Origin of the sequence: Pararobbsia alpina (assembly GCF_965118125.1) — a bacterium.
Lineage (GTDB): Bacteria > Pseudomonadota > Gammaproteobacteria > Burkholderiales > Burkholderiaceae > Pararobbsia > Pararobbsia alpina_A.
In genome coordinates this window covers 2,363,348-2,421,018 of the sequence record NZ_OZ221288.1, presented here as the reverse complement: position 1 = coordinate 2,421,018, position 57,671 = coordinate 2,363,348, and the positions used below count along the sequence as shown (strand labels likewise).

Below are 57,671 nucleotides of genomic sequence, written 5' to 3'. Positions count from 1 at the left end.
CTGGGTGGCGCCATCGCGCATTGTGCCCCCGAGCTGGCAAGGCGCATGCATCAGGACTGGAGCTCGGCAAGCGAAGCCGGCGTACGCATGCGCGCCCTGTTTGAAACCAGTCATCCGGCGATCGCGCCCGCTCTGGCTGGTGGAAAAGGTATCGGCCTCGGGCTCGACGCATACAAAGTCGTCACTGCCGACGAACCGGTTCGCATCCACACCGGCATCGCTCACCGCAACGGCGCGACCGGATGGATCGGGATCGGTGTGGCAAGAGCGCCCGTTGCGTGCTTCGAATCGGCGATCAAAGCGCTCGACACGCCATGAATGCGAAACCAAACGTGACAGACGAGCATGCTTCCCCTCGCCCGCTTCGAATCGCTGTCGTCGGAGGCGGCTTCACTGGCGTGGCGTTCATCATTCACACCATCCTGGCGACCCGGCCCGCGGCGGGCACCACGTCCGCAGCACGTCTTCATTTCGATCTGGTCGAACGCTCGGCGGAGATCGGGCGTGGTGTGGCATATGGAACGCGCGATCCGCTGCATCGTATCAATGTGCCGAGCGACCGGATGAGTCTGCTCGGCGACGACCCGACCCACGCGACGAGGTGGTTGGCGACTCACGGCAAATTGAAGCCGGGCGACACGGATGCGAACGGCCATCACTATGTTTCGCGCGAGGCCTACGGAGCCTACGTCGATGCAACGCTGCGAGACACGGTTACGGCCGAAGGAAACCGGGTGCACCTGACACGTTGGCACGCCGAGGCAACGTCCGTTCACCTCGATGGTGCTGCGCGCACGGTCACACTGGACACCGGTGCGTCAATACAGGCAGATCGCGTCGCCTTGTGCATAGGGCACGCCACACCCGTGCTGCCTTGCGATGTCCCTGACAGCGTGTCGCAGGATCCACGGTTCGTACAGAATCCGTGGTTACCGGGCGTGCTTGAACACATCGCGTCCCATCGCTCCGTCCTGATCGTCGGCACCGGCCTGACCATGGCGGACTGTCTCGCAAGTCTGCTCGCGCGCGGACATCGCGGCGCGATCACCGCAATCTCGCGGCGCGGGCTGCTCCCCCAACCGCACGGGGTGTTCTGGAGCGCTGCCGATTTTCTGGGCGATGCGCCTGCACCCACAAGCGTGCGTGCGCTGCTGAAAATGCTTCGCGCGCGAATTGCGCGCGACAAGGACCCATACGGATGGCAGCCCGCTGTCGATGCGCTGCGCTTTGATTTGCCGCGCATCTGGCCGGCGCTGCCGAAGAAGGAGCAAAGGCGCGTCGTCAGGCGCTTGCTGCCGTTCTGGGACGTGCATCGATTCAGGATCGCTCCCCAGGTGCACGACGTGATTCATGCCGCAATCAGCAAGCGCAACGTGATTGTCGAGCGAGCAGGCATGACGGCAATCGTGGCGGCGCACGACGGGCTGCGCGTGACACTGGCGCGTTCCTTGGGTGAAACCGAACGACGTACCTTCGATCACGTCGTCTTGTGCACGGGCCCTTCGCGCGACGTGTTTGCCAATCCGCTCCTGCACTCGCTACGGACCGAAGGCCTGGCGCGAGCGGACCGCGCAGGCATCGGTGTCGATGTCAGCCCGATCAGCCAGCTGGTCGATAGCGAAGGCAAGGTTGTAGACGGCGTGTTTGTTTTGGGTCCCGCGACTCGGGGCACCTTCGGGGAGATGACCGGCGCGCCCGATATTGCCCGGCATATCGAGCGGCTGCTCAAAGACGCCAAGACGTCGATCCTTGGTGCATGTCGTCGCGAGCAGACGACCAGGTAATGACATCGGCACGCGGCAAGCAACATCATCGCTTTTCTCTCTCAAGCCTCGGAGACTCTGCCCAATGAGCACAGAAAAAATTTATCACGTCGTTCCCGATGCAAGTCCGCCCCCGCCTTCATCACTCTATTCTCACGCGGTGGAGGCTGCGGGCTGGCTTTACGTCACCGGCCAGTTGCCGAGCAATCCCGACGCGCCTAACGCTGGCCTACCATCCGGTATTGGCGCACAAGCCGAACTGTGCTTCGAGAATCTGGCGCGCATTCTCACGCACGCCGGCTATGGATTCGAAGACACCGTCTTTGTGCGAATCTATCTCAGCGAGTTTGACAGGGACTTTGCAGCATTCAACTCGGTGTATGCGAGGCGTTTTCCTCAGGACGGGCATCGATTACCTTCGCGTACGACGATCGGCGTCGCCAGGCTGGGCCGCAACGCACTTGTCGAGATCGATCTCGTGGCCTACAAGGACAACGCGCGCCCCGCTTAGCGGGGGAGCCGCACACAGGTCGGCCGCTGCTTGCTGACGTTCATCACCGCGCATTGGGGGCACGCATCTCGGCCGAGGTTCGCGATTGGCTTGATAAAGCCGGGCCGCTCGTCGTGTCACCCGTGCCAGCCAGCGCCGTGATGAAAGATCGAGCGCAGCGTATCGGCGATGATAGACACCAGCGACCCCGCGAAAGATCCGAACACTTCACGTTCAAGACATGCCAGCAGAACCACCACAAGGCATATCGACAGGACATGTCCGACCTCAAAGCGCCCAGACCGAGTTTCTATACTCTGAGTCTCCTGCGCTTCATGCTCCTCGCCATGTGCCGTATTCATGTATCACACCAGATAGTAAAGAACATCGCTTCGATCGGCTCGACTGCGCAGGCCGCAGTGCGGGCTTGAAAATGCGAACGAAACGCGCAACAAAGAGCGATTCGAATCGATCGATCGCCCGGTGCGTCAAAACATTGTGATGACCCCCAGTCCCGTGCGGAACCAATTCTTTCTTATATGCAAACATCCTCAGCGTAGAGCGTGACGATCGCCATGCGCATCGTCCCAAGAGCGGGTGATCGCTTGCGACGTGCCTTGTGCCCGCGCACGATGTCCTTTCCTGATTTCCTTCGTAGACCTCGTCGCGCGGGGTCTGCTCCGCGCGTTGGCGTGCATGGCGGCTCCGGCACAAGCAAAGGGTATTGCGACCGCCGCGCGGGCCGCGATACGGGCGCCGGCGGCCCGCGACGCCCTGTGATAGCCTGTGTTCACTCCGCGCAACCCTTGCGCGTGCCGCCTGACTGGAGTGGTTTGGCCCATGGCTCTTCACGCACTGCGAGCATTCGTCGGCGACCTCGCCGCGCTGGTCGATGCGCACCCTGGCGAGGCCGCCTTGCTTGAACACGGCGCACGCGCCCTGCGCGCGCTCATCAACGTCGACGACTGGCTCCCGGATGCCTACGCGCAGCCATCCGCCGAGCGCTATCAACAGTATTTGCTCTACGCCGATGCGCGTCAGCGTTTCTCCGTAGTGAGCTTTGTCTGGGGCCCCGGCCAGCAGACGCCGGTTCACGACCATACAGTGTGGGGCATGGTCGGCGTGCTGCGCGGCGCCGAACTCGCTGCCCCCTTCAGGATCGGTCCCGATGGAAGACCCGAGCCTGCGGGCGACGAAGTCCGGCTCGATGCCGGCCACGTCGATCTCGTATCACCCGCGATCGGCGACATCCATCGCGTGCGCAATGCGTTCGACGACCAGGTGTCGATCAGCATTCACGTCTATGGGGCTAATATTGGCGCCGTGCGTCGCTCGACCTATCCGCTCGACGGGCCACCGAAGCCCTTTATCTCGGGCTATTCGAACACTACGCTCCCTAATCTCTGGGACCTCAGCAAGGAGTTGCCGCTTTGATCACGTCGTACCCCGTGCGCACTTACGAGCAGGTCCGCGAAGCCTTGCTCGCGCGCCAGGAAATCGCCTTGCTGGATGTCCGGGAAGAAGACCCTCACGCTCAGTCTCATCCTTTATTCGCCGCCAATATGCCCTTGTCGAGACTCGAGCTCGACGCGTGGTCACGATTGCCACGGCGTAGCGTGCCGATTGTCGTGTTCGACAACGGTGAGGGATTCGCAGAGCGCGCCGCTGCAAAACTCGTTGATCTCGGCTACACGGATGTCGCATTGCTCGACGGCGGACTTGCCGGCTGGATCCGCGCGGGCGGCGAGGTGTTTCGTGATGTCAATGTACCGAGCAAGGCGTTCGGTGAACTCGTCGAAGCGAAGCGGCATACACCGTCCCTGTCGGCACAGGAGGTCAAAGCGCTGCTTGATGCGAAGGACGATGTGGTCGTGCTCGACGCGCGCCGGTTTGACGAATATCAGACGATGAATATTCCCGGCAGTATCAGTGTGCCGGGTGCCGAACTCGCCCTGCGCGCACGCGCGCTCGCACCGGATCCGAAGACGCGCGTCATCGTCAATTGCGCGGGCCGCACGCGCAGCATCATCGGTACGCAATCGCTCGTCAATGCCGGCCTGCCGAATCCGGTCGCCGCGTTGCGCAATGGCACGATCGGATGGACGCTGGCCGGGCAATCGCTCGAGCACGGTGCGCGCCGTCAATTCGCGCCCGGCGCGGGGCTCGACGCGGGCGTGCTCTCCACGTCACGCGAGGCCGCGGCGGCGCTTGCAACGCGGGCGGGCGTCAAGCACGTCACGCTTGCGGAGCTCGGCGCATGGGTCGACGATGCCTCGCGCTCGACCTATCGCTACGACGTACGTACACCAGGCGAGTACGGACACGCGCATCTACCCGGATTCCAGAATGCGCCCGGCGGTCAGCTCGTGCAGGAGACGGAGATGTTCGCGCCCGTTCGCGGCGCGCGTGTCGTCCTGTTCGACGACGATGGCGTGCGCGCTTTGATGACAGGGTCGTGGCTCGCGCAGATGAATGTCGATGTTTATGTACTCGCCGGGGTAACGAACGAAGATCTGACCGCCCGCGGCGCGTGGCAACCTCAGCGACCGCTACCCGACGCGACGCCTGCGTTGTCGCCAGCGGCGCTTGCCGAACTCGTCGAACATGGCGACGCTCGCGTGGCCATCATCAACGTCACATCCAGCGCCAATCACGTGAAAGCGCATGTGCCGGGCGCTTTCTGGGCAATGCGATCCGACCTCGCCAACGCACTCGCTGCGATCGAGAAAGAACAACAACCCGATCGCTATGTGGTCGTGTGTCAGACAAACGCAATCGCTCCGTACGCCGCGCCCGACGTCGCTTCACTCACCGGCAAGCCCGTACACGTGGTCGAAGGCGGTACATCGGCATGGATCCGCGAAGGCCTGCCGGTCGAAGCCGGCGACACGCGTCTTGCTAGCCCGCGCACCGACCGCTATCGCCGCCCGTACGAGGGCACCGACAACGCACATGAGGCGATGAATGCGTATCTCGAGTGGGAATATGGCCTGATTGCGCAGCTCGATCGTGATGGGACGCACGGGTTCAACGTCGTTTGAATTCCCTCGAGTACTGGCTGCGTAGACGGGTGCTTCTCCCGCCCGCCTACGCAAATTGACCGTGCGCGACGGGTACCCGATTGACCCAGTAAGCGATGTCCTCGACGGAAATCGCTCCGTCTTTTGCAATCGAGACAGCACACTCGAGATCGACGGACTTCACTCGATCGTATGACCCGGTGACGAGGCGGCATACCGCGTCGAATGCAGCAGTGTCATCGTCAAAAACGATATCCGTCGAGAATTTGGCGACGCATCGGAGCGTGCCGTCCTCTTTGCGAACCAGTTCAAACTGCGACGCGCCACCTTCGTAGCCCTGCCAGCACGCAGCGTAGTCGATTCCTGTGTCCCAACGTGCAGCCAATTGCTCAAATATAATCGAGAACACCCCTTCGCCACACGTAATACAGGCAGATTCTTTTTCGTCATTCGAACATTGCATTTCATTCAGCATTTCGCCGAATCTGTCGATATGCGTTTGAAATGGAACTCCTGACGACTCATCCCATTTGAACCATGTATTGTTTATAAGAAGCTTTTCTCCAAGAAAATTCTCGGCCGGGAATTTGAAATATTTTTTCGACTCAAATGCACGATTCAATTCTTCGCAGATCTGGGTTTTCAAAAATCGAGCATTCTCGATGACCCCGGACAGCTTCACCAGGTTCCAGTTGAGATCAGGGCATTCGTCGATTGTCAGCAAAAAGACTTCCCCCTCCCGATCACTGAGCGTGACGAACCGATCCTTGAACCCCTCGCCTGCCAGATCCCGTAGCCGGTAGTAGCTCTCCAGCCTTAAGTTGTCCGCCTCATGCGGAGAATATAAAACAGCGAGGCATTGCTTGGCCTCTTCGCGACACGTGCCACAAAAATAGTCTACAACCTTGTCCCATATGCGCTCGACGAATGTTTTCGCCGACTTGCCCGCTTTCGCCGCCATCCGAATTGCGCCGAGTTTTTCTACGCTCAGTGCATGTCCGTCTATATTTAATGCCGCACCCATATCATTTCCCCACAAATAAACTGGAATGGGCATTTAATCAGCATTTCTTCGTAGATCATTTACATAGTCTGCGCAAAAACCATCAACGGAAGTATGTCATTTGCCCAGATTTCAAAGTGAGAAACGCCGATTTCTCCGGTCGCGGCAATTGAGGCATTAAATGAGACATGCATGGATTTGATCAGCCGCGGTGATTCCTCGACTAGCTCACACAGCGCTTTGAACGTCAGATCATCCTCTTCGGACGAAATATCCTTGGAAAGCGTCGCCTCGCAGTGGAGTCGCCCGTCGTCACCACGTGCGAGCTCGTACCGCAGTCTCGAAGCCGTGGGACAGTCCTGCGATCTTTCGATATCGGTGCGCCCCGAGCCATCCAGTGCAACGGCTTCGAGCAATGTGCCGAACAAGTGCTGACCCAATAAAGCATAGACGCCACCGGTCTCCGCTTCGTTGCAATCCATTTCGCCGAGCAAAGCATTGAGTTGCTCCAGGCAGTGACTGCGGTCATCTTCGTAAGCCCCGCGGCTTGTTATCGGCCTGCCGTGCACAATAAACGTGGCTCGCGGAAGGTCCCCGCTCGTGGTGCGGATATTCGCTTCAATATTCTTCACCCGCGACTCATTCAATTCCGCCACCACGTAGTCCCGGATCACATCTTCGTAGTCAAAGACTTTGTTGACCTGTCGCAATTGCCATTGAAGTTCAGGCTCGCCGTCGATCGCCAGCGAGTAAGTACGAGTGCGCCCGTCATCGAACGCGACAAAACGGTCCTGGAACCCGCCCCCGGCGAGTTCCTTCAGCCGATGGAAGCACTCAACCTTGTGGAGATCCGTTTCGCGCGGCGAGTAAAGAATGGATAAGCACCGCTTCGCTTCATCGCGGCATGTACCGCAAAAGAAATCGACGATCTTGTCCCATACGAGTTCGGCGAGTGACTCGATTGCTTCCCCGGCCCTGGCGCGGGTTGAGAGGATATTCAATTTGACGTGGCTGATCGCATACGTCCCGATATTGAGTGCGGTGCCCATTTCTATCTCCCTTGGTCTCGACACGCGCGCCTTCAATGCCAATGTGCGTCCCCGGCTAGCGAACAGCGAGCCGTGCAGGACAATCACACCTTGTGGCGCTACCCTCGATTTAGCCAGCGCGTAGCCAACACGATTTACACGTTCCGTGCCTGCGCGCGCCGAAACAATCGGGCAATGCCGTCGTGACGGACCTCAGATCCCCAACCCGTCGAGCACGCAATAGCCCGCTATTGACTACACTAGCGACCGCGGCGCCGGACCGTCGGCGCTCGAAGACTCGTGGCCACTCGCCCATCCGCGCAGTCCGAATGACCAAGGAACACCATGCGACTCAGTGATATCGAAACACCCGCTCTCGTGCTCGATCGTGTCCGGATGGACCGGAACATCGAACGGTTGCGTACACACCTTAGTTCCCTGGGCGTCGCACTTCGACCACACGTGAAGACCCACAAGTCTGTCGACGTCGCGCGCCGCATCGGCGCACCGGGCACACCGATTACGGTCTCGACGCTCAAGGAGGCCGAATACTTTTTCGAGCACGGCTGGACGGACATGCTGTACGCGGTCGGCATCGTGCCGACCAAACTGCCGCATATCGAGCGCCTGGTGCGCCAGGGCGCGCGCATCACGATCGTGCTCGACAACGCAGAATCGGCAACCTCCGCCGACGCCTATTGTCGAGACCACGCGCTGCAACTGCCCGTACTCATCGAGATTGACACTGATGGGCATCGCTCCGGGGTCAAGCCGGAGGATCCTGCGTTGATCGACGTCGCGGCGGCATTGACCGGTACAGAGGATAGGGGCGCGTGGCTCGCCGGCGTCATGACGCACGCAGGCGCTTCGTATGGCTGCCGCTCCATCGCGGCGATCGAAGCGATGGCGGAGCAGGAGCGAGCGGGTGCAGTCCGTGCAGCGCAACGCTTGCGTGAAGCCGGCCACGCCGCCCCCGTCGTCAGCGTCGGAAGCACGCCGACGGCACACTTCGCAAAATCACTCGATGGCGTGACCGAAGTCCGCGCTGGCGTCTACGTGTTCTTCGACCTCGTGATGAACGGCATCGAGGTCTGCGACACGTCCGATATCGCGCTGTCCGTGCTCTGCACGGTCATCGGCCACCAGAAGGAAAAAGGATGGCTGATCACCGACGGTGGCTGGATGGCGATGTCGCGCGACCGAGGCACCGCGTCGCAACCGGTCGATCAGGGCTATGGACTGGTCTGCGATGTCGAAGGCGCCCTGCTGCCGTATCTGGTGATGGTCGATGCCAATCAGGAGCACGGCATCATCCGGCATCGTACGGATCCCGCGGCAACGCCGATGCTTCCGGTGGGCACGTTGCTGCGCATTTTGCCGAATCACGCCTGCGCGACCGCGGCACAACATGGTGCGTACAACGTGGTGGCCGACGGTTCGCAGGTCGATGCAACATGGCCGCGCATCTCGGGTTGGTGACGGCGCTTGCGAGTCGCTGAAGGTCGGTGAACGATGAAGGCTGGTGGCTGGTGGCTGGTGGGGCTGGTGGGGCTGGTGGCCGGTGTGGTTGTCGGAAGCGCGACTGAAAGAGGATGGAGGTCGGTGACGGTAAGCGAGGCCGGGCAGCCGATCGCGATACCGGTTACGCTTAGCGCCATGTTGATCACCCCCACTACGGTGAACCCATGGCCGACATTCCTTATCGCAATGCACTGATCATCGGCGCAGGCTCAGGCATCAGCGGCTCGCTCACGCGAGCCCTGCGTGCTGCGGGCCTGCCGGTTGTCATCGCCGCACGCAATATCGACAAGCTGTCGTCGCTGGTCCAGCAGACTGGCGCGATTGCGCTGCCCGTCGACGCGAGCGATGCCGACGAAGTCGAACGTCTCTTCGCCGAGACCGATGCGAAGATCGGCGCCCCCGACATCGTGATCTACAACGCGAGCGGTCGCGTGCGCGGCCCGATCGCCGAGCTCGACGCGAAGGCGGTTGAGCAGGCCGTGGCCGTGTCGGCATTGGGCGCTTTCTATACCGTGCAGCAGGCTGCTAAACGCATGCTGCACGCAGGCAAGGGTGCGATCCTGTTGACGGGCGCGACCGCCGGCGTCAAGGGCTTTGCACTGTCAGCCCCGTTTGCAATGGGCAAGTTCGCCTTGCGCGGCCTGGCTCAAAGCGCGGCGCGCGAACTCGCGCCCAAGGGCATTCACGTTGCACATATCGTGATCGACGGCGTCGTGCGTAGCGAGCGCTATGCCGACCCGGCCGCGAGCCCCGACAGCACCCTTGACCCCGACGCGATCGCACAGTCGTATCTCGACCTCTTGCGACAACATCGCAGTGCGTGGTCTTGGGAGCTGGAAGTCAGGCCTTGGGTTGAGAAGTTCTGAGGCTGGGCTCGACCGCCGGCTCGGCAACATCGCGCCACCAGCGCTCCCCCCGATGCGGCGCGGCAAGATTGAGTCGCTCGCCCATGCGCGGCGTCGAGACCGAGACGCCGCGCGCGAGCGCCACGCCGGTGACGCGTTCGAAGGGCTCCTGCCAGCGATGCATCGCGAGATCGAACGTGCCGTTATGAATCGGCACCAGCCAGCGGCCTCTGAGGTCGATGTGGGCCTGCACGGTCTCATCGGGCTGCATGTGAACGTACGGCCATTGCGCGTCGTATGCGCCGGTCTCGATCAGCGTGACGTCGAACGGTCCGAGCTTTTCGCCGATCGTCTTGAATCCGTCGAAATACCCGGTATCGCCGCTGAAGAACACGCGCAGATCGCCGTCGTCGATCACCCACGACGCCCATAGCGTGCGGTTGCCGTCGAACAGGCTTCGGCCCGAAAAGTGTTGCGAAGGCGTGGCCGTCAACCTGACGCCATCGATCTCGACGCCGCTCCACCAGTCGTACTGCTGCACTTTATCGGGCGCGATGCCCCACTCGATCAGGCGGTCGCCGACGCCGAGCGTCGTGATGAACACGGCCGTCTTCTCCGCAAGTGCGATGACCGTGTCGCGGTCCAGATGGTCGTAGTGATCGTGCGAGAGGATCACCGCTCTCAAAGGCGGCAGCGCCTCGAGCGAAATCGGGGGTGCGTGAAAACGCTTCGGGCCCATCGAGCGAAACGGTGACGCGCGTTCGCCGAACACGGGATCGGTCAACCAGTACTGGCCACGCAGCTTGAACAGCAGCGTCGAATGTCCGAGGCGATAGAGGCTTCGATCAGGCGCGGCATCGAGATGCTCGCGTGTAAGTGCATCGACCGGCAACGCGCCGACCGGAACGGTGCCGCGCGGCTTGTTGAGCAACACGTTCCACGCGATCTTCAGCGTCTTGCCGAATCCCTCGACGGGACGCGGCTTGACGTTGCGAAACCGCTCGCCATCATGTTGCGGAGAGCCTTGCAGGGTACGGGAACGGTCTACTGCGTTCAGGCCCAGTGCACGGCGAATCGATGCGGGAAGCCAGGACATAAATGATCCACGGTCAAAAAGTACACTGGCTAGTGTAATTCATTACATCGAAAAGTAAACTGCAGAGTGTAATATCCCGGGCATGAGTTCGACCCTGACCCCACCCCCACGACTGACCGACAAGAAACGGTCCGCGATTCTCGACGCGGCGACCGCGGAATTCCTTGCGTCCGGCTACGACGCGACCAGCATGGACCGCATCGCCGAGCGCGCGAGCGTATCGAAGCGTACGGTCTACAACCATTTCCCAAGCAAAGAGGCGTTGTTCGCCGCGATCATGCTGGCGCTCTGGGATGAAAGCGAAGGCGACCACGCGCTCGGCTATCGCAGCGATACACCGCTTGAGCCGCAGTTGCTCGACTTGCTCGAACGCAAGCTGCATCTGCTCAATAGCGAATCATTTCTCTCACTGGCACGCGTGGCGATCGCTGCGGGCATTCATTCGCCGGATCGTGCGCGAGAGATGGTCGCGCGACTCGGTCAGCGCGAAGAAGACCTGACGACGTGGGTGCGCGCGGCCGCAGCCGATGGTCGGTTACGTACGCCGGACCCCGCGTTCGCCGCGCAACAATTGCAGGCGCTGGTCAAGGGGTTCGCGTTCTGGCCGCAAGTGACGATGGGACAGGCGCCGCTCAAGCGCGCCGAACAGAAGAAGATCGCCAAGGCGACCGCGGAGATGTTCCTGGCCGCGTACGGCTAAGCCTGTATCAGTTCTGCGATGCGAGGATCAATGCGCGAACGGCATCGTTCTGCGCAAACATCGCATCGACGCGGCTCGTTGAAATCTGCTGTGCGATCGGTCCGAGATCGCCCGAGTCGGGCTTGCCGATCAGCGCATACGACAGTTCGTTCTGACGCCACGACACGACGTTCATGCCGTTGACCTGGGCCTGTGCAATGGCCTGGTCAGGACGCGAGTCCTTCATCACGCACAGTGCAATCGGCGCCCCCTGCTCGGGCAGATAGACGATCTGCACGAGCGGCTTGTCGTTGAAACGCAGGCGCGCAACGGATTTGAACTGGATGCCGGCGGTGCGAAGGTCTGGCACGCGCAGCGCCACATGGTCGACCTGACGAATTGCATCGACGGTTTTCGCCGATGCGTTCATGTCGACCGATGCGTCGGCCACTGTGTCTCGCGTATAGAGCCGCTGGTAGTCGGCCGCCGCGCGAATCCACGGCGACGCTTCACCGGCAGCCATGGAGACGCCGCCGCTCGCCGAAGAATGTACGAGCGAAGAACCGAACTGCAGCACAAGGCCCGCGCAGAATGCGCCTGCGACGAAGGCGGCAGCCAGCCAAAGGCGGCCGTTCGCCGCGTTGCCGGGCTTGACCTGAACCACACCGGGCTGCGGCAGACCGGCGCCCTGCCGCGTCGATGCGGACTGCAAACTCGCTGCAGGTTGCGAACCCGATGCGGGTCCGGAAGCCGGTCCGGAAGTGGGTTCAGAAGCGAAATCAGAAGCGCGTTCAGAAGCCGATTCCGCCGGCGAGATCGTGGCGGGTCGCCAGGCCGACGCAGAATGTGAAGCCACGGAAGACTGCGTTGCCGGAGCGCCTTGCGACGGCTGAGCCGTCCGCTGCGTTTGCGGGAACGACCGCGCGTCCGAAGGTGCTTGTTGCGATCCGCCCCCCTGCTTGCGTCGCGCTTCGTCGGCCATCGCCTCGATGTTCTGAAGCAAGCTGGCCGGCATCGGCGGCAATTTCTGGGTCGCGAACGCCGACTGATAGCCAAGGCGCGACGCGCGCAACCGGTCGACGCTGGTTTGCAAATCCGGCGAATCGGCCAACTCCGCCTCGATCGATGCGGCATCGGCAGAATCGAGTTCGCCGTCTACGTAGGCGATCAACGTGCTGTCGTCGAGGTTCATGGACATAGGGCTCAAGGCATCGTGCTCGCGGTACGCATCGATCGATGTGGCCGCGACTCACGTCGCATGGGTTCGGTTCAAGGTCGCTATGATAGCGGTAGTTTCGCCCGAGTCTTCGAGGACCCCGCTCGTTTGTTGCAACTACATCCTATCCGTTCAAAAACGGCGACAGGTTCCATTCAAAAACGGCTTCACGGTCCACTTTCTTCCCTGTCGGGCAGCAATGTCGCTACCCGCATCACCCGCCGGCATCGCGTTCCCGCCCCGTGAGCGTCCGCCGCATCAACTTCCGCCCTGTCTGGCCGAGGCCTCTTCCTGAAGCCTGCGCTCGCTCGACACCCGATAGGTCGACGATCGCGCCGCGAGCAGAGGGTCGGACGACGGGGCGATGCCATCGGGCAGCACCGTCGGGTCGAATGTGAGGTCCCGGCACGGACCATCGATCTGTGTCTGTGCGCGATCGACGACGAGCGTGCCCGCATCGATACGCTCCCGCTGCGGCGTATCGACCCATTGACGCGTCGAATCGTCGGTCGGATCTCCCGGCAAGGCCACATTGAGCATCAGGTGCCAGCGCAGCGGCCCGTTCGCCAGTTGCGTCACAAGCTCATGCTCGAGGAAATCCGGGTCACGCTGCGCCGCATCGTCGACAGGGCGATACGGGCTATCGGGCACCACATCCCATCGCACGAAATGTGCCGCGCCCTGGACGTCGACGGTCTTGAACGCGCTGATGCCGTAGTAGCGCGCGTTACCGTAGCGCGAGGAGGGCGGATGCGCATCGACCCAGCGATGAAAGGCCTGGACTTCGGGATGCTGCGCGACAAACGCGTCCATTTTCGCAGGGTCGGGCCGGCCGGTTTTCGGGTCACGCGCCGACGCCTTCAGTTGCTCGAATAACGCCTGCGGCGTGCGCACCGCGAAAATCGGGGCCGAATTCATGGCGAGACGCCATTCTTCGCCGTGCGGAAGCGCAATGCGCAGGGCGAAGCTGCGAACCATGCCATGGCGATCGTCTTGCGCCGGATCGCTACCCGGGAATGACAAGCGACCGACTACGGTGTACCGGCCAGGCTCGAACACACTGGCTCGCGATGCGACCAGACCCGCGCCATTGCTGTCGAAATGGCCCGTCACGCAAATGCCCTTGGCATGATTGCGGCGAAAGCCGGGGTGAGCGGAGGTCGTCGCCTCAAAGGCGTCGACGATGCGCGGCGCAGTGAGCCTGGACGAAAACCAGCCGCCGCACCAGACGAAGACCGCCGATAGCGCTGCCGGCACGCCGATGACCAGTGCCCACCGCCACCACAGGGAACTCGATGTATCCGGAGGCGGCGAATGGCCGTCCCGCGATGCTGCTGCACGAGGCGGATCGCTGTTCAATGCCATGACTTCTCGTGCATCAGGCGCCGGCCGCGATGCGTCTCCAGGCGCTCGATTGACAACAACGGCCCGGATTTCCGTCAAATCGCATGGCCGGCATGTTCCGCTTCGTCGCGGCTCAGCGTCGTGCGCACGTCGCCGTTGTACAGCTGCTTGCCGAGCGTGGCGAGATCGACATTGCCGTGCTCGCCAAGCAACGCATAGCCGAGACCGGCACGCCGCCACGACACGACATCGAGCCCATCGACGCTGGCGCTCGACGGGTTGGCGTCCGCACGTTGCTGCTCCTTGAGCACGCACAGGGCGATCGGCGCGCCCTTTGCCGGCAGATACACGATCTGCACGAGGGGCTTGCCATGGAAACGCAGACGCTGAATCCGCTTGAACGCGAGACCCTGGCTCGACAGATCGGGGATCTGCAGTGCCACGTCGTCGATATGCTGGATATCGTTCACCGTCGCCGCCGTGACAGGCATATCGGGTTGAATGCGTTCGACGGTCTCGCGCGAATACAGTTGCTGATAGCTGGCCGCTGCCGCGACCCAGGGCGAGACATGCGTGTCGTCGGCCGTGGCGACCATGCTCGACGAGCCAGTGCCGGTGCCATCGCCCGACGCAGGCATCCAGTGACCTGCCACGCCCCAGCAGAATGCACCTGCCACAAAGGCCACGGCGAGCCAGCGCAGATCGTTGCTCGCACGCGAGCGCACGCGCTCGGGAACCGAACCGACGGTGCCCGATGCGAGGCCCGGCTGGCTCGCGGCGTGGCTGAAGGGGTGATTCAGGGGCTGATCCACATGCTGCGTGGGTGCCGCTTCGTCGGAAGTTCGCGTGGGCGCCGCTTCGGCTGTTAACCCAGGCGCAGCCGGAGCAGCAAGGGGGGCACGCGCGTCGGTCGCCGCTTGTGCGGCATCACCTGCAATTGCACCAGCCGCCGCCTTCGCGAGATGCGCCTTGATCATCTCGTCGATATTGCGCGCCACCCTGTCGGGCAACGCGGGCAACGCCTGCTGGCTGAACGCCGACGCATAGGGCAGCTTCGACGCCTCAAGCATCGCCACGCGCGCGCTCAGGTCGGCGGATGCTTCGATCGTGCGCGCAACACGTGAATCTTCGAGCGGCGGCAAGGTACCGTCGACATGGGCCAGAAGACTTGCGTCATCGAGGGTCATCGCGCGGCTCGCTGAGTACTCGCAGGCTGCGCCGCGGTGGCGCTGCGCTCGCCACGATCGTTGCGGTCCTTGCGATCACTGAATTGCGCGCCGATCGTCTGACGTGCGCGCGACAACCGGCTCATGATCGTGCCGATCGGCACTTCGAGAATCTCGGCCGCTTCGGCATAACTGAAGCCTTCGACGGCGACCAGCAGCATCACTGTCCGCTGCGCTTCGGGCAGTCGCTCGACCGCCGCGATGATCTCGCCGTTGAGCAACACTTCCTCGGGCGTGCGCATATGCGGATCGGCCACCGTCTCGAGAAAGTCATCGTCCCAGTCCATGCTCGAACGGCTGCGTACATTGCGCGCGCGCAGCTCGTTGATCCACGTCGAGTGGACGATCGAAAACATCCAGCTCAGCGCAGAGGTGCCGGGTTGCAATTGATGGGAGCGTTCGAGCCCGCGCACGCACGCGCGCTGCAGCACATCCTCGGCGTCGTGCTGGTTGCCACACAGGCGCAAGGCGAACGCCCACAGCCTCGGCAGCATTCCCGGCAGCAAACTGGGAAAGCTGTCGACTTCGCTGTCGACCTCTGCTGTTGACATGATTGACTGGCTGATCACGGTTGGTGGCAATCGGCTCGCCGTAAAGCAAACCACACGCCGGATTCATCGGAATAATTCGAAACTGCATTCGCGGCGCTCGCAAGCCAAATTGACTAGTGGCGGCAACACAATCTTTCGAGTCCCGAATGATATATCAAATAAAAAATATTACAGCCCGGAATTTTCCTGTCCCTTAATGCCGATCAAAAATCGATCGATCGGTCAGATTCAGATTTTCTTTTGACAATTGCCAAGAAATTCATTGTTGATTGTTATAGAAATATTCGTAAGGCATCTTTGTCCTCGACACCCCACAGCTCGCCTCGGGACCTTTGTCATCCTGCGGGCGGGAGATGCCGGCGCAGACCGTGTCCTTGACTGGCAGGGGTTTTCAAGGCGCGCGGCGCAAACATTTGCGAAGCCCGCGACGAATCAGCGACGGGCCCGCGGTATTCGACTGCGTGCCTGCACTCGGTGATGCGCCCTCTGATCTGTCCCATATCGACTAGACGGAGCCGTCATTGTCAAACAACTTACGATGACAATGAATTGACCTTTTAACTCGGTTTCTTGATTGGAAATCTCATTGCAAAAAAACTATCACGCCAATAGCTTTCAACAATGAGTAACAATTTGCAACCGAATCCGCGTATTACCGCCACATAAAAGTCTCGTACAAAATCGACGCGGAATACGCATCCATCACCAGGTGTTATTGCATTCGAGCTCGCCGTGTTTCGTAAAGAGCCGGTAGCCGCGCCTGCATGAGCCGGAACGTGCGCTCTCCACGATCGGCGCAGCGTTCCGTTAGCGCCCTCAACACCCGACCGACACCATGAACGTATCCACCCTGCTCGATCCCATCGACGACGCGGCGCCCGCGGGTCGCAACCTCGAATACGATGCTGCGTTCACTGAACTCGAACGGCTCGCGACGCCCACCACCGAACGCGCGATGGGCGAGAGCCTGCGCGCGGCGCAGGAGCCCGACTGGGACAACGTGGTCAACGCTGCACAGGCGCTTTTCACGCAAACCAAGGACCTTCGCGTTGCGATGCACCTCGGCAACGCGTGGACGCGCCAGCACGGCCTCAAGGGATGGAACGCGACGCTCGAGCTCGTGCGCGCCCTGCTCGAACGGTATTGGGACGTCGTGCACCCGCAGCTCGATCCCGACGACGACCTCGACCCGACTGCGCGCGTCAATGCATTGATGCCGCTTGCCGATGTCCGCGACGTGCTCGGCGCGTTTCGCGTGTCGCCCTTCGTGCAATCGCCGCGCATGGGACATTTCTCGCTGCGCGATCTGCGCGTCGCGACCGGCGCGATCCAGGCTGCCGCGTCCGCGGACGGCACACCCCCGCCGACGCTCATCGACCTCGAAGCATGCTGCATGGATTGCTCCGAGGAGCAGTTGCCTGAAACCGCAGCGGTGCTCGCGCTCGCGCGCGACCATGCGGCGGCCATCGATCTGATGCTCAAGGACCGGCTTGGCGCGGCCAGTCCGGATCTGAGCGCGATGAACGCGGATCTCGCCGAACTGAAGAAATTCGTCGACGGCCAATGCGCTCGGAGGTTTCCGCAAACGGCCGAAGCCAGTCCTGAAGATTCCGGTGCGGCCGCAGCGTCGGCCCACACCCAGACACAGGCCACATCGCAGCCCGGCAACGGCAAGATCTCGGGACCCGACGACGTCATCCGCCGCCTCGACGATATCTGCGAGTACTACGCACGATTCGAGCCGTCGAGCCCGTTGCCGATCCTGCTGCAACGCGCGCGGCGGCTCGTCGGGAAGAGTTTCGCGGAGGTGCTGCGCAATATCGCGCCGGCCGGCATGTCGGAACTCGAGACGCTCGCCGGGCCGGAAGACGCTTGAGCTGACGCGGGCGCGCGAAGCGTGGCCCGCCGATGCGCTTACATCGTCTGCGGTGCCGTCGATTACGACGACCTCGACCGCGTCGACGCGGTCACGTCACTAAGGTCGCGTCATTCAAGGCCACATCACCCACCAGATCAACGCCGCGCTCAACGCGATCACGCCGATCACGACCACACTCGTTGCGATCGGTCGACGACCACCCGCTAAGTCCTGGGATGACGACCCGATCGCCGGTCCCGGATTTGAACGTGTGGACCTCGATGCATCACGCACTTCCCACCGATGCGACACGGTGTCCGGGACCGCGCGCCGAACGGTGTCGCGCCCGCGAGCGAGGACTGTGCGGCGCCGATGTGTCCGGGTATCATGCGTCGGCCCGAACCCGGTGCCGACGTCAGCACCCGACTCAATCAGGGAATCGACGTCGAACCCACTGTCCGACCCGCTGTCGAGTCCGCTGCCGGACCCGTTCTGTCCATCGTAAATCGCAAACAGCGCGCGGCGGCGCCGCCGATATTCGTCAAGACTGATCACTCGCATGCGGCAGGCCTCGTCGAGGTCATGCATCGATTCATTGATATGCTGCTCACACTCGTACATATCGCCTCTACCCTCCTGTGGCGGACGAAGCGCCCGGATCCAGCAGCGACCGTACGGGCGACGGCTCAGGCGAGTCCGGCGAAACCGCACCCGTAGCGTCCGGCGTCGAAGCGGCTACCCCTGAAGCCGGCGACGACGATGTCGCATCCGGCGCACTACCCTCCGTCACCCCCGACACGCCACTTGCCGAGCCCGGGTCACCCACCGCACCTTGCCGATCGGCCGGCAGCGCACTGATCAACTGCTTGAGTCTCGCGCGCTGCGTCGCGAGCGGTGGCGATTGCGGCACGTATCGCAGCCCGGCATCGACCAGCGCCAGCGCCTGAAGTGCGTGCGCGCTGTCCGTGATCGGCGCCACCTTTGCGGCGATACTGCCCGCGAGCTTGTCGAGCGCGCGCGTCGTTTCCGGTGACGTATCGTCCTTGAGCGGCGTCATCGCGTCATCCAGCGCTGCCAGCCATGCCGCACTCGCGGACGGTGCATCTGCCATTTCGAGCACAGCACGCTGCGCATCCGACCGCCGGCCCGGATCCGGATGCGCGTCCGGGTGCGCCGCGGCGAAAGCGATCGCGGCGCCGAGTTGGCCATTGCGACGCTCCAGACGCGAAGAGTTCGGGAACAATTGCAAACCCAGGGTGATGCGCGCACGGGCTTCGTCCCATCGTCCCTGATCGATCGACTGCGCGATCGCTGCGTCGTACCGGTCTTCGAGACGCGTGTCTGTGAGCAGTGCATTGCTCGCATCGAGTGAACGAATCCGTTTGAATATTTCAGCGGCGCTGCCGGGCTCATCTTCGAACAAGGCATTGCGTTCAATCGCATCGTCGAGCGCAAAGCTCAGGCGCGCGAGCATCGCGGTGCGCTCAGTCTCGATCTGCCGGCGCTTCATGTCGAACGTCGGCGAAAAAAGGCGCAATTGATCGCGCATGCCCAGCACGCGTTCGGCGTCGGCGAAATCCATGCGTCCGAGCACCGGCGTCCAGTACGCATCGAGACGAGCCAGCAGAAAATGTTCGATGGCGTCGTGTTTCTCGAGCACGATGCGCTCGCGCTCGTTCCGATCGAGTGCGTCGAGGGCGGCCATCGCTTCGCTTTCGTTGGCGTACGCGTTCGGCGCGCTCGCCGCGAAACGTGCGATCGTCGTGTCGATCTGGCGCTCGCGCAGATGGCGATGCACACCGACACCCACCCCGAACAACGTGGCGATGACCACGGCTCCCGCAACGTACGGCGCGATCCGTTCGCGCGGGCGGCGCGGGCGCAGTCCTTCGATCAACGCATCGACGTTGGGCAGCCGTTGCGTGCCATCAAACGCCACGGCGTCGCGCAACGCCTTGCTCTGCCGTCTCGACAGGCCAGGCACGACCGGTGGCTCGCGTCCCTCGCACAAGGCTGCATCGGCACTCAGCCGGTCGAAGGGATGCGCGCCTGTCAGCAGCTCGTATGCCACGCAGCCCAGCGCATAGACGTCGTCGCGCACCGTCGGATGCGCACCGCCCATCATTTCAAGGCTCGCGTAGGCTGGTGTCAGCGCACCCAGTGTGCCTGCATCGAATACAGTTTGATCGCCGCTTGCGCCGACGCCCGACTTCGCTGCACGCGCAATGCCGAAATCGAAGACCTTCGGCACACGCTCGCGCGTGATCATGACGTTGCCGGGCTTGAAATCGGCATGAACGATGCCGCTTGCATGCGCACGGCGCAATGCGCGAGCCATCCCCTCGATCATCGGCCACGCTTCGTCGAACGGCATCCCGGTGCTCGCACGTTCGCGGATCAAGGTACGCAGATCCGTGCCATCGATGTACTCCATCGTCATGAAGACGATGGTGCCGTCCTTGTCGAAGTCGTACACATGAACGATATGATCGTCGGCGATGCGTTGCGCACGACGCGCTTCGCGCTGCAACGCGATCATCGAATCAGGGTGTCGCCGGAATTCGTCGTTGAGCACCTTGACGGCGACGTACGGATCGCGATCACGTGCCTCGACCTTGCGCTCGTCACGTGCCAGATAAACCACGCCCATGCCGCCGCGGCCGAGTTCGCGCACGAGCATGAAGCGCCCCTTGAGGAGCATGCCGACGCTTGCGTTCGCCCCACCTTGCGCCTGGGCGACGCGCTGCCAGCTCGCGCGATTCAGGCTGCCGTCGGACGAATCGTCCCCTTGCGGGCGGCTTTCGGACGAGTCCTCGCCGAGCGGGCGGCTGGCGGGCTTGACGACGGTCGCGTCGTCGGGAACGGGAAGTTGCGTGAAATCGTTCATCGCAGAGAGGTCACGAAGCGTCGAGCCGTACGAAGACGGCGGAAATGTTGTCGCGCGCCGCACGGGCGAGCGCGAGTTCGAACACCCGGTCGACCCTCGACTGCGGGTCGCCCGGGGCGTTGCAGGTCATCTGCAGTTCTTCATCGCTGAGTTCCTTGTTGACCCCGTCGGAACACAACAGGAATTGCATGCCGGGCCGGCTGCCGCCGATCACCCAGTCAATGTGGAGCGTCGATTCGGCGCCGATCGCGCGTGTCAGCACGCCACCGGGCGTATGCGCGCGCGTGCGACGGCCGAACTGGGTGACGTCCACCGGGCCGCCATCGACGTGGTCGTGTGTCAGCAAGCTCATCTCACCGTGTTCATGGACGTAGACGCGACTGTCGCCCACCCACCCGCACAGGACGAAGCGCGGGTCATGTACGACCATCGCGACGGTCGAGCCGATCACGTCGACGTGCTGGGCAAGTGCTGCGGCGCGAAGCTCGGTATTGACCTGAAGCAGGCTGTCCTCGATGGCTTCAACGAAATCGAAGACATCGTCGTGACGCGTCAGCGCGCCCAGTCTCTCGACGATCAACGAGCTGGCGTAGTGACCCGCGGCATGCCCGCCGAGACCGTCGGCGACGACCCAGAGACCCAGGTCGTCACGCACCAGAATCGCGTCTTCGTTGCGACGGCGAACCTTGCCCACGTCGGTGTGACCTGCGGAGCTGCAGTGAGTCGTCATGAGCGCTCCTCGCCCGGGCCGGAGGGCCCACGCGCGAAGCCGTCCTCGTCCGACGCGGCGTCCGAAGCCGGGCGCAAAGTCGGCTCTGAATTCGCATCCAGGGTCCCGCCCGACGCGAGGCCCGACGTATCACGCTCGTCTCCGGTCACCGTCGCCACCGGGTCAAGCAGCACCGCATAGCTCGACGGCAAGCCGCGCGTCGCCAGCACGCGCGTGGCGCCTTCCGTCCACCACAGGCACCACGGCCCCGGCTGCGCATCGAACTCCTGCCACGCCTGCAAGAGCTCTGCACCGATGCCCGCATCGGGCAGCGGCGGCACATCGTGTGCGCAGTCCGACAGCAAGTCGCTCAGATCCGTGGGGTCGACCGGCACGCCAGCGTCATTCAGCGGATCGAGGCCCCGCTTCTGCGCAACGTCTCGCGCCACCGGGTCATGAACGGTGTACGCACGCGGCCGTGGAATGGCGGCGATGCGCGCGTCGAACGAGTCGACACTGAGCACGTCGTCAACGGCACGCCTGAATGCATGATCGAGTGCGTCGAACCAGGCGGTGTTGCCGAGCACGTCGGTCACGTCGCGATCACAGGGCGCCGAAACGACCATCGGATACTCACGGCCGACGCGATCAAAGCCGGCGCCGAGCACCCCGCACCACGCGCTGGCGCCGCAAACATGCGCCGGCATGGCAAATCGCCAGGTGGGCGCTTGCCGCCAGATCGCGGACCACGCATCGCCGAGCTCCCGGCGGCCGGTTTCGACCGCTCGCTGAAAATGGCGGTCCCACTGTGCAACGAAGTCCGCCGGCAAGCGGCGTCGCACGAAGTCGCCCGCGCCCGGCATCTTGCCGAAAAAGCCAATGCTGTTCATCGCGGGCACCTGAAGCGTCGCACCGCATCATCGGCGAACGGGTTCTTCAGGCTGGCCGGCACGATCGGCAGTGCGACTGCGTGCCCGGCGAAGCTGAAGTTCGCGACATATCGCAGATCGCTCTGCCGTTGCAGATGGGCTGCATCCAGCGCGTGGAACCACGCCCAGTCGCCGTCGTATCGCAGTGGCGTGCCCACGGGCTGGCCTGCCGTATCGAATGCGCTGATCACGACATGCCCGGGTTGCGGACCCGGCCACGTCACGGACATCGCGCTCCCCGCATGGGCACTCGAGTCAAACGACTGGCCGTCGACCTCGACCGTGATCTTCGCGATTGCGGGATCGAGCTGTGGCGCCTGCAGCGAAAATCCGACCTGCGCCTGCGCACCGCCACGGAAATAGATCTCGCGGATCTCGTCCGCGGTCTGCGCCGTGGCCAGTATCGAATCGGGGCCGGCGGCTGCGCCCGGCTTCCATTTCCAGGTCCGGCCGCTCGTATCGACGAGCCGGCTCAGCGTCGACTTGAAGTACGCGTCAAACCGGCCTCCATTGCCGAACAGGTCGTCGAAGTTCTGCAGCGGAATATCGGTCGCCCCTGCGGTATCGAACGGATATCGGTGATCGACAAAGCTCGCGCAATCGTTACCGGCAGCGGCACGAAACTGATCGCCTGCCGCGGCGCGCGAGCCGCTCGCGACAAGATCGGCGCTCTTGCCCGTCAGCGGCGACGTCAGGCTCGCCACTTGAACCGGCAATGCACTCGAGTCCTGCCGTGCCGCAAGCAACGCGGGATTGTTCTGCGCAGCGGGGTCGCTGAGGTCATTCATGGTGAGCAGCGTCTTGCCGAGCTGATCGAGCACGCCAATGGTGTGATCGATGGGCGTAGACCCCGGCGTGCCTTCAACAAGCTGATCGATCGACGCGAAGTGCGCTTCGATGACGGCACCCGGCTGATCGCCTTGCGTACGTGAGCCGGACGCATCGCCACCCGGGTTCGGGAAGGTCGCACCGGCATCGCGCAATTCACCCGCGAGGCGCGTGTTCGAAGCGCGCTGCGCCGCGACGTGCTCACCGACTGTTTTAGCCTGTGCCGCAACGGCATCGCCACCGGCCTTGCCCTTATCGTCGGCCAGGCTGCGCAGCATATCGTGCGTATTGTCGCGAACGAGATTGAGCAGGGCCTTGAGCGGCGAACTCGGGCCGGCGAGTTTGGCCGCGAGCGCGCTCGCATCCTGAATGCTCGCTACGGGCTGCAACTGAAGATCCGCGAGCAGCGCATCCCATGCAGCGATGTAGTCCTGCTCATAGAGCGCGAGCACCTGCTGCTCGAATCGGGAACGCGCAAGCGGGTCGATTTTCGTTGCGCCGAACACCCAATAGTCCTGCACGAACCGGTTGACCGACTGATCAATGCCGCCGCTTGCCTCTGCCGCGAACATCGTGCGCGTGAACAGGGCCGGCAACGGTTCGGACAGCGGCACGCCGCTCTTGCGCTTGAACACATTGCCCAACAGTCCGAGGCTCTGATCGAGACGGACCGGCGGCGCGCCGGTCCGGAGCGCATCGAGCTTGACGCTGCCGTAGATCAGCGTTGCGAGGTCGGCCGTCTTGAGCGTCGAGCGCGCCTGGTCGATCAGCGCATTGTCGAGCGGCAGCGCGCGCGGCTTGCGGGCATCGCTGACGAGCGCCGTGAAGTGCTTGTCGAGTGCGCTGCGAATCGCCGGATCCTGCGCGAACATCGACTGCCATTCGATGCGTGCGAGCGCGGCCAGCTCCTGTGCATCGAGATGCTGCGGCTCACCGAGCATCAGGTAGCCCTTGAGATCGTCGTACAACGTCTGAGGATCGTTCGCGTGCGCGGTAAGCCCTTCACGGAAGCGGATGCCGATGCCGGGCAGCAACGTCGCGCCCAGCTCCCGCAGATAGGCGTCATGCACCTGTGCATGCAGAGCGTGTCCCTGAAACAGGCCAAAACGCATCAGCCAGGGCACGTGTGCCGAGTATTGCGACGCCACGTCCTGCGCATCGGCAATAACCTCGAGCCGGGCCAGCGCGCGAGCGAAATAGGATTTCAGGTCCGGGGCGCCGGCCAGCGTGTCGCCGCCCGGTAAATCCTTGAGCGCGTTCTGCACTTCGCCGACGAAGAGCCGGTTGCGCGCATAGCTGGTGGCCATGCCGGCAATCAGCAGGACGGTCAGCGCACCGATGCCGATATAGGCCGCCGCCTGCACGACCAGCTTGCGCCGCACAAGACGCGGATTGGTGCCAGCGAAACCCGACTCCCGAAACAGCACGTCCCTGAGCAAGCGCTCGACAAAGAACGTACGGCGTTGCGTACGATTGTTCTGCACGCGTGCCGCGTCGACGCCGAAGGTGCGCGCGACGGCACCCAGCATGCGATCGATCGGTGCGCCTTCCTGCGTGCCCGATGTCAGATAGGCACCACGCAGCACGGGGGGCGTGCCGTATTCATGACGTCCGAAAGCGCCCTCGACGAACTCGCGTGCGATCTCGCGAAACGCGCCGAGCTGCTGCGGAAAACTCAACACAGCGGCACGGCGGCTGCGATCGCGCTCAGCATGCAGGCGCTCGATCAGTCGCGTATTGAGCTGGGCGAGCAGCGCATCGAATTCGCCTGCGAAGCGATGGCATGCGCTCGCGTCGAGACTCGCTTCAGCCGGGAACGTCATGCCCCAGACTTGCCGGCGCAGGTCAGGGCCGAGATCATCGAAGAACTCGCCAAAACCCGCGACCAGATCGCATTTCGTGAACACGAGGTACACCGGCACCGCGACACCGAGATGTTGCGTCAGTTCGTCGAGACGACGCCGCACTGCGCGGCTATGTTGCTGACGCGCCTCGGCATCCAGTGTCAGCAGGTCGGACACGCTCATGGTGATGATCGCCCCGTTGAGCGGGCGACGACGCCGGTAGCGACGCAACAGCGCGAGAAAGGCTTGCCATGCCGACGCATCGGCCACGCGATCGGAGTCCTGGGTCGTGTAGCGCCCTGCTGTGTCGAGAAACACGGCTTCGTCGGTGAACCACCAGTCGCAGTCGCGCGTGCCGCCGATGCCGCGCAACGCATCCTTGCCAAAGCGGTCCGACAACGGGAATTCAAGGCCCGAGTTCTGCAGCAGCGTGCTTTTACCGGATCCCGGCGGACCGATCACGACATACCACGGCAACGCGTACAGATTGCGGCCGTTCTTGCGTGTCTTGCGCAAGGTTTGAATGGCCTCGGTAAAGCGCCGTTGCAGTTGCGCGCGCTCACCGTTCGCGGCGTCGTCGCCGGGCATCTGCGCATCCTGGCCCGAGAGTTCGACAGACAGCTGCGCGGTCTTGCGACGCGCACGCCAATCGAGGATCTGCACCACCAGCACCCAGGCGAGCACGATGGCAAAGATCAACGCAAGACGTGCGGCCGGGCTCGCGAGCGGCTGCCGGTCTCCGATGCCGAGATAGGGACCGCCGAGCCATACGAGGATGGCGATCAGCACGAGCCCCAGCGCCGCGATTCCCCATCGGGAATTGACCCAGGTCTTGAGCGTATTCATGGGTTCAGTTCTCCGGGATAAACATGATTTCGACGCGACGGTTGCGCGCGCGATTGGCAGGCGCATCGACCGGTGTCGCGATCGGTTGCGACGAGCCGGCCCCGCTCGCTTCGAGCCGATGCGGGTCATCGAGTCCCTGCGACAGGATCGTCACGGTGTTCTGCGCGCGTGCGCTCGACAGCTCGAAGTTGTCCTTGAACTTGAGCGATCGCACGGGCTGGTCGTCGGTGTGTCCGACGACGACGACGCGCCCGCGGACCTGGTTCAACGCCCACGTAATGCGATGCAGCAAGGCAATTTCGTTGGCTGCGATATCGGCGCCGCCCGACGGGAACAACTCGGCCGCGGACAGACGCACGGTGTCGCGGCCACCCGCCTGTTCGTCGATGCTCAGTTCGCCCGCCTGTTCCTCGGGTGCGAGCAGTTGCTTGAGCGTCTTGCGGGCCACGGCGGGTGTCGCCACCGTTTGCGGCGGCGGCGCGTTTTCGAGGCCGATCGCTGCGAGCTGCGCGCTCACAGGTGCCGACAACGCATTGAGCCTGGTGAAGAAGTAGAGGAACGCACCGAGCAGGAGTACCAGGGCTGCGATGCCCACGATCCAGATCGGCACATGCCGCATGACGGGGTTGCGGCGATCCTCAATGCCGCGCCAGTGCGGCGAAAGTTCGGCGGCGGGTGCTTCACGCAGGCTTCGGATGCGGCGATACAGGTCATCCTGAATGTCCGCAAGACGCGCGACACCGCCGGGCTCGACCAGATATCGGCCGCCGAACCCGAGCGCGAGGCAGATGTACATCAGCTCGATCAGGTCGAGATGCCTCGAGAAATCCGCGCTGAGCCGGTCGAGGATCTGGAAGAACTTCGCGCCGCCGTACGCTTCGCCGTGGAATGTCACGAGCAGGGTCTTCTGCGCCCAGCCGCTCGACTCGCCCCAGGGCGCGTTGTTGACGGCCTCGTCGAGCATCGTGCAGAGGACATACCGAGTGGCAAGTATCGTCTGCGCCGCGATACCCGCATCGTGTGCCTGTTGTTCGAAGCGGCGGACCTGCTCGACGGCCTGTTCGCGCAAGCGCGCGATGTCCGACGGCATCGAGACGCTGTGCCGCAACTGGACCGTCAGCAACAACAGGGGATTCGCCGCGCGCACGAGCGGGTTTGACACGCCGCTGATGAACTCACCCAATTCGGCCCGTGACGCGATCGATGCGATCGATGCCATCGATGCTCTCGCCGCACCCGAAGTGACGTTCGGCTCTGCGCCGTAGGCCTGCGACCGGTTCGTCTGTACCGTGCGCGCCGAAGGCTGAGCCAGCGTCTGCGCCTGGCCGCCGGATTTCACAATCCGCGTGACATCGTCCTGGCCGCGCGGCATGACCACGCGTGTCGCGTCATCGTTCGCGTCCTGGCCAGCGTTCGCGCGCCGCTTGACCACCGTGGCCCCGTCAAGCGGCGTCGATTCGTCGTGAAGTTCGTTGCTCATGTGCGTACCGCCCACAGTTGCAGATCAAGACCTGCGAAGCCGCTGCCGAAATGCATCGCGATGCCGCCCGATGTCCTCAGCGTTCGCCACATCGGCGAGTTGCGGTCGCATTCGAAATACAGATAGCCCGAGGTGTAGGGCAACTGGCGAGGTGCGACGGCCATCGGCGATACACCGATCCCCGGCAATTGCAGATTGACGAGGTCGCGGATTTTCTCGACGGGACCGATCTTCGATTGGGTGGGCAGTTGCCGGCGCATGTCCTCGGCTTTGAGATCGGCTTTCGCGGCCAGCACGAATGTCGCCGTATCAAGCAGCGTGAGATCGGGTACGACACCGACCCAGACGCCGTATTTGCGTTGCTGAAGCGCAATCGCGACGGCGTTCTTTTCGAGTACTGCGCTCAGTGCGATGCGCAACGCGGCGATCACGGGCGCGAAACTTTCGCGCAGCGCGTCGTGCCGATACGGCGGGAACGCCTGGGCACGCTTGCCGGGCGCAGTGAACGTGGCCAGTTCGCCCGCCAGTTCGAGCAGCAGCCGGTAAAGCGCTTCGGGATGCTGGAGTGGCGCCTCGGCGAGATGGGCGACGAGCGGCTGATAGCGATTGATGACCTGAAGCATCAGGAAGTCCGCGATCTCCGCCGCACCGCCGCGGTCCGTCTCCGAGACACGGCTGGCGAGCGCTTCACCGCGCTGATGCAACAGGCCCAGCAGTTCGGACAGGAATGTGACGAGCCGGTCAGCACCATCGGTCGTCAACGCGGTCGGCATAAAGCTCTCGTCGAGCACGACGCGGCGATCCGCACGGCATTCGACGACCTGCGCAACCGGGATCCTCATCAAACCTTCGAAGGGTTGCGAATCGGGTTGCAAGCGCGTCGCCATGCCCGCAACCTCAAGCGCAGTCAGGCCTTCCATGCTGCCCGATGCATCGCGTACCTCGGCTTCACGGACGCGATAGCGGAACAACCCGTCGGCAAAGGTGTTCGGCCATGCGCTATCGGGCTGCGTCGCCGAACGCAACGGCAAAGTCAGGTGCACGACCTGATCACGCCAGTTGGTATCGATATCGAGCGGCGGCGGTAACGGGTCGTCTCCCGGCATCGAGAACGGCGTGCCGTCAGGGAACACGCCGCGTGCGCGCTTGATGCCGAGCTTGCCGATGGACAGCAGGTCTGTTTCGATCTCGAGCTCGGTGAAGCCCCACGCGTGGGGACGCAGCGCACCTGCTCGCAGCTCGACATAACGCTCGAAATAGCGCTCCTGTTGTTGCAGATGTTGTGGCCTGAGGAACAGTCCTTCGCTCCATACCACCTTGTTGCTCTGGTTCATATCGATCTGTCCGATCTTTGTGATCTATGTGTGATCTATGCGATCTATGTGATCTGTCTGACTACTCGCTGCGCGCTTTGAGGCGGCCGAGCTGGGCTTCGTACGCGCGCGCAAATTCATCGCCGAACAGACGCCGGAAACATTCGTCGGGGTTCTGCGTCAGCGCCGCGAACTGCGCCTTGTAGCGATCCCATTGCCGTGAGCGCCCGCCCAGCGAAAAGCGCCGCGCATCGCCGTCGGTCTGTTCTTCGATCCTCGCGGGATCGAAGTGCGCGAGCAGCGAGTCGAACGCGGACCGCACGCCGGCGAGCATGGCCATCTGGTGATTGCGGATATCGTCGGCCGCATCGTCGAGCGCGGCGCGGCCCGACAGAAATGCGCCGCTCGATGCGGTGAGCAGCTTCGCGACGGCGTCTTCCGCGCTTGGGGCGAACTTGAGCGGGTTGTTCTCCGAGCGCTGAATCAAGGTGGCGGGAAGCCGGAAACTGTTCTTGAGTTCGGCACGGGCTCGCAGGACGTCCATCATCGCGTCGACGGCAATGACGAGCAGCGGCATGAGATCCGTATCCGCGCTCGACACAGAAGGTGGAGCAGCCGGTTCGCCGATCGCGGGCGATGGTTGACGCGCCGATTTCTCATCCTCGGCTTCGTGATCAGCTTTGTGATCGGCCTGATGCAGCGTAGCCCGCGACGCGTCTTTCATCGCCGGAGCCGGTATTTCCGTGACACGCACGGGTAACGGGTGCGATGCTGCCGATGTCGCCGGGATCGGAGGTATCGCAGGTGTCGTCAGCGTCGCCGGTGTCTCAGGTATCGCCGATGTCACAGACATCAGCGGTACCTCGGTTATCGCCGACGGTCCCGATACCGGCTGCGTCGCTCCCCTGTCGGGCGATGGCGTGACCGCGGACTCATCCCTGGCAACAGGCTCGCGATGCACCTCGACATGCGTCGCATTCCAGTCATCGGGCAACAACGGCGCACTCGATGGTCCGGGCTCGGGCGCCGGCGGTCGAAAGCGGTCCGACAACGCAGGCGTATGACTCCAGATCGGCGCCGGCGGCTCGGCGACCCACGGCGCCTCGAGATAGGACGACGGTGCATCGAACAGCGCGAGCGGATCGAGACTCATACCTGGTGCTGGCATATTGCCGCCACCGGGTATCAGACTCTCGGCATATTCGGCTTCATTCGACAAGACAGGCTTGCCCGACACACCCAGGTCGCTCAGGAACGCGCTGTCGTCCAATGCGCCGTTCGACTTCGCGTAATCGCGAGCGCCATGACGCGGCGTGGCATCAACGGGCTCTGCGTGCAGTGCATCCGGCGACTGCAAGCCCCGATCGTCATTGCCACCATTGCCGCCCTTGGCACCGTTGCTGCCGTTGCCGTTCTGACCACTGTCGGACGCGTCGTTCCATTGCGTCTGCGCATCGCCCGGCAGACGCACATCGATATCGAAGGTATCGATCTGGATACGATCGCCATGCTTGAGCGCTGCCGGCTCCCCTTTGCGCATAGGCGCGCCGTTGAGCAACATGCCGTTCGTGCTGCGATCCTCGACGAAATACATGCCGTTCAAGTAGCGCACGAGCGCGTGGACTCGCGACACACCGTCGGCACTCAGCACCCAGTCGCAGTCTTCGGAGCGGCCGATGCTGCCGTCGCGTGCATCGAAGATGTGCTCAGCATGCCCACGGGCCTGACCGTCCTTGCGACGGCCCGTGTCGCCGGACAAGGCCAGCGTCAATGGTTGCACTGCGCTCATTGCATCCCTCCGTCAATCCGTTCCGGTCCGTCAAGCAGACCTATCGCATCGGCCACGAACCCCCGACGTCTCGCATCGAACTGCGCGGCAACGCGCGCCGCGAGATACGAGAGCGCGGCCATCGCGGCAATGGCACTCAGATGGGGCGGCACCGGCGTCGGTCGTTCATCGCGCGGATTCAGATTGCCGCCTGTCCATCCTGCGCATGCGGCAACCCACGCTCCGATCGAGCGATAGCGATGCGCGCTTGCGAAAGCGAGTGCTTCGCGACGCCGCGCTTCGTTGGGTTCGCGCACCCACGCCTCCGCCAGTTCGAGCCCCGCGCGATCCAGTGCATCGAGCACTTCGCGCCGGCAGCACTGGCAGACCCACGCAACGGCGTAGCGATGAGGCAGCAGGCGCGCCAGCAGACCGAGTGCATCGCCCGGCAGGCCCGCATCGAGCAATGCCTGCACGGCGGCGCGCGGCGACATCGCGGGCACCAGGGCGGCCAGTGCCTGAGCGGAGAGCCGCATCTGCATCGCGGCATCGAGAATGAGGCTCATGTCCGTGGCCTCACAGGATCATCGGCGCCGCACCACCGAGCACTGCGGTGGCCGTACCGATCAATTGCAGATTGGTCGACTGAACAAGGCAATCGGCCTCGGACTCGATCTCCATCGCGGCGATCGAACTCATATTGAGGTTCGCCTTCGAGTTGATCTCCATCGCGAGCCCCGACGACAGCGTGACGTTCATCTCGCCATTGATCGTGACGTTGGTGCCCTGGATATCGATCTCGCCGGTGCTGTTCATCGTGATGCTGGCCAGCCCCGTCACCAGCTTGATCTGCTGCCCAGCGGTCAGCGTGTAGTTGCGCGCAACCTGTACGTCGTGATCGTTCTCCGACTCTTCGCGCAGATCCTTTTGCGCGTGGATCAGTACCTGCTCGCTGCCCATCTGGTCTTCGAAACGGATCTCGTTGTAGTCTTCGCTGCCGCCGCCGGCATGGCTGCGCGTGCGTACGCCGCTCTGTGTCTTGTTGCCGGGCAACGCGTACGGCGGCATGTTGTCGGCGTTGTAGACGCTGCCGATGATCAACGGCCGGTCGGGATTGCCATCGAGGAAACTCACGACGACCTCCTGCCCGACACGCGGAATGAACTGCGCGCCCCAACGCTTGCCTGCCCACAACTGCGCGACACGCACCGGACACGAGTTCTGCGCATTCGGCTTGCCCGGCCGGCTCCAGAAGAACGTCACCTGCACGCGCCCGTATTTGTCGACCGAAATGTCTTCGGGCGTATCGCCTTCGACAACAGCCGTCTGCACGCCGGCGATGACGGGCCGGGGCGTGACCGGCATCGTCCGAAACGGCTGACGGCTCCGAATGGCCCGGAATTCGCAAGCAAACGGGGCCTCGCCATCATCCGTGCCGCCACCGGCCGCGTAGTCCGGCTCGACGAGCCGAATGGTTGTCTCGGTGACGAGATATTCCTGATTCGCATCCGCGAGCGGAAAGTCCTTGAGACGGAACAAAGCGCCCGTCGCGAGTCCATAGGCGTCGGTCGTGCCGTGGCTCAACGAGAGCGGCACATTCAACGCGTCCGCGCGAACCTGTGCGTAGTGCTGACCGTCGGCAAGGCGTTCGTCATACCCAACGTAGTCGTAGCCGTAGTCATAGGTATCGAGCCCGGTCACACTGTGCATATCGTCCTGGTCGCTGGGTACCTCGGTCACGACGAGCGAGGCCTTGGGCTTCAGGTAGTCGTAGTCGTCGAGCTGCACACGGGTCGAATTGACCGCGCGGGCGGTCTCCCACTGCGCGATCGACGCCTTCATGCGTTTGCCGTGTTCGATCGGCGGTGCATAGGGAATCTGTTCGAAGCCAGGCACGGTCGAGTGCGCACCCAGCGCATCGGCCAGCACCATCGTGTGCGTGCTCTGCGTATGCGTGAAAAAGTAATAAATCCCTTCCTGTTCCATCAGGCGGCTGATGAAATCGAAGTCGCTCTCGCGGTACTGCACGCAGTAATCGCGCGTGACATAGTTACCGGTCAGGCTGAGCTTCAGGTCGCGATAGCCGATATCAGCGAGGACAGACTCGATGATCTGCGGCGCGCTCATGCTGCGATAGATCCGGCAGTCGCGGCGGCGCGTCGCCAACCAGGCCTTCGGAACGAGATGGAACACGTACACGGCGTAGCGCACGTTATCGATCTTGACGAAGCCGCGCTGCTCGCCTTCGTTGACGATGCCGTTGAAGTAGCGCTCGCCGCCCTGCGGATTCAGCACCTTCACCGTCATCGGCGTGCCGAGCAAGGCGCGCAAGTCCACTTCGGGGTCCTTGCACAGCGCTTCGAGGCGATAGGAAAAAAGGCGACCGAGCGATTCGGTCGCACTCATATTGGCGAACAACAGTTCGCTGCCGAGATTGGACGTGAGCGTGATTGCGTGTGCCATGGCCTGATCTGAATATCGATGCGTGTCGATACCAGAACAGCCGGGCTTTTCGCTTTATTCCGCCCGGATGTGCCGGGTCGTGCTGAGCCTTGACGAGCGGGGCCGATCAAGGCGCCCATGGCCCTTGACACTGCCTTGCCCATCGAGGTCGGTCATCGGGGTCGCCCGAAGCGACTCGATTCGGAAGAAGGCCCGACGCACGATCGAGCCGCCCCTCGCTTACACGGTTGCCTGTTCCTCCGCCGCGGACGCGTCCGCGGCATGCGCATCCGCATCGTAGCGATACGCAAAGTCGCCATCGACAACATGGACGCTGACCCGCTCGATCGTCTGGCCGCGCAGGGTGCGGACGAGAAACTCCCGGCTGATGGCCGGCAACATCGTGTTCGTCAGAATCGCGTCGATCATCCGGCCGCCCGATTCGCCTTCGGTACAGCGGCTCACGACAAGCTGCACGACGTCGTCGCCACAGTCGAAAGGAATGCCGTAGCGGGCAGCGATACGCCGCTCGATCCGGCCGAGCTGGAGCTTGATGATCCTCGCCAGCATGGCGTCGCTGAGCGGGTAATAGGGGATGGATACCAGGCGTCCGAGCAAGGCCGGCGGGAACACGTCAAGCAAGGGTTCGCGCAGAGCCCTGGCCATTGTCTCGGCGTCGGGCCGATCGGGGGTGTGGCTGCAGAGCGCGGAAATCGCTTCGGTGCCGACATTTGTCGTGAGCAGGATCAACGTGTTCTTAAAGTCGATCGATCGTCCTTCGCCGTCTTCCATGACACCTTTGTCAAAGACCTGGAAGAACAGCTCGTGCACGTCGGGGTGCGCCTTTTCGACCTCGTCGAGCAGCACCACCGAGTAAGGTTTGCGACGCACGGCTTCGGTCAACACGCCGCCTTCGCCGTATCCGACGTATCCGGGCGGCGCGCCCTTGAGGGACGACACGGTGTGCGCCTCCTGGAACTCGCTCATATTGATCGTGATGAGATTGTGCTCGCCGCCGTAGAGGGCCTCGGCGAGCGCGAGCGCCGTCTCTGTCTTGCCGACACCCGAAGTACCGGCGAGCATAAAGACACCGACAGGGCGATTCGGATTGTCGAGGCCTGCGCGCGAGGTCTGAATGCGCTTGGCAATCATCTCCATCGCGTGATCCTGTCCGATCACACGCTCACCCAGCGTCGGAGCAAGATTCATCACAGTCTGCAATTCGCTACGCACCATGCGGCCGACCGGAATGCCGGTCCAGTCCGCGACCACGGCGGCGATCGCCTGTTGGTCGACGCTCGGCAGAATCATCGGCGACTCGCCTTGCAATTCGCTCAGGTGTGCCTGCAACGCCTTGAGTTCGGCAAGCAGCTCCGCGCGCTGCGACGGGTCCAGCCCCATGGGTGCGTCGCCACGGGGCTTGTCGCTGTCGGGCATGTCAGCGTCTTGCGCGTCGACACGACGCGCGACGACTTCGGGGGCATCTGCATCGGACAGATCGACGCCACGCGAACCGGTATCGAGGTGGGACGCAGCGTCGACTTCACGCGCCGCATCGACGGGCAGCGCCTCGCCTCGCAGACGAGCCCGCGATGCCAATATCTGGTCGACCAGCGCCTTTTCCTCGGCCCAGGCCCGCTCGAGTTCACGGCGCCGTTCATGCTGGGCTTCGAGCTCTACCGCGACCCGTGCCTCACGCGCCTCGACGTCGATGCCCACACTCTTCTCGCGCTGAATGATCGCCTGTTCCGTCTCGAGCGCCTCGATATGCTTGAGCGCATCGTCGATATGTGCCGGCACCGCATACTGGCTCACCGCAACCCGTGCACATGCGGTATCGAGCAGACTCACGGCCTTGTCGGGCAACTGGCGCGCAGGAATATACCGATGTGACAGCCTGACCGCGGCTTCGAGCGCTTCATCGAGAATCTGCACGCGATGATGCCGCTCCATGACGCTCGCCACGCCGCGCATCATCAGAATGCCTTTGTCCTCGCTCGGTTCATCGATTTGCACCGTCTGGAAACGGCGGGTAAGCGCGGGATCCTTTTCGATGTGCTTGCGGTATTCGGCCCATGTGGTGGCACCGATCGTGCGCAGATTGCCACGCGCAAGCGCCGGCTTGAGCAAATTCGCGGCGTCCCCCGTTCCAGCTGCGCCCCCCGCACCCACTAACGTGTGCGCCTCGTCGATAAACAGAATGATGGGCTTCTGCGACGCCTGAACCTCGTCAATGACCTGGCGCAGCCGGTTTTCGAATTCGCCCTTCATGCTTGCGCCGGCCTGAAGCAGACCGACGTCGAGCACGCGAACCTGCACGTCCTTGAGCGGCGGAGGCACATCGCCGCGTGCAATCCGCAGCGCAAAGCCCTCGACGACCGCCGTCTTGCCGACGCCCGCCTCGCCGACGAGCATCGGGTTGTTCTGGCGCCGCCGCATCAGGATGTCGATCACCTGGCGAATCTCCGTATCGCGCCCGACGATCGGATCGATGCGGCCTTCGCGCGCCTGGCTGGTCAGATCGACCGTGAATCGCTGGAGCGCCTGCTGCTTGCCCATCTGTGGCGGCGAGATGGCGTCGCTTGCCTCACCGGGGGTCGCACCGCCCGCATCGAAGCCGTCGCTGGCTTGCAAATGGACTTCAGGCGACTTTGCGACGATCTCGGCAAATGCATCCTCGAGTACATCGACGCGGACCTTGGCGAACTCCGGCGACAGCGCCTGCAAGGCATGGCGCAGATGGCGCGTACGCAACATGCCGACGACCAGATAGCCCGTGCGCACCTGCGACTCGCCGAACATCAACGACGCAAAGACCCAGCCCCGCTCGACCGCTTCCTCGATCTCGGCCGCGAAGTCCGAAATGCTCGTGCTGCCGCGCGGAAGCTGATCGAGTGCCGCTGTGATGTCGCGCGCAAGACGCGACGCATCGAGGCTGAAGTGACGCACGATCCGGTGCAGGTCGGAGTCCTGCAACTGAAGGATCTGATGAAACCAGTGCGCGACCTCGACGTTGGGGTTCCCGCGCAATTTGCAGAAGACGGTAGCGCTTTCGATGCTGCGGTACGCAAGCGAATTGAGCTTGCCAAATAGCGCGCCGCGATTGATCTCAGCCATGCTTGCGATCCTTTTGAGTCAATAAAGAGTGTTCATTGCACGGGCGTCAGCACGGCCTCGTCGGCATCGACCGGCCGCGGATATCGGCCCAGCCATGCGTTGAGTCCCATGCGCGCACCGCGACCCAGGTGCGAAAGGGGTACTTCCTCTCGCTTGAGCACGAGCTGGACGTCCCAGCCCTTTTCTTCGCCGGCGTAAAGCTTGACGGCCGCCGTGAGTTGCTTGAGGGCATCGCCGCCCGGCATAAAGCCGTTGAATTCGCTCTGCGTCAGCGGCCCGATGCGCAGACGAAAGCGCTGTTGCGCGCCCCGCGCATGCGCACCGAGCATCGCGTTGCTGCCGAGGTTGGCCATCGACGACCCCATGCGCAAATGCGCGTCCTCAGGCACCCGCATCCAGCCCACGACGAATTCGATGACACGCACGGCGACACCGAAGTAATGCTCGAGAAATCCCTCAAGGCCTTCGGCATTGCGCGCCTGCGGGACAAGGCGCCCCGCAAAGAAGCGCTTGTACTGATCCGGCAACGCATCGCGCGAGGCCAGGTGGGGTGTCGCCATGCCGATCAGCGCACCGATATACGTCCTGAAGCGATCCTGCTCCGGCCGATCCCATTGGACGGTCGGCTCGGCATCGGCCCATGCGCGATAGAACAGGCTCAGCATGCGATGGTGAAAGATGTCGGAGAACGCCACCATCGTCGGGTCGTGCGCATTGCGCTCCCGATCGATCGCGTGCTCCGTCACATGAAGCGGCATCGCGCCATTCGGACCGAACAGGCCGAGAAAGAGCCCGTACAGGCGACCTGGACCACCGTTCTCGCCGGGCTCGAAGCGATCGATATCGCGCGGTGCGAACTCGAGCGATGCGGCATGCGCGAAGCGAACCGGGTCTTCGACGGGCTTGGTCGAGTGGCCCAGTCGCGGGTGGTCGGGGTACGCGCATTCGAGCCGCCGCGCGGCTTCGAAAAACTCGAAGTCGTGAGGACGTTGCGCGAGCGCCTGCTCGAGCGCTACAGGATCGGGCGTTTGCCGAGCTGGGCGGGCCATCGAGCCACCTCGTTCCGTTCAAGCGTACGCAATACCGTCTCCGTGAAGGCGTTCAACGAGACGTAGCGCGCGAAGAAGTGTTGCAGTACGGACGCGAGCAGAAACGCGCTGCTTCCCTCAAACGCCGCGTCGGCGCAGGTCAGCGCGATCTCCAGGCCGCGACCATATGTAATCGGTCCGGGTACAGGCACTCGTCGGGTGACCGGCTGTGCCGCGACTCGTTTGATGCCTTCGATCTGCCTGCGTGCGCTCGCGTCGAATTCGTCGTGATAGAGCGTCAGCATTTCACGCAGCGCGGCAGCGCCCTGCTCGCCATCTTCGTCGAGCAGCGACAGGTAGTTAAGCTGCAGATGGCTGATGAGGCGCCACGCCGTCTCGCCCGTTGCGATCGACGCGCGGGGTCGCGTCGGACCCGCCACGCATCGAATCGACGCCACAGGGGCGTCCGTGTCGAGCGTGAAGTCGGTGTACGACTTTCCGACCGGCATATGCAGCGGCAGATCGCGATTCGTGCAGAGCAAGCGCAGGCCGATCTGACGCAATGAGGTCGCGTAGGGTGCGTCGTTCGCGTCGACGAGCGAGATAAAGGTCTCCGTGCCGATGTAGCTCGAACGCGCGCCGCGCTGCTTCTGCCGCGACGAGAGCAGACGCGGTTCGCGCCGCAAGGTATAGAACGCGGACTGCCCGCTGTGCCAGGTGCGCGCCGTATTCCCGTAGAACGGCAGGAATGTCTGCTCAGGCTCCTGTCGATCGCCAAAGCCCTGTACATCGATCACGCTATGCACTTCGAAGTCCATCGGCCGCGTGCGATCGCCGAGCACGTGATATTCGGTCTCGCCATGCGTGAGGTGAATACGGTCCGCGCGACGCTCGAACAGGTTGACTGCCGGTGCGCAGAACAGCCGGAAGTTGCGAACATCGATCGCGTTATGAAGTCGCGTCACGCTGCGATCGAGCCAGACCACCAGATCGAACGCCTGTGCGTTCGAACGCGACAGCATCGCCTGAAGGCCCGTGAACTCGGCAAACAGAAACCGCTCGGGGCACGCGAAATACTCCTGAAGCAAACGGTAACCGCTGAATGATCGATCGCCGTAAGGCAACATCGCCTGGTCTTCTTCAAAGCCGTAGGCACGCAATGCATCGGCAGGCCAGGTCTTTTCGACTACGGCCCCATCTTGATTGGCGGCGCGCGCGGTGTAGCCCGCGCCATTCGCCAGCAGTTGCTCGTAAATCAGCTTCGGCAAATCGTCGGCGCCCGCGAGGTAGATTGGCAAGCGATCCAGTGCAAGGCGATTCAACGGCATGCCGGCCAGCGTCTTGAAGCGCAGGCGCACGCCGGCTCGCACGGTGCGGCCCGCCGGGGGATTGAACCCCGCAGCGGCGAGCGCCGCGGGCGAGTCGATATATACGGCATCGGTGAGCTCCAGCGGCCACAGCGCCACCTCATGCGCGGTGCGGTATTCGCATGCGGTACGGTCGCCAAACTCGATCAGGCTGCGCAAGGGCGTATGCCGTGCAATGACATGCCCGTCGGGCGGCAAGTCTTCGGCCTGATCCGGATGGAACTGAACGACGGCCATCGACGGAATCGGCGCGAGATAGTGCGGGTAAATCATCTCCAGCAGGTGCTGCGTAAACACCGGGAATTGCGCGTCGAGCTTGAGCTGGACTCGCGCCGCGAGAAAGGCGAAGCCCTCGAGCAGCCGCTCGACATAGGGGTCCGCGCACTCGACGCCATCCATGCCGAGCCGGCCGGCGATCTTCGGGTACTCGTGCGCGAACTCGGCGCCCATTTCGCGCACATGCTGGAGTTCGCGGTTGTAGTAGCGCAGCAGTCGTGGATCCATCGTGCTTGTCGGTCTGATTAACCCGTGCGTTGTGAAACCCTGAACTCCCCTGTCTCGAGATCGACATCGGTGCTCAGGTACAGACTCAGTGGAATCGGTTGCGCCCACATCTGCGCCTCGATCCTGAAACTCAGCGAACGGCTGTCCATGCGCGTGTCGTCGATCGCCGCGGTCACTTGCACGGTCGATCCGATCAGCCGCGGCTCAAAGTCGAGCAGCGCCGTTCGGATCTGCGCCTGCAAGCCGCCTGCGTCGATCGTCGACAAGGCCATGCCGGCCAGATCGGGGATGCCATAGTTCAGTACGGAATTGCGGACCTGCGGCAGCCCCTCGAGGTCCTCTTCATTCCATGCCCGCGTGCAATTGAGCAGTGCCGCGATGTCCCGGGTCACCGACTCGCGCAGCTGCGCGCCCGTCACGACGCGTTCGACGCGCCGCTCGTCGCGCTTCGCCGGTTCGAGATCGGTCAGGCGATCGAACAGCGAAGGCTGCAGGCGTTCCTGCGGTGTCAGCTCGGCCATCGTGAACTCGAAGGGGGTGGATTCAAATCAGGTGACAGCGGGTGCCGAAGCGACGCCGCACCGCCACGAAGAATCGGAATACGGCGGCCACAGCGATAGCGACAGGGACGCGCAGAACGCGCCCCTCGCACGCGCAACACGTCGCTTACTGCTTCGCGACTTGCTGGATATCGAAGGTGAAGTCCTTCGTACCGCCGCTTGCCTTGCCTTCGTCGTCCTGCGGCTGGAACGAATACTTGAACTTGCCGAAATGCAGCGTGATGTTTTCCGTCAGGCGTTCATCGCCACCGCTGCCGCCCGTCGAGACCGACGTGATCAGAACCCCTTCGCTCAGCTCGATCGTCAGAAAGTCGGTCTGCTGGCCCGTCGCGTTCGTGACGTACAAGTAGGCGTTGTCGAGGCGTGCACCCGTGCAGACCGCATTGAGAATCGCGTTCGAGCAGCTGTCGACGTACTTGGTGATCGTGATGTCCTGAATGTTCGCCTTGCCGCCCGATGCGTAGCCCGCACCCGTGTGCAGGTTGCCGGTATTGCTCACGCCCCACGACCACGCGATGATCGGCACCTGGTTCTTGTGCTTGGAGTGGTTCGAAGCGCCCTGGATCGTCACCGCGCCGGAGCCGAATTTAAGATGCATGTCAAAAGCCATGAGGACCTCTAATCGTCAGATGATGAAGATGCTCGTCAATGCGACGAACGTTAGGAACCGAAGCGACGTGGCCTCGATAAACAGATTGAATCCGCGGCCCCGAAAGGCCTGTTGCATATGCTGCTTATTCGGCTTACGCCGCTTGTGCCGACGGCAGACGTGAAACCAGGCGCAACGACACCGTGAGCCCTTCGAGCTGGTAGTGCGGCTTGAGGAAGAACTTCGACGTGTAGTAGCCGGGGTTGCCTTCGACTTCCTCGACGACGACTTGCGCGGCCGCGAGCGGCTTGCGCGCCTTCGTTTCTTCGCTCGAGTTCACCGGGTCGCCATCGACGTAGTTCATGACCCAGTTCGACAGCCAGCTTTCCATCTGCTCGCGCGTGCTGAACGAGCCGATCTTGTCGCGCACGATGCACTTGAGGTAGTGAGCGAAGCGGCTGCAGGCGAACATATAAGGCAGACGAGCCGACAGATTCGAATTCGCGGTCGCCGACGGATCGTCGTATTCCTCGGGCTTCGCGACCGACTGCGCACCGATAAACGCGGCGATGTCGGAGTTCTTGCGATGCACGAGCGGCATCAGGCCCATCTTGTCGAGTTCGGCCGAGCGGCGATCGGTGATGGCGATCTCCGTCGGGCACTTCATATCGACGCCGCCGTCGTCGCTCGGGAAGGTATGGACCGGCAGATTTTCGACGGCGCCGCCCGATTCCACGCCGCGAATACGCGTGCACCAGCCGTATTGCTTGAACGAACGATTGATATTGACGGCCATCGAATAAGCGGCGTTTTGCCACGTGTATTTCGCCGACGTCGCGCCCTGGGTGTCTTCTTCGAAATCGAACTCTTCGACCGGATCCGTTTTCGCGCCGTAGGGCAGTCGCGCCAGCGTGCGCGGCATCGTCAGGGCCAGGTAGCGCGCATCATCGGACTCGCGCAGCGAACGCCAGCCCGCATAGTCCGGCGTCGTGAAGATCATCGACAGATCGCGCGGGTTCGCGAGTTCGTTCCAGTTCTCCATGCCAAGCAGGCCCGAATCGGCTGCGGCGAGAAACGGCGCGTGCGCAGCAGCGGCGATCTGCGAAATGCCTCGCAGCAGCTCGATGTCCTGCGGACTGTGATCGAAGTAGTAGTCACCGACCAGGCAGCCGTATGGCTCGCCGCCGAGCTGACCATATTCTTCCTCATAGATACGCTTGAACACCGGGCTCTGATCCCACGCGACGCCTTTGAAGCGCTTGAGATTTTTGGCCAGATCCTTCTTCGACACATTCATCACGCGGATCTTGAGCATCGGATCGGTTTCCGTGTTCGTCACGAGATGATGCAGGCCGCGCCAGGCGCCTTCTAGCTTCTGAAACTCCGCGTGATGCATGATGGCGTTCAGCTGCTCGCTGAGCTTGCGATCGATCTCCGCAATATAGGCGTTGATCGTCTGCGTGAGGTCGTCGGACACGACGCGCGAGTCCGTCAGCACCTGCTCGGCAAGCGTGCGCACGGCGGCTTCGACTTCTTCCTTCGCGCGCTCGTTCTTGGGCTTGAAGGCCTTGTTGAGCAGGGCCGCGAAGTCATTGTCTTCAGCGATGGCGGCCTGCCCGCCCTGTTCGCCGCGTTCGACTTGGTTCTGGCTTTCCATGGTCCCTCTTACTCCTTGACAGATGAGCTATCGTCGGCGTCCGAGCCCTGAGGCACGGCCTTGGGTGCAGCGGTCAGCGACTGCAGTAGTGCCGGGTCCTTGATCGCTTGAGCGATGAGTTTTTCCGCGCCACTCTTGCCGTCGAGATACGTGCCGAGATTGGCAAGCTGCGTACGCGCCTCAAGCAACTTCGCGAGCGCGTCGACCTTGCGTGCGACAGCGGCCGGGGAGAAGTCGTCCATGCCCTCGAATTCGATATCGACCTCGAGGTTGCCCTCGCCGGTCAGCGTGTTCGGCACGGTGAAGTTCACGCGGGGCTTCATCGATTGCATGCGACTGTCGAAGTTGTCGACGTCGACCTCGAGTGCCTTGCGCTCCTCGATCGGAGGGAGCTCGCCTGCATTGGCGCCCGACAGATCCGACATCACGCCCATCACGAACGGGATCTGAATCTTTTTCTGCGCGCCATACAGTTCGACGTCGTATTCAATTTGCACACGCGGCGCCCGATTGCGCGCGATGAATTTCTGACTGCTCTGCTTGGTGGCCATGCGCTGGCTCCTTTGGGAGGCATAGGGTTGCGGGATGTCGAAGAGCGACGTGCCCAAATCTGCACCGCGCCCGTCGAGCACTGCGGATCGCTTCAAAGCGTGTCGTGTCTTCATGCCTTCAGAACAGCGCAGCTTCGAGAACTATTCCATCGGATTCGAATGCTTTGTGTCCGGCGCCGTGTCACGCCTTGAATGCATCTGCAGTGGTCTGCGCACCAGAGAACATTCGGAGTGCGGCGGATATTCCATCGGTGTCGCTCCATGCGTGAATGGCATCGGGCAGGGAGACGATTCGGAGCGCACGGGGAAGTCGCCCGGTGCCGGCCATGAAAAAGCGATCAGCCCGGGCGCGTACATCAGCCGCCTCGGCATGCCGGACATCTCTGTGGAATAAACCCTGGGGGCCGCGTGTTCTGGCGTTACCTGCGTTCGGAATGGAACGCGCCCTGCCAGGACGAACCCCGACATGACACGCACCCCGAAACGCCCCTTAGCGGGCCAGCCCCTCGGTATTCCGCAAGCATCGGCATCGCTTCGCCGATCGTTGGGAGTGTTGTGCTGTGTCGGCTCAATGGGCCTGCCAGTCATTGCACATGCAGCAGCGTGGACATTGGTCCATGTCGACGCGCCCGTGACGGTCATTCATGACAACGCGCGATACCAGACAGGCGCCGGGCAACGTCTCGCACTCAACGATATCGTCGAGACGCCGGCCCACGGTGCCGCGCAGCTTCAAGACGACGAGACGGGGAATCGCGTGGCGCTGGCCGCGAATACGCGCGTGCTGCTGATGCACGACGCACATATTGCGTTGCTCAACGGGTGGCTCAAGGCGACGCATGCCTGTGCAGGCGCGACGCATTGTCTTGCCGGTTCGATCGATACCGCACAGCTTCGCATCAATCTTTCTGATGCCAGCACGGTCGTCGTTGCAGCCGCGCCGCCAGACTATCGCGAAGTCGACGCCGTCTTCAGCGAGAGCGGAATGGCCAGCATCACGGCCTCCGCGAACGCGGCGAAACCACCCGCGCCGCTGAAGCTCAATGCCCCACAGTTTGCGTTGCAAGCGGTTCAAGGCCCGTCGACGCGAAATGAATCGATGACCATCGGATCGAATGCCGATGGGCGCTCGACCCAAGGTTCTGCGTCCACGCAAATGTCGCCGACCTCGCCCGCACCCGCGACATCGGCGTCGACTGCGGTCGCGCCAGCACCTTCGGGCCTTGCCGTATCGAACCGTCCCGACCCGACGTTTATTGCCGCGATGCCCGTAGCGTTCCGCGATGCGTTGCCCGTTCTTTCATCACCGGGCCCGATACGCATGACACCTCCGAGCGACGCTCGCCCTGTCACCTATGACGACGTCTCGGACTGGCTGACGAGCACGCTCCCTGCGCGTCGCGATCCTACGTCGCGATTCGTGGACCGATTTCGCAAGCGTCTCAGCGATGCATCGTTCCGTCGCGACGTCACGGTGCATCTGCACGACCTGCCCGAGTGGCATGACCTGATCTACCCGCCACCGCCACCTCCGCCGCGCGTGATACCGCGCGCTTTGAATAACGCGTCGACGAACGTTTCATCCTTTGCTTACCCTGTCACTCCGTTCCGGCCATGAAACTCACGCTCGCCATCAAATTCAATCTCGTGTTCATCACGATCTTCGCGATCGGACTCGTCGCGGCGGGCATCGTGGCGGACCGCGTGCTGCAGGAGCAGGCGTTGGCCGAGACACGTCACGATGCCGACGTGCTGATCAGCGCCGCCGGCGCGATGCAGAACTACACGGCGCAACACATCACCCCGCTGCTTTCGAATCAGATCAAATACTCGTTCGTCCCCGAGTCGGTCCCGGCGTTTTCAGCGATCGAAATGCTTCAGACGTTGCAGAGCGCGTTTCCGAACTTCTCGTATCGATCGACGATGGTCAATCCGACCAATCCGCGCGATCGGCCCAGCGACTGGGAAGCCGAGGTCATCGCACACTTGCACGATCACCCTGAACTCAAGGAAATCACGGGCCAGCGTCGCACGCCGGGCGGCGATCACGTGCTCTTTCTGGCCAGACCAAGCCGCATCACGGACTCAAGCTGCATGCAATGTCACAGCACGCCGTCGAATGCCCCGAGCACAATGATCGACAAGTACGGTCCGGCGAATGGCTTCGGATGGACGATGAACGAAGTGATCGGGGCGGAATTCGTTTCAGTGCCGGCGTCGGAGCCGATTGCGCGCAGCCGTGCGGTCTGGCGCAGCTTCATGATCGCGCTGAGCATCGTGTTTGCCGTCGTGCTGATCGTGCTCAATGTCATGGTGCACTTGCTGGTCACGCGCCGGTTGCAGGCCTTGTCGCGTGCCGCGGACGAGGTAAGCCTCGGCAAGCTCGACGGCGCGGCGCTTCCCACACGTGGCGGTGACGAGGTCGCTTCGCTCGCGGTGTCGTTCAATCGCCTTCGTACAAGTCTTGTCACGGCGTTCGACATCCTTGACGAAGACCGGGAGGCGGCTACGGTCGTCGATCCGTTGACCCCTTGATGCCTCGATTGTCTGTCGCATTGAGCCCGATGCTTTTGATGCCTTGATGCCTTGATGCCTTGATGCCTTGATGCCTTGATGCCCTGATGCCCTGATGCCCTGATGCCCTGATGCCCTGATGCCCTGATGCCCTGATGCCCTGATGCCCTGATGCCCTGATGCCCTGATGCCCTGATGCCCTGATGCCCTGATGTTGAATTATTGTGTCGCCCTCATGCCATGACCAAGCCACCTTCGTCCACGCCGCAGGAAATCGGCCGCTACCGCGTCGAGCGCGTGCTCGGTCGCGGGGCGATGGGCTCGGTTTATCTGGCGACGGACCCGTTGATCCAGCGCCGTGTCGCGCTCAAGACGATACGCGCGGACTTGCTGCAGGAGAGCACGAACGACGACGGACTCTCGAGCGCCGAGTGGTCCGCACGCTTCATCAACGAAGCGCGCGCGGCAGGGCGTCTCGTTCATCCGCATATCGTTGCCGTGTTCGACTACGGCGAGGCAGACGGCACCGCCTATATCGCGCTCGAATATGTCGACGGCGGAAATCTTGCCGAGCGACTCGCGATACAGGCAGGACAGCATGTGCAGACGCCGCTGCTCGAAGCGTTGGTATGGTTCGCACAGCTGCTCGACGCCCTGGCCTATGCGCACGATCTTGGTGTCGTTCATCGGGACATCAAGCCCGCCAATCTGCTGATCGGCGCACGCGGTGAATGCAAGGTCGCGGACTTCGGCATCGCACAGCTCGATACGGGACGTCTGACGGCAGTCGGCATGATGATCGGCACGCCGAGCTACATGTCGCCGGAGCAATACAGCGGGCACGAGGTCGATGCACGCAGCGATCTCTTCTCCGCCGGTGTCGTGCTCTACGAAATGGTGACCGGGCATTGCCCGTTTGCTGGCAACGCGGCCGCGGTGATGCGGCAAGTGCTCGATTCCGTCCCGGCCGCCGCGTCGACACTCGTGCCGACGTTGCCTCACGCGCTCGATGCAATGCTCGGGAAGGCACTCGCCAAACGTCCTGACGACCGCTACGCCTCGGCGCAGGCGTGGCGCGCCGAAGTACTCGATCTCGTCGATGTTTTGTCGGGGCGTAGCGGCGGCGCAAGCGCACACAGCGCGCCGCAGGCCAATCGTGGGAATGTCGCCGCCAGACCCGGGACTGCGGGACTGGCGCGATCGGCAATGTCACCGGCGTATGAAGCGCGGCCGGGTGCGCAGTCGCCGCAAGGTCTGACGCCGCCGAATTCCGCATTCGATGTGGTCAGAAAGCCTTCTGCGTTTTCGGAAGCCATGTTGGCCGATCTTGAACGGCGTCTCGCGAGCCACGTGGGTCCGGTGGCATCGCTGCTCGTCAAACGCGCCGTCGCGCGGTCGACCGACACACGCGCGTTGGCCGCACAACTTGCACGCCACGCGCCCGATGAGGCCGCACGCCGGGAGATCGACGCCACCCTCGCGCGTTACGAGGCGCCTTCCCGCGCATCGGCATCGGCATCGGCGTCTCGCTTGCTATCCACAGGCAAGGCCGATGTAGCCGGGTCAATCCCATCCTTAACGAACGGAAGCGGACATGCGCGCGGGAATGCAGGCGGAAGTGCGAACGCGCACGCCCCCGTCCTCGACAACGATCTCGTCAAGGCGGCCGCGCGGCTACTGGCCTCACACATCGGACCTGTCGCAAGCATCGTCGCTCGGCGCGCGACGCAAGGCGCGGACACCGAGACCTTCTTCAATCGACTCGCGGATGCCGTGCCGGGCACGGCCGACAAGACGGCACTGCTCGTCGATCTTCGCAAGCTCAGGCGTTAGCGGAGGATTAGCGAATCAGGCGGGCTGAGCCATCCGTGTTGTCGAGCGCCGAGCGCCCGGCTCGCCATGCGTGCCGCGTCCGATCGGCCGCTGAACCTGGGACGCACCCGCGGTTTCGTGCGCCAGCTTGAACAACGACACGGCGTCGAGCAGCGCCCGCGCCTGATCCTCGAGCGATTGCGCTGCCGCGCTGGCCTGCTCGACGAGGGCCGCGTTCTGCTGCGTGACCTCGTCCATCTGGGTCACCGCTTGCGAGACCTGATCAATTCCGTGGCTCTGCTCGACGGTGGCGGCAGCAATCTCCTGGATCACGTCGGTCACGTTCTTGACCGAACCCAGAATATCTTTCATTGACGTGCCCGCCTCGGCCACCATGGTGGACCCCGCTTCCACACGCGCGACCGATTGCTCGATCAACAGCTTGATTTCCTTCGCGGCACTCGACGAACGTTGAGCGAGACTGCGCACTTCCGACGCGACCACTGCAAAACCACGCCCCTGTTCACCCGCTCGCGCAGCTTCGACAGCAGCGTTCAGCGCCAGGATATTGGTCTGGAATGCGATCCCTTCAATGATGCTGATGATGTCGTTGATCTTGCCGGAGCTGTCGTTGATCTCGTTCATCATGCCCACGACGCGCTGCACGACACTGCTGCCGTTTTCGGCGGCGGCGAATGCCTTCTTCGAAAGACGTTCGGCTTCACCCGCGTTCTCGGTGTTCTTGTGGACCGTGCTGCTCAGCTCTTCCATGCTGGCCGCGGTCTGTTCGAGCGATGCGGCCTGCTCTTCCGTGCGTGCCGACAGGTCCAGATTGCCTGCCGCCACTTCACGCGTTGCGTGGCCGATCACCTCGCTGCCAGCGCGAACGGCCTCGACGGTCTTCACCAGGCTTTCGCGCATCTTGGCAAGCCCGGTCATCATCTGGCCCATCTCGTCACGCGAATGCGCATCGACACGATGTGTGAGATCGCCGTCCGCAATACGCTCGAAATGCTCGAGCGCGGCAGCCAGCGGACCGCCAATCGCGCGGCGCAGGTTGTTCCAGGCAAACAAGGCAGACAGCACGCCGACACCGATCGCGATCAGGACGATCAGGCGAAAGCGCGAGAACGACTCCTGGTGCGAGTCATAGGTCTGCTTCGCACCCTCGAAGGTCGCCTTCTTGAGCTTTTCGTTGCTGGCCGTGAACGCCGCGTAGTAGTCGTTGTTCTCGAGCGCGGCACGCATGATCGCCTTCGGATCGCCGCCCTTGATGGCATCCGCGAACTTATCGAGTCCTTCCGAGAAAGCGTGTCGCTTGCTCTCGGTTTCTTGCGCCAGACGATCCTGCTCTGCGTCTCGCGACAGTGCCATGTAGTGCGACCAGATTCCCGAAGCCTGATCCGCGAAACCCTTGGACTTCTTGATGATGGCGTCGAGATCCGGTGCCGCCGGATCCAGAGCGGCGCGCAACAAGGCGGCGCGTTGACGCGCCATGACGATCTCGACTTCGCTGATATAGGTCACGCTCGGTAGCGCGTTGCTATACGTTTCGCGGTTGGCGTCGTTGCTGCTCGTCATGCCGAATAGCCCCAGCACGCCGACCAATACCAGAAGAGAGGCAAGCAATGCCATCGCCATGGCGAGGCGGGTCTTGATTGAAACTGTCATGAGGCTTCCTGAAAGCTATCCGAATCGTGTTCCGGGCGACCAGCGTCGAAATTCGACGTCAATCACCTTCGATTACGGCATTGAAAGCCATGACTTTAGGAAAACAGATTATTCAACGAGCGCATAAATGTGAACTGACGCAGCTGTCATTCATCTATGAATCGCCTTGCCGGATCGCAGCACGTCGGAGGGAAGTCTCAACGTCGCCCAACCCTTCCAAAACGCGATCTCAGCTGAACCTTATCGAGTGGGCACACGCCCGGACTCGATCAGCTCGCGTGCCGCGCCAAAGGCTTGATCTTCGGACGCGGTTGTTGTTGCGCCTGCCACAAGTCCCACTGTGCCTGCATCGTGATCCACATTTCAGCGGAGGTACCCAGCCATGCCGAAAGCCTCAGCGCGAGATTCGCGGACACGCCCGATTTCCCGTTCAGCACGTTGGATAGCGTGACACGGTTGATCTGTAGTGCTTCAGCGGCTTGCCCAACGGTCATGTCCTCGGGAATCCACTCGCGCAGCACTTCGCCAGGGTGCGCCGGATTGTGCATCGTCATCATCTTTGCTTTCCTCAGTGATAGTCCTGGTAGTCGACCAGGATCGCGTCTACACCTTCAAACCGGAAGGTCAGTCGCCAGTTTCCGTTGACCGCGATGGACCAGTGCCCCTGGAGATCAGTCTCCAGGCGGTGCAACCGCCACCCCGGAGCGTTCATGTCTTCCGGCCTCGTCGCTGCATCGAGTGCAGTGAGTTGAAGACGAAGTCGACCAGCGTGGTGCGCCTGGATACCTGCCTTCGTGCCTTTCAAGTAAAAACGTTCGAGGCCCTTGTGCCGGAAAGACTTAATCATGGCGAAGTGTAGCCTGTTGCGCTACAGGCTTCAATAGAAATGTTTAGCGACCGCCGATGTTTGCGCATTGATCGACGAGGCCCAATTTGAATCCCCACGTATCTGGCGGCGCGCCAGACACATTGGGATACACATCGTCGCGTCAGCTTGGCTATAACGGCTACACACATCTCGCTCATTTTTCGGAGACACCATGTCCGACCTTTGGCGCCTGCAGGCCAGCGAACTGGCCAGGCTGATTCAGAAACGCAAAGTCTCCGCTCGCGAAGCGGCCCAATCCGCCCTCGGCCGACTCGAGGCGGTCAACCCGATCATTCACGCGATCGTCGAATATCGACCCGATGAAGTGCTCGCGCGCGCGGACGACATCGATCGCGCGCTCGCTCGCGGCGAGGTCGTCGGGCCGCTCGCGGGCGTGCCGGTGACCGTGAAGATCAATATCGATCAGGCGGGCTTTGCAACGACCAATGGCACGAAGCTTCAGAAGGATCTGATCGCCAAGGTCAGCAGCCCCGCGGTCAGCAATCTCGAAAAGGCTGGCGCCGTGCTGCTGGGCCGCTCGAATTCCCCGACGTTTGCCTTACGCTGGTTCACCTCGAACTCGTTGCACGGCAAGACCATCAACCCTCGCAATTCGTCACTCACCCCCGGTGGCTCGTCGGGCGGCGGTGCGGCCGCAGTGACGGCCGGCATCGGGCATGTGGCGCTCGGCACCGACATCGGTGGCTCGGTTCGTTACCCCGCCTATGCGTGCGGCGTGCACGGCCTGCGTCCTTCGTTCGGTCGCGTGCCGGCCTTCAATGCGTCGTCTCCCGAGCGTGCAATTGGCGCGCAGCTGATGTCCGCCGCAGGCCCGATGGCGCGCTCGATCGACGATCTGGGCCTCTCGCTGGCGGCGCTCGCTGCGCCAGACTTGAGAGACCCGTGGCATGTGGCAATGCCGCTGATCGGCGCGGACGTGCCGCTGCGTGCCGCGTTGTGCTTGCGGCCCGGCGGCATGGCGATCACGCCTGAGGTGGAACGCGGCTTGATCGATGCCGCGCGCCGCCTGACTGACGCTGGATGGACTGTCGAAACCATCGACGACACACCGCCGATGGTCGAGGCCGGCCAGTTGCAGGAACGCCTGTGGCTGGGCGACGGTTTCGATGCACTCGCGCAGGCCGTCGCACAGGATGGCGACCCCGGTGCCGCCGCAGTCATCGCTGCCGTACGCGCCAAAGTCGAGAGCATGCCGCCGGACGTGGTCAAGACGTCCCTCGTGCGCCGCACCACGATCACGCGCCAATGGCGTGAGTTCCTCTCGCAGTACGCCGTGCTGCTTGTGCCGGTCTCTTCCGAAACCCCGTTCCCCGATGATCTGGATCGCCAGGGTCAGGCGGGCTTCGATCGCGTCTGGGACGCGCAGCTCACGATGCGTGCGTTGCCAGCGATGGGGCTGCCGGCGTTGGCCATGACGACGGACATCGTCGATGGCGCACCCATCGGCGTGCAAATCGTCGCGGCGCACTTTCGCGAGGACCTGTGCCTGCGTGCCGCCAAGGCGATCGAGGAGCGAGGCGTTCCGGCCTCGCCGGTGGATCCGGTCGCTTAGGCGGGCGCTGCATCATCACCGTCGTCGGGTGATATCGCCACCCTTCGACGGCCCCCACGCCTACGTCCCGTAAGCAAACAGACAGACGATCGCCGCTTGAGCGCAGATGCGCCCAAGCGGGCGTTCGTGCGCGCACCGCTGCCTGTGCCTGTGCCTGTGCCTGTGCCTGTGCCTGTGTTTGTGTTTGTGTCGTCCTCGTTCCTGCATGTCTTCGCATCATCGGTCGTTTGACCGATACCCGTCAGACGGGCCTCCTGCGACGATTCGTTCCGCGTTCAACGATTCACAACCTACTCATCGCTCTGTCACAAAGGACCCAAATCATGCGCTCGATGCTTACCAAAATCGCTGCTTCCGCCATGCTCGTCGGTGGTCTCTTCACGCTTCAGGCTTCACACGCCGAAACGCAGCCGCAGGACCTCAAGGGCAAGACCGTCGTGCTCGTGCACGGCGCATTCGCCGACGGTTCGAGCTGGGAGAAGGTCATCCCGCTGCTCGAAGCGCGTGGCCTGCATGTTGTCGCCGTTCAGAACCCGCTGAGCTCGCTGGCTGATGACGCTGCTGCCACCAAGCGCGCCATCGACGCGCAGACGGGCCCGGTCGTGCTCGTCGGCCATTCGTGGGGCGGTGTGGTGATCAGCCAGGCCGGCAACGACGATAAGGTCAAGGCACTCGTCTACGTGGCTGCGTTCGCACCGGACAGCGGCCAATCGATCAGCGACAAGCTCAAGGGTCTGCCGGCGCCGGTGTGGGCAGGTGAGCTCCAGAAGGACTCGGGCAACTTCCTGACGCTCTCGGAAAAGGGCATCGACGAAGACTTCGCACAGGATCTGACACCGGCACAGAAACACATCGTGTACGCAACGCAAGGCCCGTGGATCGCGAGCGCGATCGATGAGAAGGTCACCGATGCAGCTTGGGAACACAAGCCGTCGTACTTTGTGGTCGCCGACAAGGACCGCATGATTCCCCCGGCACTGCAGAACGCGATGGCCGAGCACATCAAGGCGACGGTGACGCATGCGAATTCGAGCCACGTCGCGATGGTCAGCCAGCCGAAGGTGGTCGCTGACGCGATCATCGCAGCAGCACGCAGCGCGCAATAAGTCTCGACCCACGCCCCGGTCTGCAGCACGTAGCCCGGGGCGTCCGACATGCAGGCGCTGGCCCAGGTTCTGGCCCAGGTTCTGGCCTAGGTTCTGGCTATTAACATCAGCGACCGAACCGCATGCCCACCGCTATCCCCTGGTGGCTTCGGCACGACGCCAAAGGCATCGTGACTTCGCATCGGCCGCCACAAGCGAACCGATGCGAAGTCGTTTTTCAGGGTACCAAAAGCAATTTACCCGTCGTAGCACGTCGTTCCATATCGGCATGTGCCTGAGCGGCATCAGCGAGGCTGTATTCGCCACCGATATGCACGTTGAGACTCCCCTTCGCGATCATGTCGAACAGCTCAGCGGTACGCGATCGAAGCCGTTGTGTCGTGTAGATGTGATCGAAGAACACGGCGTAGCCGAGCTTGATGCTCTTCGGCAGGCTCATGATGTCGATCGGACCCGGGCCGCCGAGGACCGGACCATACCAGCAGAACGTACCCGACCGGCGCAGCGAATCGACCGACCCTTTGAAGGTCGTCGGCCCGGAGCCGTCGTACACGACATGCACCCCCTCTCCGCCAGATAGTCGAATGACCTCCTCCGCAAAGGTCCCTTCAGTATCGACGACCACGTGGTCCGCACCCGCAGCCTTCGCAATATCGACTTTGTCTGGTGATGAAACGCGGCCGATCACGTGACCGCCCCGGTGCTTGATGATCTGCGTGAGCAGCAATCCGAGGCCGCCCGCCGCCGCATGCACGAGCGCGATATCGCCAGAACGTACCGCGTAAAAGTCGGTCGCGAAGTGGCTTGCCGTCAGCCCTTGCATCATGACCGCCGCGGCCGTGCGATCGTCAATCTCGTCGGGGACCGGCACCAACGCGCTCGCGGGGGCGAGTACTCGCTGTGCGTAGCTGCCGGGTACGTAGACCCACGCAACACGTTGTCCGACACTCAGGCTCTCGACGCCTTCGCCAAGCGCAATCACACGCCCCGATCCTTCGACGCCGAGTGTCTTCGGGTCAGGATCCGTCTTCCACGCCATGCCCTGCCGCACGCCGATATCCATGAAATTGACGCCTGCACAAGCGACTTCGACCACCGCCTGACCCGGTCCGGGCACTGGCTCCGGTCGATCGACGTAGTCGAGCACTTCATGCCCGCCCGAGCGCTGCATCACAATGACTTTCACGACTTCGCTCCTTGATTCTGTGTTTCGTGGCTCGATCGTTATTGATCGATCAGTCCATAACTAGTTTAAAAAAAGGCGGCCTTGATTCAGGCCGCGCCACCGTTCGCCTCACTCGATCCCTCAGCGACTCCGGATCCTGTCGATCGCAAACCTCGCGATCGAGCGCAAGGTTTTCGCATCCAGACCACCCCGCGCATTCAATTGCAGACCTTGCATCGCGGTCAGAACGAACATCGCAGTCGCTTGCGCGTCGAGCGACGCATCAATTTCTCCGAGTTGCTGACCTTCCCGAATCCGCTCGACGACGGGTGCGAGCAGTACGCCACTCATCTTCGCGCGCATCGAAGCCAGGTCTTCATCATCCGCACCATGCTCGCAGACGGAATTGACGCCCATACAACCCAGGGTGCGTTCCCTTTCGTCGCGCGCGATCACACCGAGCAACATGGATTCGAGCCCGGCAACGGGCGTCGATGCGGCCTTGAGCCGTCGTACATGTCCGCTGACGCTTTCCTGCTGATATCGGTCTAACGCTTCAAGATAGAGTTCACGCTTGCTGCCGAACGTGTTGTATAAGCTTTGCCGACCGATGTTCATGGCAGCCAGCAGGTCGTCCGTCGAGGTTGCGGCGAAGCCTTTCTGCCAGAACACGCGCATCGCGTTGTTCAACGCTTCGTCGCGATCGAATTCTCGGGGTCGTGTCATGGAGTGAGCATCGCCAGTTATGGAACGTTTAGTCAATTATACACAACGGGCCGCGAAAGCTGGCGCGAGAGTCTGCACGTGGACACGTTGAGCGCGCCATATATCGCCGCCGCACCGGGCGTTGTGCCCGCCGGCCGGGTGCAGACCAGCGTCGAGCCATGCGCGTGTCCTCCCCGCCGCGATGGCCCTGAAGGTCGATTCATCCATAACCGGAATAAGGCCCATCCCGGTAGACGGCTATCTGAAGCGGCCTCCGATCTCTACATTTCACCTCAATGCTTGACGTGAACGCTGTCACAGCTGCGAGGGATGTAACCGCTGCCGCAGCGACGCGGACCATCGGGACAAACGGGATTCGCGAAACGACCGAAGCGACCCGAAGGTGGCGCACGGCGCGCAAGCGTCGTGCGCCAACCCGTTCGGTCAAAAGGGGCAAGTCATCATGCAAGTCGATCGGCATTTCCGGAACACCGACCCGGACACATTGGCGGAAATCGCCGGGGCTGCAGCAGCGGCCGCGGTACCGCGTGCATTGCGTGCAGGCGACCATGCCCCGCTCTTCACCCTGTTCGACAAGCGCGGGGTCAAGGTCTCGCTCAGTGCGCTGATGGCCTCCGGGCCCATCGTACTGACCTTTTTGCGCGGCGACTGGTGCACTTTCGGAGACTCGCAACTTGCGGAATTCCAGTCGTTCCATGCCCGCATCGCTGAGCTCGGCGCGGCCGCAATGACGATTGCCCCGCCAAGCCGGCCGGGGCAGGACGCACCCGCCGGCGAGCTCCGGCAAGACCAGCGCGATGCGCCGGGCAACGCTGCAGTCCCCGAGGAACAAGGCCCGTGCGACGCACGCGACCGGCCCGATTCGCAATGTCTTCCGGAACTCGTCGATGTGAATATGCGGGTCGCACGTGCCTTCGGGCTCGCGTTCGAGCTGCCCGAGCCGCTGCGCGGCGCCTATCTCGACCTCGGGTACGTACCACCCAGGACGAAGGCTGGAAGCTTCCTGGTGCCTATCCCGGCTACCTACCTCATCGATCAGGATGGCGTCGTCGTCCTCGCCTATGTCGACGTCGATTACCGTAATGGCATGGACTTCGGATCATTGCTTTCGGGGTTGCAGGCGCTACGCGCGCGTTCAGTCGCCGCGCGTCGTGCGGCGACGCTGGCGACAATCGAGCCGCGCGGATAGGGGTCGGCCACCCGTGCAGCCCCCCCTCGAGACGGGGAGGCGCGACGCAGGCCGACGAGCGGCGGAAAGGCCGGGCGACAGGTGGGGCGAGAGGCAGGGAGGTTCAGGAGCGGTCGAGAAGCGTGTCGAGAAGCGGCTTGCAACGCCAGCCGCTCACGCCGTCTTTGACAACCGCAGCTCGCTGCGTCGCTCGAGGCCGAACTCGGGGGCGAGACATTCTTCGACGTACGAGGCGAACAGACGAGCCTTTGTACTCGCCAGTCGTCCTGTCGGGTAGACCGCTGCAAGCGGGACGGGAGGCAGCGCCCAGTCGTCGAGGACGGATACCGCTACGCCGGATTTGAGCTCAGGTGAGAACGCCCATTCCGACGCGACAGCGAGGCCCATACCGGCCAGCACCGCGGCCCGGAGTCCTTCGGTCGCCGAGATCTTCACACTCCCCTGCAATCGCAACGAAACGTCGACCGTGTCCTTGCGGAACGTCCAGTCTTCACCACCGCCAATATCCCGCGTATAGATGATGGCCCGATGGGAAAGGAGATCGGCAGGGGTCTTCGGCATGCCATGGCGTTTGACATAGTCGGGCGTAGCGACCACGAGGCGACGCGCCTCGCCAATGCGACGGGCGGTCATGTTCGAGTCGGCCAGTTGGCCCATCCGCAACGCCAGGTCGATCCCTTCGTTGACGAGGTCGATGTTGCGATCGTCGAGCACGAGATCAAGTTCGAGATCGGGATGGCGTTCGAGAAATTCGGGCAGACGCGGCACGATATGCAGCCGCGCGAAGCACACTGCGGCGGACACGCGGAGTTTGCCCTTGAGGTCAGAAGCGGTGCCACGAGCGGCGCGCACGGCCTCATCGGCCTCTTCGACGGCGCGCAGGGCCCGTTGATAAAAGCCTCGCCCGGCCTCGGTCGTCGTCAGCGCGCGCGTGGACCTCAGGAGCAATTTGACGCCCAGCCATTCCTCGAGCTGAGCGATGGCTTTCGATACGGCCGGTTGGCCCATATCGAAGTGGCGTGCTGCGGCAGAGAAGGAACCCGTGTCGACGACACGGATAAAGATTTCGATCGCCGACAAGCGGTCCATGGCTGCTCTCCAAGCGCGCAATGTACTGCGGTACCGGATATAGCTTCGAATCCAGCCGGAAACCGCAGTGTAACCGCCTTCGAGTCACACGCGCGGACCTGCCCGCGCGCCACCTGGACTGACGGCGCCGCGCGTGCGGCGCCTCTTCGACCGAGTGCCTGTGGCTTTACTGCTGACCCAGCAGCTTCATGACCTGCTGCGGGATCTGGTTGGCCTGAGCCACCATCGCCGTGCCGGCTTGCTGGAGCACTTGTGCGCGCGACAGATGCGACGCTTCGAGCGCGTAGTCCGCATCCTGAATCGACGATTGCGAGCTTTGTGCGTTCTGCGTCGACGTCTGCAGTTCCGTGATCGTCGACGAGAAGCGGTTCTGAACAGCGCCCAGCGTACCCTGCAGGGCGTCGACCTGTTCGAGTGCCGAGTCGACCGAGTCGATCGTCTTCTGGGCAGCGTCCACCGTCAGCACGTTCGCCTCGGAGAGGTTCGTGATGTTGTCCGTCTCGGTGTAGATCGACGTGCCCGCGCCTTGCAGGCCCGCATCCGTAATACCCGAGAACGTCAGGCCGGCGCCGTTGAACGACTCGAGGTGCAGGTGACCGCTCGAATCAGCCGAAGCCTGCACGTTCATCACGTGTGCGGCGTTGATCGCGTCAGCGAGGTCCGATGCGTTCCAGTTCGGGCCGGTCGTCACGACCGTGCCGTTGATCGTCACGCTTGCCGTCGCCGTACCGCCCAGCGAAGCGGCCGAGCCGACTGCCACGCCGTTTGCCGTCAGACCGCTCGAGCCGCCCGACATGTTCTGCACTGCCGTACCCGACAGGTGGATCTGCTGGCTCGACGCGAGCGTCAGCGTGCCGTACAAGGTCGTCGGGGTCGAGCCGATCGTCGCGCCCGCGCCGTCTGTCAGCGCGCCGGAGCCTGCCGAGTCCGTCAGCGAGATATTGCGGCCATCCGCAGCCGTCAGTTCGAGGGTGCCGTCAGCGTTACGCGAAGCCGTGACACCGGTTTGCGACGATTGCGCGTTGATCGAGTTGACCATGTCGCCAACCGAAATGGCGCCCGCGCCTGCGCTGTAGACCTGCACGCCGTTCACGCTGAACGTCGTGGTCGTCGAAGCCGTTGCCGCGACCGTCACGTTCTGGCTGTTGGTCGCCTGGACGCTGAGGCCGTTGATGTCGGCGTTGTTGATGGCTGCCGCTGCTGCGTACGCGCTGTCGGGGGTTTGACCGTTTTCCGGGCCTTGCTGAGCCGTGCCGATCGCGTAGGTCTGACCCGTGCCGAGCTGAATGGCCAGGGCGCCGGTTGCGAGGTTGTAGCCTGCGCCGGAAGACAGTTCTAGCGGCACCGAGCTCGTTTGACCGATTTGCGAGGTCTTGACGCTTTGCGACAGGTCAACATTGATCGTCTGACCGGCGTCCGCGCCGACTTGGAACGTGGCTTCGCCGAACGTGCCGTCAAGCAGGTTCTGGCCGTTGTACTGCGTCTGCGAGGCGATGCGGTTGATTTCCGACAGGCGCTGCTGAACTTCCTGGTTCATCGACGCGCGGTCGCTCGGCGAGTACGTCGAGTTCGACGCCTGCACGGCGAGCTCGCGAATACGCTGCAGGTCCGACGTAATTTGCGCAAGCGCCGAGCCGGCCGTTTGCGTCAGCGAGATGCCGGTCGTCGCGTTTTGCTGAGCCGCCGTCAGGCCGCCGATTTCAGCACTCATGCGATCCGAGATCGCCATGCCGGCCGCGTCGTCGGCCGCGCTGTTGATGCGCAGGCCCGACGAAAGTCGTGTGACGGAGGTCGTCAGCGCCGCTTGCGACTGCGCAAGGTTGTTTTGCGCAATAGTCGAAAGAATGTTGGTGTTGATGATCATTGCCATCGCAGGGCTCTCGCTTCCGGAGTCGATGC

48 protein-coding genes (1 of these 48 cut by a window edge) are annotated in these 57,671 nt (G+C 62.9%); 16 read left to right on the top strand and 32 right to left on the bottom strand.

The window, feature by feature from the left end; genetic code table 11:
* The 3 genes from ACMFWR_RS28860 to ACMFWR_RS28850 all read left to right on the top strand — a co-directional run.
* Positions 1 to 318, top strand: the 3' end of a protein-coding gene (locus ACMFWR_RS28860; RefSeq protein WP_413195798.1) for a DUF1116 domain-containing protein. It extends 912 nt beyond the left edge of the window; only the last 318 of its 1,230 coding nucleotides appear in the window; its start codon lies off the left edge, out of view; it ends in the stop codon at positions 316 to 318.
* Positions 315 to 1,784 carry an FAD/NAD(P)-binding protein gene (locus ACMFWR_RS28855; RefSeq protein ID WP_413195797.1) on the top strand — a complete coding sequence of 490 codons (1,470 nt, stop codon included), beginning with the start codon at positions 315 to 317 and terminating at the stop codon, positions 1,782 to 1,784. The genes ACMFWR_RS28860 and ACMFWR_RS28855 overlap by 4 nt, the downstream gene beginning before the upstream one ends.
* A gap of 64 nt (positions 1,785 to 1,848) precedes the next feature.
* Positions 1,849 to 2,274 carry a RidA family protein gene (locus ACMFWR_RS28850; RefSeq protein WP_413195796.1) on the top strand — a complete coding sequence of 142 codons (426 nt, stop codon included), beginning with the start codon at positions 1,849 to 1,851 and terminating at the stop codon, positions 2,272 to 2,274.
* Positions 2,275 to 2,390: 116 nt separating this feature from the next.
* Here the strand turns inward: ACMFWR_RS28850 and ACMFWR_RS28845 are convergent, their stop codons facing one another.
* Positions 2,391 to 2,615, bottom strand: coding sequence for a hypothetical protein (locus tag ACMFWR_RS28845; protein WP_413195795.1), 225 nt, complete (start codon positions 2,613 to 2,615; stop codon positions 2,391 to 2,393).
* Positions 2,616 to 3,093: 478 nt separating this feature from the next.
* Here ACMFWR_RS28845 and ACMFWR_RS28840 point away from each other — a divergent pair, with 478 nt between their 5' ends.
* Together ACMFWR_RS28840 and ACMFWR_RS28835 are read left to right on the top strand one after the other, a co-directional pair.
* Positions 3,094 to 3,687 (top strand): cysteine dioxygenase, encoded by a 594-nt coding sequence (locus tag ACMFWR_RS28840; protein ID WP_413195794.1) that lies wholly within the window; start codon positions 3,094 to 3,096, stop codon positions 3,685 to 3,687.
* A complete protein-coding gene (locus ACMFWR_RS28835; protein WP_413197376.1) occupies positions 3,687 to 5,294 on the top strand; it encodes a rhodanese-related sulfurtransferase in 1,608 nt (535 codons plus the stop codon). Before ACMFWR_RS28840 ends, ACMFWR_RS28835 begins: the two co-directional genes overlap by 1 nt.
* A 46-nt stretch (positions 5,295 to 5,340) precedes the next feature.
* On the opposite strand, the gene ACMFWR_RS28830 is transcribed toward ACMFWR_RS28835, so the two are convergent.
* Both ACMFWR_RS28830 and ACMFWR_RS28825 read right to left on the bottom strand, forming a co-directional pair.
* Entirely contained in the window at positions 5,341 to 6,330 is a 990-nt protein-coding gene (locus tag ACMFWR_RS28830; RefSeq protein WP_413195793.1) for a hypothetical protein, read from the bottom strand.
* 26 nt (positions 6,331 to 6,356) lie between these two features.
* On the bottom strand, positions 6,357 to 7,325 hold the full coding sequence (locus ACMFWR_RS28825) for a hypothetical protein (protein ID WP_413195792.1): 969 nt from the start codon (positions 7,323 to 7,325) through the stop codon (positions 6,357 to 6,359).
* 324 nt (positions 7,326 to 7,649) lie between these two features.
* On the opposite strand from ACMFWR_RS28825, the gene ACMFWR_RS28820 reads away from it, so the two are divergent.
* Both ACMFWR_RS28820 and ACMFWR_RS28815 read left to right on the top strand, forming a co-directional pair.
* The gene (locus tag ACMFWR_RS28820) at positions 7,650 to 8,783 is read left to right on the top strand and encodes a DSD1 family PLP-dependent enzyme (protein WP_413195791.1); all 1,134 of its coding nucleotides are present in this window, start codon (positions 7,650 to 7,652) and stop codon (positions 8,781 to 8,783) included.
* Between the two features lie 206 nt (positions 8,784 to 8,989).
* Positions 8,990 to 9,691 (top strand): SDR family NAD(P)-dependent oxidoreductase, encoded by a 702-nt coding sequence (locus tag ACMFWR_RS28815; protein ID WP_413195790.1) that lies wholly within the window; start codon positions 8,990 to 8,992, stop codon positions 9,689 to 9,691.
* On the opposite strand, the gene ACMFWR_RS28810 is transcribed toward ACMFWR_RS28815, so the two are convergent.
* Positions 9,666 to 10,766 carry an MBL fold metallo-hydrolase gene (locus ACMFWR_RS28810; RefSeq protein WP_413195789.1) on the bottom strand — a complete coding sequence of 367 codons (1,101 nt, stop codon included), beginning with the start codon at positions 10,764 to 10,766 and terminating at the stop codon, positions 9,666 to 9,668. The two genes, ACMFWR_RS28815 and ACMFWR_RS28810, sit on opposite strands and share 26 nt — an antisense overlap.
* Before the next feature lie 82 nt (positions 10,767 to 10,848).
* Here ACMFWR_RS28810 and ACMFWR_RS28805 point away from each other — a divergent pair, with 82 nt between their 5' ends.
* Entirely contained in the window at positions 10,849 to 11,466 is a 618-nt protein-coding gene (locus tag ACMFWR_RS28805; RefSeq protein ID WP_413195788.1) for a TetR/AcrR family transcriptional regulator, read from the top strand.
* Between the two features lie 7 nt (positions 11,467 to 11,473).
* Here the strand turns inward: ACMFWR_RS28805 and ACMFWR_RS28800 are convergent, their stop codons facing one another.
* From ACMFWR_RS28800 to ACMFWR_RS28785, 4 genes are all read right to left on the bottom strand, one after another.
* Positions 11,474 to 12,637, bottom strand: a complete 1,164-nt coding sequence (locus ACMFWR_RS28800) for an anti-sigma factor (RefSeq protein ID WP_413195787.1) — start codon at positions 12,635 to 12,637, stop codon at positions 11,474 to 11,476.
* Positions 12,638 to 12,919: 282 nt separating this feature from the next.
* A complete protein-coding gene (locus ACMFWR_RS28795; protein WP_413195786.1) occupies positions 12,920 to 14,026 on the bottom strand; it encodes a catalase family peroxidase in 1,107 nt (368 codons plus the stop codon).
* A gap of 74 nt (positions 14,027 to 14,100) precedes the next feature.
* The gene (locus ACMFWR_RS28790) at positions 14,101 to 15,192 is read right to left on the bottom strand and encodes an anti-sigma factor (RefSeq protein WP_413195785.1); all 1,092 of its coding nucleotides are present in this window, start codon (positions 15,190 to 15,192) and stop codon (positions 14,101 to 14,103) included.
* The gene (locus ACMFWR_RS28785) at positions 15,189 to 15,782 is read right to left on the bottom strand and encodes an RNA polymerase sigma factor (RefSeq protein ID WP_413195784.1); all 594 of its coding nucleotides are present in this window, start codon (positions 15,780 to 15,782) and stop codon (positions 15,189 to 15,191) included. Before ACMFWR_RS28785 ends, ACMFWR_RS28790 begins: the two co-directional genes overlap by 4 nt.
* An 835-nt stretch (positions 15,783 to 16,617) precedes the next feature.
* Between ACMFWR_RS28785 and tssA the strand changes: the two genes are divergently transcribed.
* Positions 16,618 to 17,658: a type VI secretion system protein TssA gene (tssA, locus tag ACMFWR_RS28780; RefSeq protein WP_413195783.1), complete on the top strand. Its 1,041-nt coding sequence runs from the start codon at positions 16,618 to 16,620 to the stop codon at positions 17,656 to 17,658.
* A 114-nt stretch (positions 17,659 to 17,772) separates the two neighbouring features.
* Here the strand turns inward: tssA and ACMFWR_RS28775 are convergent, their stop codons facing one another.
* From ACMFWR_RS28775 to tssB, 17 genes are all read right to left on the bottom strand, one after another.
* Positions 17,773 to 18,261, bottom strand: coding sequence for a hypothetical protein (locus ACMFWR_RS28775; protein ID WP_413195782.1), 489 nt, complete (start codon positions 18,259 to 18,261; stop codon positions 17,773 to 17,775).
* 7 nt (positions 18,262 to 18,268) lie between these two features.
* Positions 18,269 to 20,527, bottom strand: a complete 2,259-nt coding sequence (locus tag ACMFWR_RS28770) for a serine/threonine-protein kinase (protein WP_413195781.1) — start codon at positions 20,525 to 20,527, stop codon at positions 18,269 to 18,271.
* Between the two features lie 10 nt (positions 20,528 to 20,537).
* Positions 20,538 to 21,257: a PP2C family protein-serine/threonine phosphatase gene (locus tag ACMFWR_RS28765; RefSeq protein ID WP_413195780.1), complete on the bottom strand. Its 720-nt coding sequence runs from the start codon at positions 21,255 to 21,257 to the stop codon at positions 20,538 to 20,540.
* Positions 21,254 to 22,126: a type VI secretion system-associated protein TagF gene (gene tagF / locus ACMFWR_RS28760; protein ID WP_413195779.1), complete on the bottom strand. Its 873-nt coding sequence runs from the start codon at positions 22,124 to 22,126 to the stop codon at positions 21,254 to 21,256. Before tagF ends, ACMFWR_RS28765 begins: the two co-directional genes overlap by 4 nt.
* Positions 22,123 to 25,683, bottom strand: a complete 3,561-nt coding sequence (gene tssM, locus ACMFWR_RS28755) for a type VI secretion system membrane subunit TssM (protein WP_413195778.1) — start codon at positions 25,681 to 25,683, stop codon at positions 22,123 to 22,125. The genes tagF and tssM overlap by 4 nt, the downstream gene beginning before the upstream one ends.
* A 4-nt stretch (positions 25,684 to 25,687) precedes the next feature.
* Positions 25,688 to 27,163, bottom strand: coding sequence for a type IVB secretion system protein IcmH/DotU (gene icmH / locus ACMFWR_RS28750; protein WP_413195777.1), 1,476 nt, complete (start codon positions 27,161 to 27,163; stop codon positions 25,688 to 25,690).
* On the bottom strand, positions 27,160 to 28,497 hold the full coding sequence (gene tssK, locus ACMFWR_RS28745) for a type VI secretion system baseplate subunit TssK (RefSeq protein ID WP_413195776.1): 1,338 nt from the start codon (positions 28,495 to 28,497) through the stop codon (positions 27,160 to 27,162). The genes icmH and tssK overlap by 4 nt, the downstream gene beginning before the upstream one ends.
* A gap of 61 nt (positions 28,498 to 28,558) precedes the next feature.
* Positions 28,559 to 30,265 carry a type VI secretion system-associated FHA domain protein TagH gene (gene tagH / locus ACMFWR_RS28740; RefSeq protein ID WP_413195775.1) on the bottom strand — a complete coding sequence of 569 codons (1,707 nt, stop codon included), beginning with the start codon at positions 30,263 to 30,265 and terminating at the stop codon, positions 28,559 to 28,561.
* Positions 30,262 to 30,810, bottom strand: a complete 549-nt coding sequence (locus tag ACMFWR_RS28735; RefSeq protein ID WP_413195774.1) for a DUF6931 family protein — start codon at positions 30,808 to 30,810, stop codon at positions 30,262 to 30,264. Before ACMFWR_RS28735 ends, tagH begins: the two co-directional genes overlap by 4 nt.
* Positions 30,811 to 30,820: 10 nt before the next feature.
* A complete protein-coding gene (gene tssI, locus ACMFWR_RS28730) occupies positions 30,821 to 32,707 on the bottom strand; it encodes a type VI secretion system tip protein TssI/VgrG (RefSeq protein WP_413195773.1) in 1,887 nt (628 codons plus the stop codon).
* Between the two features lie 219 nt (positions 32,708 to 32,926).
* Positions 32,927 to 35,803: a type VI secretion system ATPase TssH gene (tssH, locus tag ACMFWR_RS28725; protein ID WP_413195772.1), complete on the bottom strand. Its 2,877-nt coding sequence runs from the start codon at positions 35,801 to 35,803 to the stop codon at positions 32,927 to 32,929.
* Positions 35,804 to 35,835: 32 nt separating this feature from the next.
* Entirely contained in the window at positions 35,836 to 36,852 is a 1,017-nt protein-coding gene (tssG, locus tag ACMFWR_RS28720) for a type VI secretion system baseplate subunit TssG (protein WP_413195771.1), read from the bottom strand.
* Positions 36,816 to 38,702 (bottom strand): type VI secretion system baseplate subunit TssF, encoded by a 1,887-nt coding sequence (gene tssF / locus ACMFWR_RS28715; RefSeq protein WP_413195770.1) that lies wholly within the window; start codon positions 38,700 to 38,702, stop codon positions 36,816 to 36,818. Before tssF ends, tssG begins: the two co-directional genes overlap by 37 nt.
* A gap of 17 nt (positions 38,703 to 38,719) precedes the next feature.
* Complete coding sequence (gene tssE, locus ACMFWR_RS28710) at positions 38,720 to 39,223, bottom strand: type VI secretion system baseplate subunit TssE (RefSeq protein ID WP_413195769.1); 504 nt, start codon at positions 39,221 to 39,223, stop codon at positions 38,720 to 38,722.
* 145 nt (positions 39,224 to 39,368) lie between these two features.
* Positions 39,369 to 39,872, bottom strand: a complete 504-nt coding sequence (locus tag ACMFWR_RS28705) for an Hcp family type VI secretion system effector (protein ID WP_413195768.1) — start codon at positions 39,870 to 39,872, stop codon at positions 39,369 to 39,371.
* 133 nt (positions 39,873 to 40,005) lie between these two features.
* Positions 40,006 to 41,508, bottom strand: coding sequence for a type VI secretion system contractile sheath large subunit (gene tssC / locus ACMFWR_RS28700; protein WP_413195767.1), 1,503 nt, complete (start codon positions 41,506 to 41,508; stop codon positions 40,006 to 40,008).
* Positions 41,509 to 41,516: 8 nt separating this feature from the next.
* Positions 41,517 to 42,059 (bottom strand): type VI secretion system contractile sheath small subunit, encoded by a 543-nt coding sequence (gene tssB, locus ACMFWR_RS28695; RefSeq protein WP_413195766.1) that lies wholly within the window; start codon positions 42,057 to 42,059, stop codon positions 41,517 to 41,519.
* Between the two features lie 34 nt (positions 42,060 to 42,093).
* On the opposite strand from tssB, the gene ACMFWR_RS28690 reads away from it, so the two are divergent.
* The 4 genes from ACMFWR_RS28690 to ACMFWR_RS28675 all read left to right on the top strand — a co-directional run bounded on the left by ACMFWR_RS28690 (position 42,094) and on the right by ACMFWR_RS28675 (position 46,406).
* Positions 42,094 to 42,453, top strand: a complete 360-nt coding sequence (locus ACMFWR_RS28690) for a hypothetical protein (RefSeq protein ID WP_413195765.1) — start codon at positions 42,094 to 42,096, stop codon at positions 42,451 to 42,453.
* A gap of 72 nt (positions 42,454 to 42,525) precedes the next feature.
* A complete protein-coding gene (locus ACMFWR_RS28685) occupies positions 42,526 to 43,677 on the top strand; it encodes a hypothetical protein (RefSeq protein WP_413195764.1) in 1,152 nt (383 codons plus the stop codon).
* Positions 43,674 to 44,594 (top strand): DUF3365 domain-containing protein, encoded by a 921-nt coding sequence (locus tag ACMFWR_RS28680; RefSeq protein ID WP_413195763.1) that lies wholly within the window; start codon positions 43,674 to 43,676, stop codon positions 44,592 to 44,594. Before ACMFWR_RS28685 ends, ACMFWR_RS28680 begins: the two co-directional genes overlap by 4 nt.
* Before the next feature lie 219 nt (positions 44,595 to 44,813).
* The gene (locus ACMFWR_RS28675; protein ID WP_413195762.1) at positions 44,814 to 46,406 is read left to right on the top strand and encodes a serine/threonine-protein kinase; all 1,593 of its coding nucleotides are present in this window, start codon (positions 44,814 to 44,816) and stop codon (positions 46,404 to 46,406) included.
* Positions 46,407 to 46,421: 15 nt separating this feature from the next.
* Here the strand turns inward: ACMFWR_RS28675 and ACMFWR_RS28670 are convergent, their stop codons facing one another.
* From ACMFWR_RS28670 to ACMFWR_RS28660, 3 genes are all read right to left on the bottom strand, one after another.
* Complete coding sequence (locus ACMFWR_RS28670; protein WP_413195761.1) at positions 46,422 to 48,056, bottom strand: methyl-accepting chemotaxis protein; 1,635 nt, start codon at positions 48,054 to 48,056, stop codon at positions 46,422 to 46,424.
* Between the two features lie 269 nt (positions 48,057 to 48,325).
* Entirely contained in the window at positions 48,326 to 48,613 is a 288-nt protein-coding gene (locus ACMFWR_RS28665) for a HigA family addiction module antitoxin (protein ID WP_413195760.1), read from the bottom strand.
* A gap of 11 nt (positions 48,614 to 48,624) precedes the next feature.
* A complete protein-coding gene (locus ACMFWR_RS28660) occupies positions 48,625 to 48,903 on the bottom strand; it encodes a type II toxin-antitoxin system RelE/ParE family toxin (RefSeq protein ID WP_413195759.1) in 279 nt (92 codons plus the stop codon).
* 193 nt (positions 48,904 to 49,096) lie between these two features.
* On the opposite strand from ACMFWR_RS28660, the gene ACMFWR_RS28655 reads away from it, so the two are divergent.
* On the top strand, positions 49,097 to 50,497 hold the full coding sequence (locus ACMFWR_RS28655; protein WP_413195758.1) for an amidase family protein: 1,401 nt from the start codon (positions 49,097 to 49,099) through the stop codon (positions 50,495 to 50,497).
* Positions 50,498 to 50,820: 323 nt separating this feature from the next.
* The gene (locus ACMFWR_RS28650; protein ID WP_413195757.1) at positions 50,821 to 51,603 is read left to right on the top strand and encodes an alpha/beta fold hydrolase; all 783 of its coding nucleotides are present in this window, start codon (positions 50,821 to 50,823) and stop codon (positions 51,601 to 51,603) included.
* A 217-nt stretch (positions 51,604 to 51,820) separates the two neighbouring features.
* On the opposite strand, the gene ACMFWR_RS28645 is transcribed toward ACMFWR_RS28650, so the two are convergent.
* Positions 51,821 to 52,789, bottom strand: coding sequence for a quinone oxidoreductase family protein (locus ACMFWR_RS28645; RefSeq protein WP_413195756.1), 969 nt, complete (start codon positions 52,787 to 52,789; stop codon positions 51,821 to 51,823).
* Between the two features lie 120 nt (positions 52,790 to 52,909).
* Positions 52,910 to 53,494: a TetR/AcrR family transcriptional regulator gene (locus tag ACMFWR_RS28640; protein ID WP_413195755.1), complete on the bottom strand. Its 585-nt coding sequence runs from the start codon at positions 53,492 to 53,494 to the stop codon at positions 52,910 to 52,912.
* 442 nt (positions 53,495 to 53,936) lie between these two features.
* Between ACMFWR_RS28640 and ACMFWR_RS28635 the strand changes: the two genes are divergently transcribed.
* Positions 53,937 to 54,683 (top strand): redoxin domain-containing protein, encoded by a 747-nt coding sequence (locus ACMFWR_RS28635; RefSeq protein ID WP_413195754.1) that lies wholly within the window; start codon positions 53,937 to 53,939, stop codon positions 54,681 to 54,683.
* Between the two features lie 153 nt (positions 54,684 to 54,836).
* Here ACMFWR_RS28635 and ACMFWR_RS28630 read toward each other — a convergent pair whose 3' ends face one another.
* Positions 54,837 to 55,772, bottom strand: coding sequence for a LysR family transcriptional regulator (locus ACMFWR_RS28630; protein WP_413195753.1), 936 nt, complete (start codon positions 55,770 to 55,772; stop codon positions 54,837 to 54,839).
* Between the two features lie 166 nt (positions 55,773 to 55,938).
* Positions 55,939 to 57,642, bottom strand: coding sequence for a flagellin (locus tag ACMFWR_RS28625; protein WP_413195752.1), 1,704 nt, complete (start codon positions 57,640 to 57,642; stop codon positions 55,939 to 55,941).
* Between the last annotated feature and the right edge of the window lie 29 nt (positions 57,643 to 57,671).

Coding starts and splice junctions, on each gene's coding strand:
- ACMFWR_RS28785 (WP_413195784.1), bottom strand. CDS start 15,782: ATGTCAACAGCAGAGGTCGACAGCGAAGTCGACAGCTTTCCCAGTTTG.
- ACMFWR_RS28850 (WP_413195796.1), top strand. CDS start 1,849: ATGAGCACAGAAAAAATTTATCACGTCGTTCCCGATGCAAGTCCGCCC.
- ACMFWR_RS28815 (WP_413195790.1), top strand. CDS start 8,990: ATGGCCGACATTCCTTATCGCAATGCACTGATCATCGGCGCAGGCTCA.
- ACMFWR_RS28680 (WP_413195763.1), top strand. CDS start 43,674: ATGAAACTCACGCTCGCCATCAAATTCAATCTCGTGTTCATCACGATC.
- ACMFWR_RS28670 (WP_413195761.1), bottom strand. CDS start 48,056: ATGACAGTTTCAATCAAGACCCGCCTCGCCATGGCGATGGCATTGCTT.
- tssI (WP_413195773.1), bottom strand. CDS start 32,707: ATGGCACACGCAATCACGCTCACGTCCAATCTCGGCAGCGAACTGTTG.
- tssB (WP_413195766.1), bottom strand. CDS start 42,059: ATGGCCACCAAGCAGAGCAGTCAGAAATTCATCGCGCGCAATCGGGCG.
- tssG (WP_413195771.1), bottom strand. CDS start 36,852: ATGGCCCGCCCAGCTCGGCAAACGCCCGATCCTGTAGCGCTCGAGCAG.
- ACMFWR_RS28660 (WP_413195759.1), bottom strand. CDS start 48,903: ATGATTAAGTCTTTCCGGCACAAGGGCCTCGAACGTTTTTACTTGAAA.
- ACMFWR_RS28800 (WP_413195787.1), bottom strand. CDS start 12,637: ATGAACCTCGACGACAGCACGTTGATCGCCTACGTAGACGGCGAACTC.
- ACMFWR_RS28685 (WP_413195764.1), top strand. CDS start 42,526: ATGACACGCACCCCGAAACGCCCCTTAGCGGGCCAGCCCCTCGGTATT.
- ACMFWR_RS28825 (WP_413195792.1), bottom strand. CDS start 7,325: ATGGGCACCGCACTCAATATCGGGACGTATGCGATCAGCCACGTCAAA.
- ACMFWR_RS28830 (WP_413195793.1), bottom strand. CDS start 6,330: ATGCCCATTCCAGTTTATTTGTGGGGAAATGATATGGGTGCGGCATTA.
- tssA (WP_413195783.1), top strand. CDS start 16,618: ATGAACGTATCCACCCTGCTCGATCCCATCGACGACGCGGCGCCCGCG.
- ACMFWR_RS28705 (WP_413195768.1), bottom strand. CDS start 39,872: ATGGCTTTTGACATGCATCTTAAATTCGGCTCCGGCGCGGTGACGATC.
- ACMFWR_RS28845 (WP_413195795.1), bottom strand. CDS start 2,615: ATGAATACGGCACATGGCGAGGAGCATGAAGCGCAGGAGACTCAGAGT.
- ACMFWR_RS28640 (WP_413195755.1), bottom strand. CDS start 53,494: ATGACACGACCCCGAGAATTCGATCGCGACGAAGCGTTGAACAACGCG.
- ACMFWR_RS28770 (WP_413195781.1), bottom strand. CDS start 20,527: ATGAACGATTTCACGCAACTTCCCGTTCCCGACGACGCGACCGTCGTC.
- ACMFWR_RS28795 (WP_413195786.1), bottom strand. CDS start 14,026: ATGGCATTGAACAGCGATCCGCCTCGTGCAGCAGCATCGCGGGACGGC.
- ACMFWR_RS28735 (WP_413195774.1), bottom strand. CDS start 30,810: ATGAGCCTCATTCTCGATGCCGCGATGCAGATGCGGCTCTCCGCTCAG.
- tssM (WP_413195778.1), bottom strand. CDS start 25,683: ATGAATACGCTCAAGACCTGGGTCAATTCCCGATGGGGAATCGCGGCG.
- ACMFWR_RS28805 (WP_413195788.1), top strand. CDS start 10,849: ATGAGTTCGACCCTGACCCCACCCCCACGACTGACCGACAAGAAACGG.
- ACMFWR_RS28690 (WP_413195765.1), top strand. CDS start 42,094: ATGTCGAAGAGCGACGTGCCCAAATCTGCACCGCGCCCGTCGAGCACT.
- ACMFWR_RS28630 (WP_413195753.1), bottom strand. CDS start 55,772: ATGGACCGCTTGTCGGCGATCGAAATCTTTATCCGTGTCGTCGACACG.
- tagF (WP_413195779.1), bottom strand. CDS start 22,126: ATGAACAGCATTGGCTTTTTCGGCAAGATGCCGGGCGCGGGCGACTTC.
- ACMFWR_RS28655 (WP_413195758.1), top strand. CDS start 49,097: ATGTCCGACCTTTGGCGCCTGCAGGCCAGCGAACTGGCCAGGCTGATT.
- ACMFWR_RS28675 (WP_413195762.1), top strand. CDS start 44,814: ATGACCAAGCCACCTTCGTCCACGCCGCAGGAAATCGGCCGCTACCGC.
- ACMFWR_RS28775 (WP_413195782.1), bottom strand. CDS start 18,261: ATGTACGAGTGTGAGCAGCATATCAATGAATCGATGCATGACCTCGAC.
- ACMFWR_RS28625 (WP_413195752.1), bottom strand. CDS start 57,642: ATGGCAATGATCATCAACACCAACATTCTTTCGACTATTGCGCAAAAC.
- tssE (WP_413195769.1), bottom strand. CDS start 39,223: ATGGCCGAGCTGACACCGCAGGAACGCCTGCAGCCTTCGCTGTTCGAT.
- tagH (WP_413195775.1), bottom strand. CDS start 30,265: ATGAGCGCAGTGCAACCATTGACGCTGGCCTTGTCCGGCGACACGGGC.
- ACMFWR_RS28790 (WP_413195785.1), bottom strand. CDS start 15,192: ATGACCCTCGATGACGCAAGTCTTCTGGCCCATGTCGACGGTACCTTG.
- icmH (WP_413195777.1), bottom strand. CDS start 27,163: ATGAGCAACGAACTTCACGACGAATCGACGCCGCTTGACGGGGCCACG.
- ACMFWR_RS28650 (WP_413195757.1), top strand. CDS start 50,821: ATGCGCTCGATGCTTACCAAAATCGCTGCTTCCGCCATGCTCGTCGGT.
- ACMFWR_RS28635 (WP_413195754.1), top strand. CDS start 53,937: ATGCAAGTCGATCGGCATTTCCGGAACACCGACCCGGACACATTGGCG.
- ACMFWR_RS28840 (WP_413195794.1), top strand. CDS start 3,094: ATGGCTCTTCACGCACTGCGAGCATTCGTCGGCGACCTCGCCGCGCTG.
- ACMFWR_RS28665 (WP_413195760.1), bottom strand. CDS start 48,613: ATGATGACGATGCACAATCCGGCGCACCCTGGCGAAGTGCTGCGCGAG.
- ACMFWR_RS28765 (WP_413195780.1), bottom strand. CDS start 21,257: ATGACGACTCACTGCAGCTCCGCAGGTCACACCGACGTGGGCAAGGTT.
- tssC (WP_413195767.1), bottom strand. CDS start 41,508: ATGGAAAGCCAGAACCAAGTCGAACGCGGCGAACAGGGCGGGCAGGCC.
- ACMFWR_RS28810 (WP_413195789.1), bottom strand. CDS start 10,766: ATGTCCTGGCTTCCCGCATCGATTCGCCGTGCACTGGGCCTGAACGCA.
- tssF (WP_413195770.1), bottom strand. CDS start 38,702: ATGGATCCACGACTGCTGCGCTACTACAACCGCGAACTCCAGCATGTG.
- ACMFWR_RS28820 (WP_413195791.1), top strand. CDS start 7,650: ATGCGACTCAGTGATATCGAAACACCCGCTCTCGTGCTCGATCGTGTC.
- tssH (WP_413195772.1), bottom strand. CDS start 35,803: ATGGCTGAGATCAATCGCGGCGCGCTATTTGGCAAGCTCAATTCGCTT.
- ACMFWR_RS28855 (WP_413195797.1), top strand. CDS start 315: ATGAATGCGAAACCAAACGTGACAGACGAGCATGCTTCCCCTCGCCCG.
- tssK (WP_413195776.1), bottom strand. CDS start 28,497: ATGAACCAGAGCAACAAGGTGGTATGGAGCGAAGGACTGTTCCTCAGG.